Raw genomic sequence first — 57,671 nt, 5'->3', positions numbered from 1 at the left:
GTCTCGGTGGTGGCAGTGGTGTCGAGGACGGCCAGGCGGGGGGTGTCGTGGTTGCCGGTGGTGCCGTCGGGGGCGACGGTCAGGGTGGTGCCGGTCGGCCAGTCACCGATCAGGGCGGCGCCGATGTCGACGTGGTGACCCAGTCTGACCGCGGTGGCGAGGCGATTGGTGAAGGCTTTGTCGGGGATCGCAGTGATCAGGAGCAGCTGCGGCAGCGGTTCGGCATGAACGTTGGTGTCGCGCAGGGTGTGCACGTCGGCCACTTGGGCGTCGCCGAGCAGCCGGGATCGGCGGATGATCTCTTCTTCCAGTTGGGTGATGGCGTCAGCGTCGGAGGTGGTGACGGTCAGCCGGTCGATGTGGCCGAGGTCGGCGGCGGGTGCGCCCAGCAGGGTGGCGAGGGTGGCTGCGGGGATGATGGCGCGGCCTTTGGCGTCGGGGTCGTCGTCGCGGCCGGAGGCGAGCGTGGAGACCAGTAGCCCGCGGGCGGCGTCGAGGGCGCCGTCACCGGTCAGTCCGAGGCCGGTGGACAGTGGCAGGGCGGCGGCGCCGGCCAGCTCGGAGCCGCTCGGTCCGGTTGACGGCAGCGCGGGTTTGACCGCGGCGACCTGGTACTCGCGCACCGTCGGCATTGGGTGTTCGTCGAGGATGTCCGGGGAGGGGCGGCGCAGGCGGGTCCGGATGCGGGTCATCGCGGCAAGCGGGGGCAGCAGGTCGGCGTCGTGGAGGTGGTCGCTGGTGATCGGGGTGGGCGTGTAGCGGTGCCGGCGGCGTCGCCACACCATGGCCGTGGCGGCGGCCAGCGCGGCGGCCAACGGTAGCCCGACCCACCCGCCGGGTAGGTCCACGCCGGTCTGTTCGGGGGTGCCGGTGGCCGGTGGCTCGGATTCCCTGGGACGCGGTGGTGCGGTGGAGGCCGGTGACGCATGGGTGGTCGCCGGTGAGATGCTGGCGCGGTGATCGCCGGTAGGACCGTCTGAGGCAGCGCGTGTGGCAGGTGCCGACGTGGCGGGAGTGATCGGCGAGGGCCCGGCGGTGGACGGTGCCGGTAGGGTGCGCGGTCCGGGCCGGGTGTCGTTGCTCGGGAGCTGCGTGGCCGGGGGCGGCGGGGTGAGGTGGCCGGTGGCGTGGGGGCGGGTGCCGTGGTCGCGGGCGTCGCGGGGTAGCACGATGGTCCAACCGGCTTGCCAGTGGTCGGGGAAGCGGTGGTCGCGGCGTTCCCAGTGCGGGTTGAGGCGGGCGATGTCGGGGTAGCGGTCGGCGTCGCCGAGGAATCGTTGGGCGACGTCGACCATCCAGTCGCCGCGCGCCACCGTGTAGACAGGTGGACGTCTCGCGCCAGCGTGCCGTCCGGCGGCGGCATCGGCGGGCACGGACTCCGGCGCCACGGCGGTGCCGGCGGCCGTGTCCGGGCGTTGCGGTATGTCGAGAGCGGTCGCGGTGACCGCGACGGGTGTCGTGGCCGCGGCGGCGGGGGCGGCGCTGGTGGTGATCGCGGCGGTGCCGAGCATGGCGGCGGTCACGCCCTGGACCGGTGGCGGCAGGTAGCGGGTGAATGCCGCCCAGGGCAGCCGGCGCAGGGAGGTGGTGAGTACGGTGCTGATCGCGGCGGCGGTGATCGCCCAGACGAGCCAGGCGAGGATGCGGGCGGTCGCCTCCTGGTGGGCGGGGTGGTGCGGGTCGTCGAGCCAGGCGTGGATCTGCTCGGCGGTGGGCCAGTGCTCGGGGACGGGTGGGCCGGTGACGGCGGTGAGCAGGAGCGGTGCGCCGATCAGCCAGGCGGTGACCAGCACGGTGGTGCGGGCGGCGACAACGAAGCGGATCATGTGGCACCTCCTCACGAAGCCGACGGATGCCGGCTTTCGGCGGCCCGTTCCGGCCGTCGGTAGCGGCGACAGGTTGGTGTGGAGGTGACGGTAGGTGCGGTGGCTGCCCGTGCGTCGGTGGTGCGCGCGCACAGTTCATGACAGTCACGCACACGGAATGACAACCGCAGGTCAGCGGCGGTGTCCGGTGGTGGAGTTGGTGACCGTGGTGGGGCCGAGGCCGGCGGCGGCGAGCCGTTGGGTGTAGGCCTGGTGCAGGGCGTCGGCGGCGTGGTGGTCACCTGTTGCGCGCAGGATCTTCTGGGCGCGCTGGTGCACCTCGGCGTTGTACGGGTCGACGGTCGCGGCGGCGCGGAGCACCTCGACAGCGTGGGCGGAGTTGCTGACGGCGGCCATCTGCAGGTAGGCGTCGATGAGGTCGCGGCGCAGCTGTTCACGTGCCGGGTGCAGCCAGGGCCAGCTGAACCCGGCCGCGAGGTCCCCGCGGTAGGTGTCGATGACGGTGCGCAGGGCTGTCTGACGCTCTTCTGCGGTGAGCGCCGCCGCGGCGCCGGTAACGGCGTGGCGCAGGGCGTGCAGGTCGCTGGTGATCGCGTCGGTGTTGAGCAGGTACCGCTCGTCGCGGCGCCGCACGGGTTCGGCGATGCGCGGTGCCAGTTGCTGGCGCAGGTCGGTCAGGGTGGTGTGCAGGCGTTTGGTGATGGCGGCCGGTGGGTGGCCGGGCCACAACGCGCGGACCAGGTCGGTGGTGGTGGCGCCGTCCGGGTGCACGGCCAGAAACGCCAGGACCTGCAGGCCGGCGGTCCGGCGCAGCCGTACCGGGGCGCCGTCAAGGAACAGGTCGCAGCCGCCCAGCAGTTTCAACCGGCCGGCCGGTTCGCCTCGGATGGCGGGCCCCACTGCGGGTTCGGCCGGGGTGGACGGTGGGGGAGTAGCACTGCCGAGGTGTTGCACCAGGCGCAGTAGGTCGGTGGCGGCGTGCGGGGTGAGCACGCACAACCGCCGCGGAACACCCGGGCCGGCGTTGCTGACGGCGCCGTCAGCGCGTACGTCCCACCCGGCAGCGCCGGTTGGCCGGTCGCTGACCGTCACAACGGTAACGACGTCGTCCGGAGCGGGCGCCGACGGGGCTGTCGACGTGTTGCGGCCAGCCGACGGCCCGCCGCGGCGGGTCACCCGCAGGATCGAGCCGGCCGTGAGCGAGTAGGCCGGGTGACTTTCATGGCCGGGATCCCCCGGCACGGTGGTGGTGTCGAGGCCGAGTCCCGGCGGCAGCGACTCGGCCACATCGGTGCCGAGCAGGAGTCGCAGGTCGTGCCGGCGCAGCACAACGTCGACCGGGCTGCTGTGGTGTAGCGCGGCGTGCAGGGCGGCGGTCACGAGCAGGCCGCGGGCGGCGTCGGCAGCACCGGGCCCGCACAGGGTCAGCCGGCCCGCAGGCAGTTGCGTCAGCAGGGCTACATCGGCTGCGGGCGTCGGCGCTGGTGGTGTCGGGTCGGCGGCGGTGACGGCCGCAGTGATTGCCTCTGCGGTTTCCGGTAGAGGTTGCAGATCGGCGTCATGCCGGTGGTGGCCGAGTGGCTGGGGGCCCGGTTGGTATCGGTGTCGGCGATGCAGCCAGATCAGGGTGCTGAGCGCGGTGACTGCCAGCGCGGTCGGATACGGCACCCATCCACCGCCCGGCAACGCGATCCCACCCTGAGCGATGTCGGCGTCTGCAGCGTGCATCGGTCTCTCGTCGCTGGAGGAGAGCGGGTCGTGGGAGTCGTGATCGGCGTTGCCCGCGGCGGCGGGCTGCGAGGCGATCCCGGCCAGGGCTCCGGTGCCGGCGGGCAGGGCGAGCATGGCGGTCCCGGCGAGGGAGGTGGCGGTGGCCTGCGCCGGGGTCGGCAAGGGCAGACGCCGCAGCCGCCGCCACGCGCGGCGCCCGGCGACGCTAGCGGCCCTTACCACGAGGACGGCGGTGAGCAGCCACAGCGCGGCGATCCCGGATCCGACCACCAGCCAGACGAGGGCCTCCGGCGGGGGATCGCCAGCCCACTCCAGGACCTCGCCGCGGTCGAGGTCACGCCACGGCTGACGGGCGGTCCAAACGACCACGGCGGCGGGTGGCCCGACGACCAAGACCAGCACCAGCAGGCTGGTGGCCAGCCGGTTCAGCGCGCCGATCACCGCCGACCCATCCGACAGCGGGCTTGAGGCTGGGGTGGTGGATTAGCGGGCATGGGCGGTCACGGGCAGCCGGGTGAGTTGCCACAGCCGGTAGACGGCCCAGACGGTCACGGCGCCGGTGTAGAGCAGGGCCAGAATGCCTGGCCCCCCGGTGAGAGCGAGGGTGCGGTGGCCGGCGCCAGCGACGGCGACGCAAAACACCGCCAGGAACACCGCGAGCACGCCACGCAGGGGCAGAGAGCGGGCCAGCGTGCACGCGATGCCGATCCCCACCAGGACGCCGCCCAGAATGCGCAGGACGGGTTGAATGCTGGACAGGGCCGGGGGGAGGTAGACCGACCACCAGACCACGACCAGCAGCATCCCGGTGGTGGTGAACACGATCGAGCTGGCCGGGAACGCCAACACCGCATCCACCTCGTTCAGCGCCTGCTGGCGGTCGCGTAGCGTCCACGCCATTGCGGCGAGAACGGCGGTGACCGGCAGTAGTGGCAGTACCGCCCATCGCAGGCTCAGCGACAGCCACAGCCCTAGGTACGCCGCGGCGGCGACCGCGTACAGGGCGGCAATGGCCAGCCCGGTGAGCACGGCGAGGGTGATACCGCCGGCGGCGCGCACCACCGCCACCTCCCCAGCCCTGCCCGGGGCGGGGAGGTGGGGCTGGGCGTGCGCGAGGGCGGTGCCGAGCCACGATGCGGCGGAGAGCGCACCGACCAGCGCCACTGTGGTGGCCAGGGTGAGTTCGCCCCAGGTCACCAGGATCCAATGCGGGTCCCGGCGGGTGCCGCCCTCGAAGTCCGCGGTGAACAGCATCTGGGCGAACAGTGCCAGCGACGCGACGCCGGCGATCAGGACCGACCCCATCCGCCGCAGCGGCGGCATCTGCACTCCGGCCGGTCCTGCGGCTGCTCCGGGTTGCGTGCCGGCGGGGGTGGTGGTGTCGGCGGCGCCCAGCACGGCGGCGAACCCCGGTTGGGTCACGACCTGCGGTACGGCACCGAGCTGGGCGCCGATCGCGGGTGCGGCGGCGGGCATGACGGCGGCGCCGCCGATCAGGTACACGCCGGTGAGCTGCCCGACGGTCAGGTCCGCGGCGGCGACGGCGCGGGCGGCGAGGTCCCCGGCCTGCGTGAGTACCGGCGCGGCGGCCTCCTCGACCAGATGGGCGTGCACGACCAGGGTCGGTGCCGATGCCGGCATCGGGACTGTGACCGCTGCCTGGTGGGTGAGGGACTCGCGGGCCGTGCGCAGCGCCGCCGCTGTCGCCCACCGCGCCCCGTCCGCCGCCGCGGCGCCGTCGGGACTGGTGAGGGTAGTGAGGAGGTGATCGTCGATGGCGGCGGTACCGGCCTGCGGGTCGGCCAGGGTAGACAGCACTTCGAAGCCGGCCGGGCCGCGGCGCAGCACGGTGGCCTCGCACCCAGCACCCAGATCGCAGATCAACAGCAGAGCGCCGACGGGCAGGTGCATCCCGCCGGCCAGCCATCGTTGCGCGGCGGCGACCGGTGCCTCGACCAGCCGGGGCTGGCCGAGGCCGGCGCGGAGCGCCACCTGCCGTAACCAGGTCCGCCGGCGAGGGCCCCACCCGGCCGGCACCACCATCCGCACATCAGTGATCGGGCCACCCACCCGAGCCGCCGCGACCGCGCCGACGTGCCGCAACGTCGCCACCGCCAGATCAGCCACCGGTACCTTAATACCGCCGGGCACCGTCACAGCGCCGCTGTCCGGGCCGTCCAGCACAGCCAGCGGCGACGGCACGAACCCGTCCGCGACGGTGGCGGCGTGCCGCCACGCCGCCGCACCCACCACCTGACCGTCGTCGCCGGCGGTGTGCACAGCGCTGGACAGTTCGAGGGCGCCGTCGAAGGTCAACGGCTCCCACGCCCCGCCCGGCCACACCACCACCGCCTGGGTGCAGGCGGTGCCGTAATCGATCACCAGATGCGGCTCGGCGGGCTGCATGACGGTCAAGTCAAACAGACGATCGTCCATGCGTCACCCCACGATCACTGATCAACACCAATCGATCTGGACGAAATATTCCGAGCGTACGAGTGTCTGCTTCGCTTGCTGCCTGCCACGGCCTTCGCAGCCGCTCCGGGCGCCTTCCCATACCACCACAGTGGACCCGCTGATGGTGGTCAGGAGCGCGGACCGGTAGGGGCACCAGCGACCCGGCGAACGCCGTCACGGTCATCCATCCAACTCGGACAACCGGCCAGGAACGACAGGTCCGGACGGTCGCCCTGGCGGAGCAGGCGCCGGCCATCGTCGTCGGTCAACTGGGTGTACCAACTGGTGAGGTCGTCGTCTCCACCGCAGTAGTTGACCCACTCGTGGAAGCGGTAGAACCAGAAGGCGCCGCAGCCGGTGCAGCGTTGCAGCGATTCCAGGTCGTGCGTCGACTCGTACAGCACCCGTAACGCTTGCAGTTGTGGGTCGTGGCAGCAGTCCAGAAATGAGATGTCCACCACCTGCTCCTTTCCATGCGCCGCCGCCGTCGTCGCGGCCATCTCGGTTGCCGGTGTGGGGTGGGTCAGGCAGCGAGGATGGCGGCGAAGCGGTGGTCGGCGAGGTCGAGCTGGGCGTCGATGTGCTGTTTGACTTCCGTCGGCAGCGGGGTGTCGTCGCGGTGCAGCAGGTCCCGTAACACCGGTACGGCCGGGGCGTACTTGCGGGCGGAGCGGTCCAGCTTGGTGCCGGTGGTGTGGATGATCCCGACCCCGTTGTCGGTGAAGTCCGACAACTTCAGCACCCGCGCCCACGGCTCGCCCGCGACCACACCACGAAGGTGATCGAGATAAGCGCGCACCCGGTCAGTGCCAGGACGCGGATCTGGTTGGGTGACCGCCCGGACCAGGCGTTGCACCCGGTCGCCGTAGCGGCCGGCGATCACCGCGAACGCGTCCTCATGCGGTGGTGGACCGGTACCACCGGACCGGCTGGCCACCGTCCACGACTGGTCTTCGACGCTGTCGTGCAACAGCCCGGCGATCAGCACCTGCGCGTCGGTGACCCGGTAGTGACACAGCATCCGCAACGTCACCCGCAGCACATGATTGAGATACGGCTCCCGGGTGCGCCACTGCCCCGCATGCACCCGGCCGGCCCACCCGGCGGCGTCCGCGACCACCGCCGCGGCTGGGCCGGGGAGGTGGTGGTCGAGTTCGAGGGTGAGCCGGCGACGCAGGCCAGCTTCACCGTGAACTTCGGTGACAGCATGCAACGGCATCGCCCGCAACACCGACGCAGAAACAGAAACAGAAGCGGAGGCGGAAGGACCACCAGTGTTCGTCATGCCATCCATGATCGTCGCTTGTGGCTTCGGCCGGAACTATGGATTCGACAACCAACTATAGGGTGAGGCTATGGGTCAGCTACGGGTCTCCTCCGACGCGTTATCGGCTTTCGTGGTGTTCGCCGAACACCTCAACCTCACCCGCACCGCCGCCGCCCTGCACATCTCCCAGCCGGCGCTGCACGGCAAACTCGCCACCCTCGCCCGCGAACTCGACCGGCCGCTGTACGAAAAGTCGGCCGCAGGCTCGTCCTCACCCCTGACGGTGAACGGATCGCCCGGTTCGCACGCGACCACGACGACCGCCTCACCCGATTCCTCGACGAACTCCGCAACACCCCGCCCACCCGGCCCATCATCCTGGCCGCCGGACACGCCGCCTACCTGCACATCCTCGGCGACATCATCAAAACCACCCTCACCCACCAACCCGGCAGCCTGCGGCTGCTGCACACCCACCGCCAACAAATGCTCGCCGCGGTCCGCACCGGACGCGCCCACCTCGGCGTCGCCGTCCTCGACGTCCAACCCGACGACCTGATCACCGTGCCCGTCGCCACCTACCCCCAAGTCCTACTCGTCCCCGACGACCACGCCCTCGCCCGACGCCGCACCGTCCGGCTGCACCACCTCGCCGGCGAAGAACTCGTCGTCCCCCCACCCACCCGACCGCATCGCATCAGCCTCGAACGCGCCATGCGCGACGCCGGACACACCCTCCACGTCGCCGTCGAAGCCGAAGGCTGGCCCCTGACCGTCCATTTCGCCGCCCTCGGCGTCGGACCCGCCGTTGTCACCGGCTGCGTTCAACCCCTACCCGGCCTCACCGCCATCCCCATCACCGACCTCCCCACCATCACCTTCCACGCCGCCCACCGCCCTGGCGCCCTCGACGACCCCCGCACCGCCACACTCCTGCACGCCATCCGCACCCACACCACCACGACACGCCACCACACCCCCTGACCCCAGGCAGTGTCGCGTGCAAACTCCGCGTGCGGTCGCGCGATCGTCTGAACCCGGCGGCACAGTAGTGCCGCAGCAGGTGAGTTCGACGTTCGTAGGGCGGTGCCGGAAGATGATCCCGTGGAGATCCTCAAGCTGCTGCGGCCGGGTGTGACCAAGCCTCACGTCGATCACGCCGCCCGTGCTCGTTGGCTCGCCGCCGTGTACCACGCGGTGAGAAGCGTCGGCGGCGCTGTCACTGCCGGTGCCGAGGAACCCGCTGTTGGCCGTAACTACTACCGGGTCAGCGTGAGAGCCCGAGACGGTGCCGCGGGGGCCATCCTGTTCAACGCGGCCGCCCTGGTGGTGGCCGCAGCCGAGGGCGGTAGCCCGCAGGAGTCCGCCGCGGTGTTCGCAGACGTGCCTGGGAGCGAGGTCTTCTCCACTCGCGGATTCTCGGTGGCCGACCAAGCGGAACTCAACGAACCGCTCACCGAGCGCCATCTTCAGGAACTCGCAGCGGATGAACGACGTGACGTGGCCTATCACCGTCCACCCCGACTCGGTGATCTGCTGTTCAACTGGTTCGACTGAGTGGCAATGTGGGGCTGGCTACGGACGATCGGATAATAAGACAGTTCAACTTGCTGGGATGATGCCTGCGAGACGGCGCCATTGGGGTAGTGGGAGTCCTCGACTATCGGGGTCGAGGACTTGTAGGCACACGTGATCGGCGCCGGCCTCGAGGTGTTGGCGAACGCGCTCCGCGATGGCAGCTTCATCGCCCCAAGCGATCAGAGCGTCCAGGAGCCGGTCACTGCCGTGGCGATCCAGGTCGTCGGTGGTGTAGCCGAGCCGACGAAGGTTGTTCGTGTAGTTGGGCAGGGTGAGATATCGGCGGAGGTGTTGTCGTCCTATCTCGCGTGCTCGGGTCTTGTTGCTGTCAAGTACGACCGCTTGTTCTGGCACCAATAGCTTGGTTGCTCCAAGGATTTGTCGGGCGTGAGCGGTGTGTTCGGGAGGGACCAGATAGGTGTGGACGCCGTCGGTGTGCTCCGCCGCGACCCTTAGCATGCGGGGGCCGAGCGCCGCGAGCATACGAATAGCCTCCTCGGCTGGTACAGCCCTGTAGTGCTGGGCAGCGCTGTCCATCGCCGCGAGATAGTCACGCGTGGCTTGTAACGGCCGTCCGTAGGACAGGCCGCGTATGTCGTTGACCAGTTTCGGATGGCTGACGCCGAGGCCGAGGATAAAGCGGTTGGGGTAAGCCTCGGCGAGGGTTTGGTGAGCTGCTGCCGTCGATAGTGGGTCACGCGCCCACAGGTTCGCGACGGCGGTTGCGACAATGGTGCGTTGGGTAGCCGCCAGCAGGATGCCAGACTGGCTGATGGGCTCGCGGCCGACGTTCTCGCCGACCCATACGGAGGTGTATCCCAAAGCTTCGAGTTCCTGGACTGAGTCGCGTACGACCGAGGCGGGTTGAAAGTCGAATTGGGCGGTCCACACCCCCACGCCGGCTAGATTCATGACTTCGCTCGGCTGGCCACGCCGCTGAGGGCACAGCCGAACTCGTGGACCAGTTCATTCAAGGTGTTGCTTGCGCGAGCATCAACTTGCTGGACGAGTCGCCGAATTCGGCGGGCCTGTTGAAGGATTGGCACGATAGGTTGGTGGATGGTGGAGGTCAATGCCAGCTGAGTAAGGCCAGTTGCCTGGTCGATGTCGCCGATGTGCACAGCGGCGTCTGCCATGTAGAGGCGCAGGACCGCGCGTGCTTTGGTGTGGGACCCGGGTAATGCGGCGAGGGCTTCGGCTAGCTCCGGATAGGCTCGTTCTGGCTGATGTAGCAGTAGTTTGCTCGTGCCGACGTAGTACCGCAGATCGAGCGTGCCGTGGGCGAAGTCCATGCCATGACGCCGGTCGCGCTCGCTGGAGTATTCGGCTGCTTTCTCTGCCGCGGCGTAGGCAGTGTCGAAACCATCGTTGTTCCCCATGCCCGCGGAGGTACGGGCGTGCAGTGCGTGCAGCCAAGCTCGGGTCGTCGCGTCTGAGCCTTGGCCGGCGAAGTAGATGCCGCGCTCGATCAGCTCGCCCGTGCGGCGGAGATCGCGATTGTGCCAGGGGATGAGGCTCTGAGCGCCCAACAACCACGCGCCGAGTCCCCAAGCCCTGGCCTCGTCGGCGGCGGCTACCGCTACCGCGTACCACCGGTCCGCCTGGTGGTGTTCGTTGAGGTCGAAGCAGGCCCAGGCGCGTAGTCCGGCAAGACGCGCCGCCAGCCTCACTAGCCGTTCGTGATGGCGCAGCGTGTGGGACTGGTGCAGTCGGGCAGAGACAAGCTCCATCAGGACCCGGATCTTGGCGAGCGCATCGGCGGGTGGAGTCTGGGCGAAGTCCGCGTCCAGTCGTTCGCAGGCCAGTTCAGCGGCCGTCAGTTCGCCCGTGCTGATTCCGCCTTGGTCCAGTGCCGAGGCGAGTTCGATGAGATCTAGGTCGGCGCTGTCCCGGCGGTATTGGGTCGGGGCCGTGATCTGATGATCGCTCTCTAGACTTAGCGTGTTGGCCAGTTCGTCGGGCGGCTCGGGCGTTGAGGGGCGGCGCTGTGGTCGCCGGTGACGGTAGAAGCCCAGTTCGGCGTCAGTGTGGACGTCGAGGACGGCGCGGAATCCGTCGCGACGCGCGCGGCCGGGCCAGCGGGTTTCACCGCGTTCGAGCTTGCCGATGTCGGTTTCGTCCAGGCGGTCCTCTTTTCCGTGGACGCGCCATTGCCAGGTGTTGACCGCTTCAGCTAATTCTTGCCGCGACATCGGGCGTCCCGAGCCTGTTGGGGACGCCTTCCGCAAGCGGGCGTTGGTCAGCTTGGCATTCGCCTGGTTGCGTTCACCCATCGCGGCATACCTCCTCGTCAGGTTCCAGGATTACGGTCCGACCAGCAGCGATCAAGCTACACCTGACGCAGCCCAAACATCCTGCGACCGGCGCCACATGCGAAATGGATCTAGCTGGCGTCCGGAGTCCAAGACCGTTGACCATTCCGCGCCCTACGAGTGCGACGCGCGGTCGAACCGCAGGAGTGGGACGTCATACAATTCGGGATCGCGTTCTCGTCGGAGGACCGGACTCGACACTTCAACGAGGAGCATCTCGGTGAGAAACTGAACCTTGGCTGACAACAGGTGGCTGGTGTGCGCTGTGGCGCTGTGTTCCTTGAGGCCGACGGATACGTGGATGTGCGGCAGTATCCGTTGCTCTGTTTCGTCGTAGGCGATGGTTCCGCTGCCGAGGACTTCGACGTTGGTCAGGTGGACGGCTGACCAGACGGGAGCTTGCGGGTTTTCGAGTTTTCTGCAGGTACCGACGATCTCTACCTGCGAGAAGCCGGCGATGAAGGATGAGATGACGCCCTGACGAACCCGGTTGGTGCGGCAGAACTCGTCCAAGGCGGTGAAGAAGTCCTCGCCGTGGTCAAACGCCACCACGAAGGTCCGGCCGATGTCGACCTGTTGACTACGCATCCTCCGCCTCTTCCGGTCCGCGTTCGTGGCGTTGCGCCCAAGGCCACGCCGCGGTATCGCCGCAGCCGCTGGCAGCCCTGAACGCCGCTTCGATTGACTTGCGGTCGGCGTCGGCGGCGAGCGTGGTCCACAACAGGATGCGCGCCTTGAGTGGATCGAGGAATCCGGCCGAGATCAGTCCTCGGCTGAGCAGGTCGCGCTCTGAGCCCGGGAAGCCGTACGTTGTTGTGAGTACGGAGCCGGCGCCGGTCCGGCTGGCGAGTACGACAGGGAACTGATCGGCGAGGTAATGCAGCTGTGGCACCAGGTGTTGCGGGACGTGGCCGACACCGAAGCCGGCGATCACGGCGCCGTCGACGAGATCCGCGAGGCCGTTCAGGAGTGTGCCGTCATCGCCGAGGCTGACTGTCAGCAGTGCTACACGGGGTTGGTGGGTCGGCGTCGGTACGACGGTTCGGTTCGTGATCCGGTTGAATATCCGGGGCTGACCTTCGACGAGGTAGCCGAGTGGTCCGGCGGTCGGGGATTGGAAGGTTGATCCGGCGGTCGAGTGGGTTTTGCGGACGCGCCGGGCTGCGTGGATCTCGTCGGCGAGCACGACCAGGCAGCCCAGATTGCGGGCGGTGGGGCTCGCGGCGGTCTGTACGGCGGCGAGCAGGTTCGCTGGTCCGTCAGCGCCGGCCAGTGTCGGGTTGCGCATGGCGCCGGTGATCACGATGGGTTGTGGCCCGTGGTGGTACAGGTCGAGGAGGTAGGCGGTCTCCTCGATGGTGTCGGTTCCCTGGACGACGACGATGCCGTCGAAGCCGTCGGCCAGCCGTTCTCGCAGGAGCGTCGCCAGGGCTGTCAGATCGTCGAAGGACAGTGACGCCCCAGGGAGCCGGCGAAAGTCGACCGTTTGGACGGCCACGCCGAGATCCGCGAGGCCGGGTACGGCTGCCAGCAGGTCATCTGCGGAGAGGACCGGTGTGACGCCGCCGCTCGTACTGGTTGTCATCGCGATCGTACCGCCCAGGCTGGCCACGAGGACCCGGCGTGGCTCGGATGCAGCGGGCACAGGGTTGTCCTCCACCTCAATGGGACGAATTCTCGGAGCCTAATGGTTTGCTGTGCCGGCCTGCCCGAGGTACCGACAGGCACGGTCCACGCCGACAATGGACAGCAGTCGGCTACGGGGCTGGGCGAACCCCGCACAGCCGTAGTCGCCGAGCCGCGCGCAGCGAGTGACCAGCCAGGACCAGTCCAATTCTAGATAGTCCGCCATTGCCTGGAGGCGACGGCTGGCGGAGGTACCGGCTACGACCGAGTGAGCGCTGGTGTGTGAGGACAGATCACCGTAGTCGCGTATGGCGGGCCGGTCCGTTGTCACGCCGACCTGCCAGATCCCCTCGGCTCCTATCCAGTTCGCGACGATCGCTTGGCGGTCGTTGTCCAGGACGAAGCCCTCGACGGCCGCGTACTCCGGATCGGCACTCACGTTGACGCGGATGTTGAAGGATTCCATCAGGGCGGCGGTTAGGAGCAGCAGGATGCGCTCTCCGGGAGGCGATGCGGTGACCGAGGCTGACGGAATGCAGAGGGCGCGGGTGAGCGGCTGGCCGGTGAACCGGTCGGTTATGGCGCGTAGGTAGTCGTACTTGTGGCGGAACAGCAGCCAGGTGCTGGCCTCTTCGCCGCGTTGCTCGCGGGTCCAGAATTGCGGGATGTCGGCGATGCCGTTGAGATGGCGCAGGATGTGGTGGGCGCAGAAGTAGCTGCCCAACCACATCTGTGACACCGCGGCGAGTTCGGACGCTGGATCGCGCCCGAGTGATGAGGTTGGCAGGGATTCGTAGGGGCCGAGCTGTTGCTGGAGGTCGGCGAGCAGCGCATCGTCGTTGAGCAGTGGTTCGTCGAGGTTGACGACGGCCCAGAGAATCCCGACTGTGATGTCGTCCAGAACGTAGGCGGGAGGGATGAGCAGACGCGATCCCGGCTCGGCTTTGGCCAGCCGCCGGCGAGCTTGTCGAGTGTCGAGGCCGTAGCCAATCACGCGTTCGTCATCGGTGACGGCTCCGACCACAAGTCCTCGGCGGGCTCGGGTCAGGAACCGGTTGCCGGCGAAGTCCGCCGGCACCGTCGCCAGGACGCGTCCGTCCTCCACGGCGGGATAGATCCGCGCGTCCACGGACTCTCCGTCGAAGAACCGACCAGCCGCAGAAAGCAGTGCCTGCTGCTCTGGCTGCCGTGATTCAGGTCCGCGTGCAGCGATGGACGAGCTGGTCAGCAGCGACGGCAGCAACGGGGCCAGGGCCACGGTGCCGGCAGCGGTGGGTGATCGTGAACGCCGGTTGCGGTAGAAGCCGAGTTCAGCGTCGGTCGTAGCCCTCAGGACGGCGCGGAAACCTTCCCGGCGCGTGAGGCCTGGCCAGTGGGTCTCACCGCGTTCGAGCTTGCCGACGTCGGTTTCGTCGAGCCGGTCCTCGCGCTGGTATCTGGACCACTGCCAGGCGTTGACCGCTTCGGCAAGTTCTTGCCGCGACATCGGATGCCCAGAACCGGTTGGCGACTGCAGCCGTCTGCGTGCAGCGATCAGCTTGGTGTTGGGGTTGCTAGCGTCGTCCACCGTGTAGCTCCTCAGGGTCCGGCACGGCGAACCACACGGGTCGGGACCAACGGTCGAATGCCATGCCTTCGTTCTGTAGTTGGCTCACGCGCTGTCGGGGGAAGCCGACGGCCGCCGCGAGCCGCTGGGTGCAGTAGCCGTGCCTTTCGCGGAGGCGGATCAGCTCGGTGGCCAGGCGATGGCGTCGCACGTATGGGCAAAATCAATGCGAACCTCCGGCACGGACAGGAGCGAGTCCACCGTGACTGTCCGACCGCGCGGTGCTGTCCGGTGTAGCCAGAGCGTAACCCCGGATTTCGACGTGATGATCTTCCCGGCCGTCTCCTGGCGTTAAGGGGCCGCAGGTCAGCACCATGTCTGCTGCCAACTTTCCTGCTAACTCTCCAAGTAATTCGGGGTTCCGCCCTCGCGGACTGTCGGTGATCGTAGGCACACCACAAGCGACACATCGATGCGTAGCTCGCCAAGCGGCCGTCCAGACAGCCGCGACGCTGGCGACATGTCCCGACCCCTGCCGAGGAGCACGTGATGACCGTCAACGGGTCACCGACACCCACCGCACGCCGTGATACGTCGAACGTGCTCCGCGTGGGGCCGTCCTCGGGGGCAATCCGCGGCCCGGCCGCTCTCCGCGCCGACGCCGTCGTCCGCGGCCTGTCCCCGTCATCTTGGTTTGGACTGGCGGTGTGGATCTACCGGTTGCACGAGCGTGATGACGCTGACCGGTGCGTGTCCGACGTGAGCCGGACTTGGCGATCGCGAACTCATGCTGCGGCTGTCATCACGGCTGCAGGGATCTACGGGGCCAATGCCACCGCGCCCACGCGCCGCGGCAGCAATAGCCGGCGACTCCAGTCGCCCGGCACAGCTGCTGGCCGCCGTTCATCCGCGAGGGTGAGAGTTGCCCGAAGCGTCCGGTCACGGCCTTCCGCCGAGTGTCGTGGCCTGACCCGGCCGTGCGGTTGGCGCGCCAGATCAAGGCGCGACCAACTGCACGGCCGCGAGGCCGTGATGGCGGCCCAGCGGCCACTCGCATCGGAGTCGAAGGAAACACCTGTATATCGCGACCTCGCCGGCCCGGCCCGACTAAGCAATCCCTATCCGCGGTGCGGCCCGTTGTTCTGCCGGCGCGGAGCACCGTTTGGCCGATGGAGTTCGCCGACTCGAAACGCGAGTACATGACCGTGTGCGGCTGTCGACTGAGGCCGATCGATGCGGACATCATCGAGCGCCGGGCGTGCGCAGGCGCGGCCAGGCTCGGTCCGGCATTGACCACCGGCCGCTGGGCCTGCGAAGCGTTAGCCGACGTGCTGGGCCGCCTGGACACGCGGATCGAAGTTGCCGGGACAGTCAACGACGCGAGGTTCGTCCCGCGTACCTAGACCGCGCCCGCCGTCGCTGCCAGGACGGGGCGCGGCGGCGGGTGGCGCGAAGCTCACCGCGGCAAGCCAGCGCCACATGACCTGCCTCCGAAACCTCCCGTTTCCCGCATGCCGCCCTTGGCCTACGGAAGTCCACATCCCTCAATAGCCAGAGAAGGGATCTCCCCGGTGTCGTATCCGGTCGATGAGTTGCAACGGTTCGGTTATCAGCAGCAGCTACGGCGGGCGCTGCGGTTCCGAGACCTGCTCGCGTACGGGTTGATCTTCATGGTGCCGATCGCGCCGATGGCGATCTTCGGTGCGGTGTTCTCTGCATCGGGCGGCATGGTGGTCACGGCGTACGCGATCGCCGTGGCCGCGCTGATCTTCACCGCGTTCTCGTACTCCCAGATGGTCAAGGCCTTCCCGCTATCAGGGTCGGTCTACAACTACGTCGGCCGGGGCATCGGCGCCGCGGTGGGATTCATCGCCGGGTGGGCGATCATGCTCGACTACGTCCTCGTGCCGTCCCTGCTGTATCTGGTGGCGTCGGTCGCCTTGCACGCAGGCCTGTCCGCGGTCCCGGTGCTGTCGGCAGTCCCTGTGTGGGGATGGCTGCTCGCGTTCGTCGCGGCGAACACCCTCGTCAACACGCGGGGCATCAAAGTGACCGCCCGGTTCACGTGGATCATGCTGATCGGCGAACTCGGCGTGCTGTTGCTGTTTCTCGGCTTCGGCGCCTGGGCCATCGCCACCGGCAAAGGCCGGTGGACGTGGGACCCGCTGTACAACCCGGACACCTTCGGGGCGGCACTGGTACTCGCTGCGGCGTCGGTGGCGGTGTTGTCGTTCCTCGGCTTCGACGCCATCTCGATGCTGGCCGAGGAGGCGAAGGCCGGCGCGCGGGTGATCGGCCGGGCCATGGCCGGGGCGCTGCTGGTCACGGGTCTGCTGTTCATCGCCCAGACCTGGGTAGCGGCCATCCTCACCCCAGACCCTCAAGCGCTGATCACCAACGGGGACCCCGCAGGGACCGCGTTCTACACCGCCGCCGCCGTGGCCGCCGGGCCGTGGTTGGGCACACTGTGCGCGTTCGCGACCGCGATCGCCTGGGGGCTGCCGGACTCGATGGTCGCGCAGGTGGCCATCTCGCGGCTGCTGTACGCGATGGCCCGCGACAAACAACTCCCGAGTCCGCTGGCGAAGGTGTCCCGCAAGCACAACGTGCCCCGCAACGCGATCTGGCTCGTCGCCCTGGTGTCGCTCGGGATCGGGCTTTCCATGAACAAGCGCGACGACGGTACTGCCCTGCTGGCCAGTCTGATCAACTTCGGGGCGTTGACCGCGTTCCTGCTGCTGCACCTGTCCGTGATCGTTTACTACCTCTACCGGCAGCGCAGCCGCAACCTGTTCGCCCACCTGCTGATGCCCCTGACGGGTGCCACGATCCTCGGGTTCGTGGTGTGGAACGCCAACGTCGCGGCGCAGAAGCTGGGGCTCGCGTGGATCGGCCTAGGCCTGCTGGTGCTGATCGGCCTGTACCTCACGGGCCGGCGCCCGCAGCTGTCCGGGTTCACCCCCGTGCCCCATCTCGGCGCACCCGTGCGTGAGGGGGTGTGAGCCATGGGACAACACCACACGTTCACGCCCACCGCGAAGGACTACGGGTACACCTTCGGCGGCGCGATGCCGGTGGCGACGCTGCGCTCCGGTGACACGCTGTCCACGTACACGGAGGACTGCTTCGGCGGTGCGGTCACCACCGTGGACGACCTGCCGTCGCAGGTCTGCACCATGCCGTACCTGAATCCGGTCACGGGGCCGTTCTTCATCGACGACGCCGAGCCCGGCGACACCCTCGCCGTGCACTTACTGTCCCTCGTCCCGGCCCGGACCATCGGCGTGTCCAGCACGTTCCCGCACTTCGGGGCCCTCACCTCGACTACGCACACCGCCACTTTGCAACCACCATTGGAGGAGCGGGTGTGGCTGTACGACATCGACGCCGAGGCCGGCGTGGTGCGCTACCGCGCCCGCAACGGCGACTACACCGCGGACCTGGCCTTGGAGCCGATGCACGGCACCGTCGGCGTCGCCCCGGCCGGGTTCGAGGCCCGCAGCAGCATCACCTGCGATGCCCACGGCGGGAACATGGACACCCCGCAACTGCGCGCTGGCACCACGTTGTACCTCGGGGTCAACGTGCACGGCGCGATGCTCAGCCTCGGCGACGGCCACGCCCGCCAAGGCCACGGCGAGGCGAGCGGGGTTGCGGTCGAAGTCGCCATGCACACCACCCTCGCCGTCGAAGTCATCAAAGGCGTACCGACACGGTGGCCACGCATCGAGTCCGACACCGCCATCATGTCCGTCGGCTGCGCCCGCCCCCTGGAAGACGCGTTCCGGATCAGCCAGCACGATCTCGTCGGCTGGACCGCCGAGTTGACCGGCCTGGACACCCTCGACGCGTATCAGCTCGTCGCGCAGGCCGGCACCGCGCCGGTGGGCAACGTGTGCGACCCGAACTACACCATGCTCGCCTGCCTGCCCAAGCCGCTGCTGCGAGGCGCCACCGTCTACGACGGTGCCCACCAGCGGCTGCGCGCCACACCCCAGGCCGCCGCCCCGGGGATCGGTGCGCGATGACCGTGTTCGTGACTGCTGGCAAGGCCCGCACCGTGTCCACGATTCGCCTCGACCCCCGAGCGGTCCTGCCGCTGCACGCCGAGCTGTACCTCCTCGCTCACGACGACGACACCGGCACCCTGCTGATCAACGAACAGGCCCTCGCCCTCGGCCTGGCCGGAGCACTGCTGCTGGAACTGTCCCACAAGGGGCACGTCGCGATCGGCTACATCTACCACAGCGCCCGCCGGCAATGGCAAACCCAACCGGGCCGGCTGACCGTGTACCGACCCGGCCCGACCGCGAACCCACCGCTGGACGCCGCGCTGGCCGCCGTCACACGCACCGTGCGTGAGGACCGCAGCGACGACCAGCTGCGGACGTGGCTGCGCTCGTTCGCCACCCCCGACCTATATGAACGCGTTCGTGCTGCCCTGATCGCCGTAGGCCTGATACAGCGCACCGAACGCCGCCGCCTCGGCGGGCTCGTCAGGACCGAAACCCACCTGCCGGTGCACTACGGCTACGCCGTCCGGGCCCGCGCCCATATCCGTGATGCCGTCACCCACCACCGTCAGCCGCGCCGGAACCGGCACGCGGCGCCCGACGACGAATGCGCCGCCCTGTGTGGCCTGATCGCCGCCCTCGAACTGGCGGAATTCCTCTACGACGGCAGCCTGTCCACCACAGAACTCATCCAGCAGTTGTGGCACATCGTCACCACCCACGAAAACCCGGCCATCGCCGCCGTCGTCCAAGCAGTCGACGCCGGCCGCGGTGACCTCGCCGTGGCAGCGATGCGATGACCCTCCACCACAACCCACCCGCCGCAGCTCCGTCCAGGTGGTGCCCGTCATGACGGGCGTTTCGCCGGACGAGCGGCAGCCTCCCGTGGTACTCGATTCGTCAGTTCCGCATTCGGCTCGGGTGTGGAACTACTGGCTGGGCGGCAAGGACAACTTCGCCGCCGACCGTGCCCTCGCCGAACAGATCATGCAGTCCTTCCCGGGCATCGTCGGTATCGCTCGGGAATCACGACGATTCCTTATCCGCGCGGTCCGGGACCTCGCGGGGGAGAAGGGGATCCGGCAGTTCCTGGACATCGGCACTGGTCTTCCCTGCGGGACAACACCCACGAGGTCGCCCAGCGGATCGACCCCTACGCGCGGATCGCCTACGTCGACAACGACCCGCTGGTGCTGGCACACGCCCGGGCGCTGCTGACCAGCTCACCGCAGGGCGTCACCGACTACCTCCACGCCGACGTGCACCACCCGGACGACATCCTGCAAGGCGCTGAGAAAATCCTGGACTTCGCCGAGCCGATCGCGCTGATGATGCTCGGCATCCTCGGCAACGTCATGGACTACCACCAGGCCCGCACCATCGTCGACCGGCTGGTATCCGCCCTCCCCTCGGGCAGCTACGTCGTGATCAACGACGGCACCAACGTCATCCACCCCGACGAACGCAACGAAGCCACCCGCCTCTCGATCGAAGCCGGCACCCCCTACATCGCCCGCCACCCCCACCAGATCGCCGGCTACTTCCACGGACTGGACCTCATCGAGCCCGGCGTGATCTCCACCAGCCATTGGCGACCAGACCCCGACGCCGATGTCCCGGCCATGGTCGACGTCTTCTGCGGAGTGGCACGAAAACCATGAACAACTCCACTGGTGCGGTTAGCCCCGGAACCGACGCCTTCACCGCGATCTGGCAGACGCACGTACACCTGCATCCGCCTACGGCGCACCCGCCGGGCTGCCATCACCATCCCGCTGCGCTCGGCGCTTGACCATTCGATCGGAGGACACATGTCTCTCAGGGAACTGTTCGGCGAGGAGCACGTCAACGACATGATGACGGCCTGGCCCACCAAGCCGGCAGTCTCCGAGCTCCCGGCCGATAGCCGTCTTCCCGGCATCGCCAACGCCCAGCTTCTCCACGCCTACCTCGACACCGGCACGGCGCCAGCCGACGACATCATCGTGATCAAGGACAGTGCTGCACTGCACCCTCGCGCGTACACGACGGCCAGCCGCCTCGACCCCGCGAAGCTCGCGAAGTGGCGCGGCCGCGGTTACACCGTCCAGCTTCGCAACATCAACCGCTGGTGCCCGCTGTTGCACAGCGTGTGCGCGGCGATCCAGACGGAGACCGGATACGGCTGTCATGTAACCGGCTTCGTCACCCCAGCGGGAGGGCAGGGCCTGAACCATCACTGGGACCAGAACATGGGGTTCATCTACCAGGTGACCGGCCGCAAGACCTGGCAGATATGGGAACCGGCCGTTGAGGAGCCGCACCGCGACCACCTGGCCTGCAACACCCGGCCAGGCAGCAACCTCGTCCGCCACCTCAAGGGCACCCGCCCGGACCACGATCTCGCCCTCGAACCCGGGCAGGTTCTCGTGCTGCCGCGCGGCTGGATGCACAACGCGCACGCCCGCGACCAAAAAGCGGCGAGCACCCACCTGACGTTCGTGGTGCGCGAACGCACCGGCCTCTGGATCGGCGAACAGCTGACCAAGACCGCGATCACCTCGACATCGCTGCGGCGAGTGATCCCACCAGCCAACGTCGTCAACCTCACCGCGTTTGCCGAGCAGGTCGATCAGGCCCGGCACCTGCTGATGCATTGGCTGGCCCACGCCGATGAGGCAACCCTGGCGGCCGACCTGCTCGACAGAGCGCGCACCGAGCGCGACGTGGACTACGCCTGAGGCGACCCGGCGACCCGGCGACCCGGCGACCCGGCGACCCGGCGGCGCGACCAGCCGATCGCCACTACCGACTGATTTCTGTGTACGGGATTTCACCGACGCATCAGGCGTCGGCGATCCATAGATCCGAGGAGGAGTCGTGACCATCACGACCGCCACGCCGGTTGCTACCGGCAAAGACCCCCAGTCCCTCGTCGACCCGGAAACCTTCGGCAAGCTCGCCCGTCACTTCGCCGCCGTGCAGGAAGTCACCCAGACCTACGCCGAGCGAGCGATCGGACAGATGCTGCTGCTGCTGAAGGCGCACGCCGACTCGCAGCACGACCCCGATTTCGGCAGGCTCCTGCCCGACGGCCGGTCGTACCGCGTCGTCCCGACCAACCCCGTCGACACCGCCTGGCACGTGTCGCTGCAGCACACCGAGCCGTACCTCGCCGCCTGTCAGCAGATCGCCGGCGGCTTCGTGCACCACGTGCCGATCCTGACCGAGGGCATGGCAGACGGCACGTCCCTCGAGTACACCCGCCAGGCGTTGCACGCCACCGGTTACCACGTCGATCCAGAGTTCTGGGTCGGTCAGGCGGAGAGCTGCTGCCCGCCGAACCCGGGCGTCTGAAAGGGTGCATGACTGATGCGCAGTGACTGGACCGCCCTGCCCGACGCCGTCCTGACGGCCATCGCGGAGAGAGCCGGCGGCACCCACGCCACCCCAGCCCTCAGCGGCGACCATGCGGAGATCGCCGCGACCGTCACCGGCGATAAGGGCAAGGTGTTCGTCAAAGCGGCATCATCCGATCTGGGCGTCCGCTCACTGCGCTACGAACTGCTGGCGAGTAAGGCCATCAACCAGTCATATGCGCCGGCGATCGAGTGGGACTTCGAAACCGACGGCTGGCTGGTGGTGGGCTTCGAACACGTCGACGGCCCACACGCCGACCTGTCCCCAGCCAGCCCCGACCTCGACCTGCTCGAGGCAACCCTGAAACAACTCCAAGAGACGCCCGCGCCGGGCGGCCGGCCGTGGTTCAGCCCGGCAGCCCGGCTCGGTTTCACTCATCCCGCGATGGACGGCGACACACTCGTCCACACCGACCTCAGCCCCACCAATCTCATCGTGAGCCCCCACGGCCTGCGCCTCGTCGACTGGGCATTCGCCACCAAGGCGGCACCATGGGTCGAACTGGCGCTGCTCGTTCCATGGCTGATCGCCAGCGGCCACACCCCGCAACAGGCTGAGCAATGGCTCGCGCGACGTCCAGCATGGGGCGCGACTAACCCGCAGATCCTGGACGAGTTCGCCTCGCGGAACGCCGCAAAGTGGTCCATCAAGGCCCAACAAAGCACTGCCGGCTGGATACACGACCTTGCCCATTGGACCGGCCACTGGTCGGCGTACCGGCGCAAGAAGGTACTTGAGCGACCCGACTAAACCCGGGGACGGCGCCGCAGACCAAGCGGTCACGGATGGGTCTAATGCCTGCTGACAGATGCCGCCATCGGATACGTCGTCGGTGTATAAAATTGTTGCCGATTTCAAGGATCGATATTTTATGAATGATGACGAGTTGACTGACCCAATTACCGAGATCGCCGAGCAGGTCGCCGACTGTTTTTCGGAGCGCGGTTACGCCTTCGTCGAAGACGACCACATCGAGGCGCTCGCCGAAACATTGAAATGTTTCCTGAAGACGGCCGGTATTCCGGTGCAGGTCCATGCGATGGAAAAAGTCATCGTTCCCGAAGTCCCGCCCCACTTAGCAGGCTATTCCGATCGGCGCTCACGGTAAGCCTGTGCCTTCGGCCCGCGTGGAATCTTCGCGGCCCGCAGGTCGAAGTAGGGGCGTCGCCGAGCATGGCGGTGTGAAGTAGGACGGGACCGACACGTCGGCGTCGGTCCGTGCAGTCCGCCGACCTTGCGCGCATGTGCGGCTTGGTCCGGCCGTAGCGCCGGTGTAACCGGGGTTGCGTTTGTTCCGGTTCGCCGAGCGGGCTTGACGAGGGCGTCCGCTGCGTCGTTCTCAGTTTGATCGTGGCGAGGTGTTCTTGCTTCTCATCGATGCGGTTCCGGTTGTTGCTCACGGTAGACGGTGATTCGTCACGGGGGAGTTGATCTGGGTGTAGTGGTGTGGGTCGAGCAGATGTCGCCGGTGGCACCACCATTGTGTAGGCGGCCATTAATCGACGCCGCCTTCAACATTCGTCCGCGAACTGCTCCGTGGTTCCGCGTACGGCGCGCGCCCGCGGCTCAGCGACTTCGCAGCCCGGCGACGGCGCACGAGAACAGAATCTGGCTCCAGGCGACGGCTGAGGGACGGCGCCCGTTCGGTCTGCTCCCTCGCCTGCGGCTCGAACGAATGCAGCAATGCTGCGGCGGTTGACTCATCGGATCGCTCTCCGCACTTCAACCGGGGTGGTACGTCCATCTCCCGCCCCGATGGGGGCGCGCGTTGCCCGTGACGCCAGACCAGCTACATCACCATCCGGGGCACCCACGGATGACTGATAGGGGGCGCCGGCGACTACCCGCACTCTTGCCCGTGGTCCAGGCGCAGCCCGTTGAGCAGCCGGCGCGACCCGCGAACGTGTCCACACGAACGCTTCGTAGACCTGCTGTGGTGCGCGCGAGCCGGCGCGCCATCGACTAGTTGCGCGACCAGTAGTCGCATGACAGGGTAGGGCTGTGCACGGACACGAAATCCGGCTCATGGGAGCCCACGAGATCAGCACCCGCCTGCACCTCAGCCGACAACGCGTCTCTCAACTCACCAGCCAGTCAAACTTCCCACGACCACTCGCCGACCTGAGACAAGGAAAAGTCTGGCACGCCGACGACGTAGAAACATGGATCAAGCACCACCGGCCCACGCCTAGCTGCCCAGCGTGCCCGGGCGAACCGCGATGAACAAATCTCCTGGTAGGGCCCTCTCTCGGCCGCGCAGTACACCGGTATCTTCGGTGCCACCCCGGTAGTCGCCTCCGCGATGCCGCAGCCTGCAGCAAGCTCGCATGAAGATCAACCGGCAATTCGGCGCAACGCTGCGGGGGTACCAAGTTCGGCGCGGTCGTCGGGATGCACAAGAAGTACCCGCTACTGCTTGAAGTAGGCGGTGCTCTCTGCGTATGCGGGGTAGTAGGACTCAATCGCGATTTCGTCGATCGTGATGTCCATCGGTCCGCTGCACCGACGACTGAGGTCCTACCAAGGATGATCGAATCCGCGAGGGTGGCCATGAACAAGCTCAGCCAGTAACGACGCCGCCAGACGAGTCCCTGCATGCGGGTGCCCGCGATCGGAACCGATCAGTTCCAGAACAGCGGGTCACCGAGGTCCTTCAGTTCGCTCAGCGGCTGCCGGACCGGCGCCGCGGACGAGCCAAGGACAGTGGTGTACCAGCCGGTCAAGTCGTGGATCGCTAAGCGCTTGTGATCCGGCGCCACCAGGACGGTCGCGCCGGCGGTCTTGCTGGCAGGCGCGACCTGTTTCATCGTCACCGAGCCAGCCGCCGGGTCGAGCGTCGCGGTGGCGACGCTGCCGAAGGGTTGTCGGCCTTCACCCTCGCCGGATGAGCAGAACCGCTCGCCGGCTACAGGCAGGCTGAGCGACGGCCCCAACCGGTTCATCAATACGCGCCTGCTTGCACGATGCGCACGCTTGCGTCCAATGCGCCGTGACCCAGAACCGTCCCGCCGTCGCCCGCAGACAGCTTGGGTAAGACCGGATCGACGGCCGCCATCGCCTGCGGCGCGAAACCAGTCGTGAACCCAGACCAGAAGAATGCGCAATGAAACCGAAGGCGCAAAACGGTGGACGCGATTCTGATGTCCACGACAATCTACAGAATCATCACTCACATCCTCACGCCAAGGTCATCAAGTTAGACACGGCCATCTCATAGCGGACTGTCGACCGCCGGGACTGTCTCGAACGCGGCAGGCGGGCAGATGTTCTGGGACGTTATCCGTCGACAAAGGAGTGCAATCATGGAAGAACTTGTCGCACTGATCGTTATTCCGGTAGTCGGGTTCGTGGCGAGGTCGGCCGCCAAGAAGGGGATCGCCGTCCTCAAAGCCAAGGACGTCAAAATCCCCTCGTGGCTCGCGGAACACGCACCATCGCTGGTGGGCGGCGTGGCAAGTGTCGGCGCTGGCGGTGCCATCCATTCCGGACCGCTGGGGGACAACCAGCCCTGACCCACATCGGAGAGCTTCTACGACCGCTCGGGTACGGCAGTCCGCTCTGCGATCACATTGGCACCTGCGAGCGACAGGACGCTTCATCAACCGCCCATACCGGGCGGTGATGACAACGCACGGGTCGCTGATACTGAATTCCAGGAAGGCAGAAATGGTCCATGTCTTCACTGCGAAAGCTCGCGTTCAAAATCGGCCCCATCGGATGACGCTATTCGTCGGTTCGTGACCGCCGGCCTGTGCTCGATCCGAGGGCGAGGCCGAGGCCCTGCGGGCGGCGCGGCGGGCGCCGAGCCAGCCAAACCGTTGGGCCTTGCTGGTGGCTATCAGCGGACCAGTCAGCGCCTCGACGACTATGCCGGCCGCACTCGCGCGCGCGGCGAGGTAGGCGTCGACGGGGCCGACGGCGTGCACCGGCCCGCTCCCGCCGCCGGGCGCCCTTGGCGACATACCGGACCTGGCCACGTTGCCTTAACGAGCGAATACGGTTGCCCTCGATTGGGCCCCCGCTTGGCAGGCGCGGGGCATCCGAAACCGCTTCCGTGTCGAGCCTTGGTTGACCGGTCCAGTCCCGCCACCGCCACGGTGCGAGACTCTGGAAGCAGCCGGCCGTCGACCGAGGAGCTGTTCGCTTGGCTCCTTAGCCGACTGGCCCGCCGTCGTCCTCCACGAAGCCATTCCCAAACAAGTAGGCTCCCTCCCGTCTTTGTCCGGCTCCTTCGGATATGTCGACGTTCACGGTCTCGCCGCGGGCGTCGCAAGCGTGACCAGAAAAGTACAGGCCACCGACCCGGCACATGCAGAACACGCCGCCTTGCTGGTCGAAGGTCTCAGTGCCAGTCGGGGCACGGTTCTCCTGCGGAGAGCACGTGGACTGTGGGTAGGGGCCGTTGCATTTGGGTTTGGCCTGCGCCGCTGGTGCGGACATCACGCCGGCAGTCAGCGCGACACCGGCAAACATTGCCTGGGCGGCCGCCGCCGCTGTGGCCATTGCCGTCATTCTTCTCAGCGGATTCCTTTGGAGATGATCCGGCCTGTTGTTGTTCATGCAGTGTCTCCTGTGCGTGGTCGAAGTCGACGCGCGTGAGTGGGGATCTTTACCTGGCGGCCCGCGGCGTTGGCCCAGACCTGTGGTGCTGTCCTGGGTCAACTGGTGGGTCAGCACTACAGGTGGGATAGGAAGGCTGCCTTCGCCAAGCAGCGGAGCGATTTTGCGCTCCGTGGACAACCGTCCGACGCGTTGTGCACTAGCTAGGATGACAGGTGTGGCCCGCGGTTAGCGCCCAGACCACTCGGCGTGCGCCTATGCCACTTGATCGGCCTTTAAGGGTTACCGCAGGGCCCAAAGTTGGGTTCCCACCGCAGCGATACTTGATCGGCATGGCTGCCTGAGCCACCATGCCGGATGCCGAGACAAAGGCCGGTTTATCGGTTGACAATCTCGTAGTAGCTGCCCTGGACGTACGACAGCCGCCACTCCTGACGAGTCTTGCGCTCTCCGCTGTCCCTGCAGTCCTGGTTTTGAACATCCTCGCACTGTTCGCCGATGCCGTAAAACAGCCTCCGTCGTAAACCGAATGATCTTGCTGAACCGACAGTCGTCGGCGAAAAGATCCACTTTGGTGGTCACCGCCGTGACACGGCCACTGGAACAGTCAATCCGGCTCTGCGAAGTTAAGCGGGGTTGAGGTGTCCGCGGTGCCGGCGGGTGGTCGCGGTGCGGGTACGTAGCCGCTGATTTTCTGGGTTCCGGAAGCCGTAGGCGTCGCGGGCGACGGTCTTGATGACGCGGTTGGTGCCTTCGGAGCCGGCGTTGGTGATACCCGTGGCCAGGAACGCCGAGATTTGCGGCCACCAGGTCTCGATCGTGGTGGCGAGCCGGTGTAGTTCGGGCAGGTCAGTGGCGGCGCAGCGGGTGTAGAAGCGGCGTAGCAGCCGATGGACGTGTTCGCGGTCGGGCTGGGTGCGGGCGGTGGCGAGCAGGTCGAGCAGGTCCTCTTTCGCGTTCCACGTGGCCAGGATCGGGGCGCCGATCCGGGTGGGCAGGGCCTCGAGAGTGTCGGTCAGGCGGTCGACGTGCTTGCCGCTCATCCGGGTCGCCGAGCGGGTCAGCCGGTTCCGCATCCGCCACTCAGGATCGCTGCCGCGGCCACGACGGCCCCGCGCAGTGAGCGTCACCCGGCGGCGGACCTCGGTGACCGCCCGGTTGGCCAGCTGCACGACGTGGAAGTGATCGACGACCAGCAGCGCGTGCGGCAGCATCTGCCGGATCGCGGCCTTGAACACGGTGCACATGTCGATCGCGACCGCCGTGATCTGCTCGCGCCAGGCCGGTGATCGAGCGGCCAGCCAGCCGGTGACCGCGGCGGTGGTGCGCCCTTCGACCTGGGCGAGCAGTCCCTGACCAGCGGACAGATCGCAGAAGCCGACGTGCCACCGGTCCGCGGTCTTGGTCCACGAACCGGCCTTCTCATCCCATGCCCAGTGCGGTTCGCCGCGGCGGACCTCGTCGATGCCGAGTACCGCGACCGGCTCCGGTTCGTCCGGCAACACCCTGCTCGCGTGGGCGGTGAACGCCTGCGCGACGACCGGCCACGAGACGCCGTGATCGCGAGCCGACTGCACGATCGTGCGACCGCCGTCGGCGACTGCCGCCCCGGCCGCCTGCCGCAACCGCATGGTCAGCCTCGACCGGGCCGGCACCTGGGCGACCTGCTCGGTGAACGATTTCCGCGGACAAGCCGCGGTCGGGCAGTACCAGCGCCGTTTACGCCACCGCAGCCGCATCGTCCGCCCGGCGACCGGCAGATCCCGTGGCCGGGTAGTCGCCCACTGCTTGATCTGCGCCGCCCGCCGCCCACACCCCGGACAGCATCGTGCCTGCTCACAACCGGTGGACAGGTCCACCACCGGGACGCCGTCAGCGTCCACCTCGACCCCCTCCACCACCAGCCCATCCAGGCCCAGCAGCCGGGTCGTATCGTTGACCATGCTCGCAGCTCTTCACTTGTGACCATCCGAACTCGACACTCAGATGATCACCGATGGGCTGCGAGCCCCTATGTCCCGGGTCGCCGCCGACTCCGAACCCCGCTCAACTTCGAAGAGCCGTCAATCCACGCCGTCGGTGTCCAATGGGGTTTCCAGGCAGCGAAGAGCCCATTCAAAAACCAACTGATACGGCTGGCTATCCTCGAGAACGGAAGCCGCCAAGAAGTCAATTGTGGCGGCGTGGGCCGATGAAGGAGCACCTACGATTGCCGTCGTGACAACTGCAGCCAAGGCGGCAGTCCCGGCAAGACACCGTTAGAACAGTGCGACGGACCTCCCAGCTAAGCCGAGAGGTCTCGCCACCCATCGTGCCCGTCAGATCAGTCGAAACATAGGGTTGGCGCCGTAGTTCCACTCATACTGAATGGCCCGGTGGTGCTCGCGTCGGGCGGCTATCCTTCGACTGGCCCCAGCCGCTCGACTTGCAGGTAGAGCTGATAGCTGCCGCGTAGGGAGATGTCGTCGGTGTACGGGATCGCCAAGACGCCATGCCCGACGCCGGCGGGCTCGGCCGCAATCAGCGCTTCCGCCCGTTCGAAGGTCAGCTCAAGGATCCAGGGGTTGAAAACGAACGTCGCGGGGTTCGTGGCGCTGCGCACCGTCCCGATGGGACGACTGCCCGAGCTACCGGTGATGCTGGTCAGCGTGGAAGCGGTCTGTATGCCGAGGGAGACGGCGTCGAAGATCCAGTTGTTCGGAGGGAATACCTTCGTGAAGATCTCTTTCGCCCGAGCACCGAACTTGTCGTCAGTGTCCCTTAGCCAAGCGAGCATGCCTTCCCATGCGCTTTGACCGAGATCAAATTCCCAGATGCTAGGCGTGAAGTAGACCACCTCGCCTTCGGTGATCGTGTCGGTGAAGCAGTTCATGGGTGGATAGTCGCGGCCGGAAGGAACTTCCGGACTGATCTCGATTCGAGTCGGCGACCAGATGAAGGGCGGAATCGCAGGAAGGTCGAATACGCGCTTCTTCATCCATGGCTTGTCGTGTGGATATCTGTCCCCATCCCTGAGTCCTCCTTTGCTGGAAGCGCTTCCGCCGACGACTCGGCCGGATTGACCGTTGACGTCACCGATCGTTGCCGACTTACGAGTCGCGGCCTCGTAGATGAGGGTGCCGTCGGAGCGCATTTTCTTGCTGTTCCAGCCGATGAACACCTCGTCGTCTTTGCCGTCAACTTGCAATGCGTGGTCCCATGACTGGTTCTTCACGTCGAAACCGTTGATGCTGATCTGGTAGCGCGCTCGTTTCACCGGAGCTCCTTACATCGATGGTGTTCGCGCATCATTGCCCTGGTCAGAGTTGACGACTGAGGGCCACGCTGCGCTTCGGCGGCTGCCGATTCCGTCTACCAAGCTGTCTGCGGCCACGGCCGGATGGTTCTTGGTCACGGCGGGTCGGAGGCAATGGTGCGCATGCTGCAGGCAGGCGCGTATTGATGAACCGGTTGGCGGTCCCTCAGCCGAGTTGCAGCCGGCCGGCGATGGCTGTGCGGCGATCCCAGCGGCTGCGGCCCAGACGCTGCGGCGGGGCCCGTCGGTGCGCAGCACGGCCGCAGTGCCGGCAAGTGCGCCGAGTCCGAGCAGGTATGCCAGATGCCACATCTCCTGGCCGAGTGGTTGCCGGGGAAGGATGCCTTGGTTGGATGCGAACCAGACCGGCCACAACGCGAGCCAGGTCCTTGGCTGCACCACCTCGGGCGGACCGCCCAGCGTAGGGCCGATGTACTCGGTGAAGTGGTAGTACAGGGCGATGGTGCCGAGCCACAATGTGAGCGTGGTCAGCGGGAGCAGGCCAGGCCAGGGCAGCCAGCGGGCGACTGCGATGCCGAGTAAGCCCGCGCCGAGCACGAGCGTCGGCACCTGTAGGTACTCCACAGCGGTGCGCTGGTACACCCGCTCGCTGGCCAGAGGGGTGTGCGCGGTGGTGAACTCGCCGAGCACCAGCAGCAGTGCCGCACCGGGGAGTCCACGATGACCGGGCCGCGCACCAACCCCACGATGGCGCCCACCGTGCGTTGCCGGCCGTCGACGGGGGTGGCGTCTAACGGCTCCCGGACTCGCGATCGATAGGTGGCGGCGGTGACCAGGTTCGCCGCCACGAATGTCACCGGCGCGTAGACGTGCACCAGGCTGAAGGCCAAGACCATGTAGGCGCGGTTGGCCGGTGGGTCGCCCTCGTGGTTGATCAGCAACGTGACGTCCCATGTGAGGATGTAGAGCATCGCGATGGGATACGCGGGGTGGCGCAGCATCTGGCGTGCCTCCACCGCGCCGAGTCGCCGTGCGGCCGGAGTCGTCATCGCCCGTCTCCTTCCCCTGCCGGCTGGCGTGCCCACTGTCACCGTGTCTGCAGCCAGCCAGCAGCCGCGGTGACCAGGACGGCCACCGCCACGGCAATGCACAATGTCCGGCGCGGTCCCCGGGTGTGCAGAAGCGATGCGACACCGGCCAGGGCTCCGAGCCCGAGCAGGTATGCCAGGTGCCACATCTCCTGATCGAGCGGCTTCCGCGGCAGCATGCCGACGTCCAGCGCGAACCATGCCGGCCACAGCGCGTACCAGGCCGAGGCATGCACCGAGTCGGCCACGGTGACGGGATACATCGCGATCGTGCCGAATCCGACCACGAGCACGGTCAGTGGCAGCACGCCGGGCCAGGGCAGCCAGCGGGCCACCGCGATGCCGAGCAGCCCGGCGCCGAGCACTAGGGCCGGCAACTGCAGGTATTCCCACGCCGTACGGGGGTAGACCGCGTCGTTGCGCACCGCGGTGTACGGAGTGGCGTACCCGTCGAGCACCAACAGCAGCGCGGCGGCCGCACACCCGACCAGCACCGGGCCGCGCAGCACGCCCAGGATCGCGCCCACCGTGCGCTGCCGCTCATCGACCGGCACGGCGTCCAACGGCTCGCGGACCCGGGACCGAAACGTGGCCGCGGCCACCCGGTTGGCAACCACGATCGTCGCCGGCGCGTAGACGAGCAGCACGCTCAGCATCACGATCAGGTAGGCCTGGTTGGCTGGCGCACCCTCATCGTTGACGACCATCGCGGTGCCGAACGCCACGATGTACAGCATGGCCATCGGATAGGCCGGGTGCCGCAGCATCCGACGCGCCTCCACCGCGCCGAGTCGCCGCGCGGCCGGAGTCACCTGCCGCGCCTTGCGCACGGACATCGACCTGTCTCCTTCCTGCCAAGGGCTCAGCGCGTCTGTAACCAGCCGCCGGCGGTGGCCGCGACCACGGCGGTGACCGCGGCCGTCCACAACGCCCGGCGCGGTCCGCGGGTGTGCAGTAGCGCCACGACACCGGCCAGGGCCCCGAGCCCGCACAGGTATGCCAGGTGCCACATCTCCTGATCGAGCGGCTGCCGCGACAGCATGCCCTCCTCCACGGAGAACCACACCGGCCACAGCGCGAACCAGGTACGGTCGTGCACCGCGCCGGTCGTAGGCTGGTACGTCGTGACCGTGCCGATCCATGCCAGGAGCACGGTCAGCGGCAGCGCGCCGGGCCAGGGCAGCCACCGGGCAACCGCGATGCCCAGCAGACCCGCTCCCAAGACGACCGCGGGGACCTGCAGGTGCTCCAGCGCCGTGCGCTGGTACACCACATCGATGGGCCGCTCCGGGTGCGCGATGGTGAACTCTCCGATCACCAACAACAGTCCGGTGATCGCGAAACTCACCAGGACCGGACCGCGCAGCACGCCGATGATCGCACCCGTGGTGCGCTGCCGTTCGTCGACAGGTGTGGCGTCCAACGGCTCACGGACCCGGGACCGGAACGTGGCCGCGGCCACCCGGTTGGCGACCACGATCGTCACCGGAGCGTAGACGAACAGCAAGCACAGCAGCACAAGCGCATACGCAAAGTTGGCGGCTGGGCCGGTCTGGCGGTTCCAGACGACCTCAACGGCAAAGACGACGAGGTACAGCATCGCCACCGGGTACGCCGGGTGGCGCAGCATCCGGCGGGCCTCTACCGCACCGAGCCGCCGCGCGGCCGGACTCATCATCGACTGCCTCCTTCCCGCTGGCCGGCGTGCCGCAGTCACCGTGTCTGCAACCAGCCAGCGGTCACGGTCGCCAGTACCGCCGCCGCCGCGGCAGCGCACCATGCCCGGCGTGCTCCGCCGGTGCGCAGCATGGCCGCGACACCGGCCAGGGCCCCCAGGCCGAGCAGGTACGTCAGATGCCACATCTCCTGCCCTAGCGGCTGCCTCGGCAGCATGCCAGAGGGCGCGTTCGAGGCCATCCAGACCGGCCACAAAGCGAACCAGGTGCGGTCGTGCACGGTGCCGGTATAGGTAGACCAGTACATCGTCTCCGTGCCGAACCACACCAGGAACACGGTCAGTGGAAGCGCACCAGGCCAGGGCAGCCACCGGGCGACCGCGATACCCAGCAGACCCGCACCCAGGACGACGGCGGGAACCTGCAGGTACTCCAGCGCCGTGCGGTGGTACACCACATCGATGGGCCGCTCCGGGTGCGCGGTGGTGAACTCTCCGATCACCAGCAACAGTCCGGTGATCGCGAAACTCACCAGAGCTGGTCCGCGCAGCACGCCGATGATCGCGCCCGTGGTGCGCTGGCGCTCGTCGACAGGTGTGGCGTCCAACGGCTCGCGGGCCCGGGACCGGAACGGGGCCGCGGCTACCCGGTTAGCGGCCACGATAGTCGCGGGCGCGTAGACGAACAGCAGGGTGAGTATCACGACCGTGTACGCCTCGTTGGCGGGCGGGCCCGTCTGTCCGCTCAGGACCGCCTCGACGACGAAGACGGCGATGTACACCATCGCCACCGGGTACACCGGATGGCGCACCATCCGGCGTGCCTCCACCACACCGAGCCGCCGGGCGGCCGCGGTGGCGATGCTCATGCCGTCGCCTTCACCACAGGCTCGGACGAACCCACCAGGAGTAGGTAGCCGTCCTCGATCGATGGCTCGACCAGGGTGGCGCCGGGCGGTGGTGAGCCGACCTGTCGTAGCCTTCCGTCGCTGGTGCGCCAGGCCAGCCGGGCGCCGGGATCGCGCTGCTCGGAGCGCCACACGCGCCCAGCCGCGGCGGCGGCCAGTTGCTGCGGGTTGCCGTCGAAGCGGATGCTGCCCTCGTGCAGCACCACCAGCCGTGGGCAGAACGCCGCCACATCTTCGGTCTGGTGTGTGGACACGACCACGCACCGGTTCTCGGCCAGCGTCGAGATCGTGTCTCGCAGGCGTAGCCGCTGCTCTGGATCCAGGCCGGCGGTCGGCTCGTCCAGGATGAGCAGCCGTGGGTCGCTGAGTAGGGCCTGGGCGATCATCAGGCGTCGCTTCATGCCGCCGGACAGGCGCCACACCCGGCGCCGCGCGTGCGTGGTCAGGCCCATGGTTTCGAGCACCCGGCGAACCTCGTCGTGCCGGGTGCGACGGTCGGTCATCTCCTTGAGGATGGCCACATAGTCGACGTACTCGAAGGCAGTGAAGCCGCGCGGGAAGCCGGTCTCCTGCGGGACGTAGCCCAGCCGGCGGCGGATCGCCACCTGCGCTAGCGGGTCCCGCGCGTCCCGGCCGAGCAGCTCGACCCGCCCGGCGTCGGCCTGGGCGACGGTGGCCAGCACGCGCATCAGGGTCGTCTTGCCTGCGCCGTTGGGGCCCAGCAGGCCGAGTACACCGGTGCCGACGTCCAGGGTGACCCGGTTCAGGACCCGGCGCCGCCCGTAGCTCTTGCTCACCTCAGTTAGCCCGATGTCCGTCACCAGAAGCTCCTTGTCCGTCGGGCGCCGACCAGCGCGAGGCACACCGCGCCGAGGACGATGGCCGAGGACAGCAGCTGCACCGTCGGGGAGAAGGCGCCCAGCACCGACCCGGTGGTGATCCGCGCCGAGGCGACCCCGCCCATCCACAGCGCGGCCAGCCCGCCGATCGCCGTCTGGACGCCGACCAGCCGCTCGGCGACCAGGCCGAGGGCCGCCAGGGCGAGCCCGGGCAGCAACCACAACGCCGCCCCCGCCGTGCCAGGCAACACCAGCCCGCCCACGACCAGCAGCAGGACCGTCATCGGCAGGACTGGAAGGCACCGCAGCAGCACCAGCCGCAGCCGGGGGTACGGCGCGGCCGCCACCACCTCGTGCATAGAGAACACGCCCGGTCCGTACGCCAACGCCACCCCGGTCAGCGGGGCCAGCGGAGCCACCGTGAGGAACCAGAGAGCCATCGGACCGTCCATCTCCCGCGCGGCGATGGCGAAGCCGGCCACCAGCACGCAGCCGGCCACCCACGCCCGGCGCGCCGCCGAGGCCCCAGTGGCCAGCCGCGCCGCCGACGGCGACAACCCCAGCGCGATAAGCAGCCGTTCGAACGGAGACGTACGTGGCCGGTCCAGCCGATCCACCGTGCCGGCCCAGGCCCGGGCTATCAACGCGGCGTCGGCATGCGGCGCGATCGCGGCTCGGCAGCTGGCACAACCAGTCAGATGCTGCTCGACCGAAGCCGCGCGGGCCTGGTCGAGGCCGCCCCCGGCGTACGCCGCGAGCAAGGCGTCGTCAGCGTGCCAGACGGTCATGACAGCGCCTCCCTCAACAGCAGCCGAGCGCGGGCCATCCGGGTCTTGACCGTGCCCTGTGGGATTTGCAGGAGGCGGGCGGCCTCCCGGGTGGTGAGGCCGTCGAGCACCGTGGCCTGCACCACGGCGACTAGGTCCGGGGACAGCCGATTGAGCGCCGTGGCCACGTCGGCATACTCCACGCGTACCAGAACCTGCTCCTCGGCCGAAGCCACAACAGGATCCGGAACTCCAGCCAGCGGACAGTGCCGCGGACGCTTCGCGAGTAGATCGATCATCCGGCGTATCGCGATACCCCACAGCCAGGCGCCGACGTCCCCCTCACCGCGCCACCGGCCAGCGCCACGCCACGCCGCGACGAACGTCTCCTGCAACGCCTCAGCAACCACGTCGTCGTCCACGCAACGCCGCCGCAGGCGAACCTGCAGCCAGGACGCGTGCCGAGAGTAGAGTGTCGCCAGCGCATCGCGATCGCCCCGGGCGATCGACCCGATGAGAGCAGCATCGTCGGCCATGTGGCCCTCCCCACCCGTTCTGCCCAGTCTGTCTGCGTCACCGCACGAGCGGTTCATGAACAGGCGGCGGGGAATCGTGCCCCAGGAGCACCTCACGACAATGGGGACAGCCCTCGAACGGGACGAGGTTGAGCGGCGACCAACACCGAGCCGGGGTCTCCGAATACGACGGACCGAGCGGCCGCTGTGGCGCTGAGCGGGCCGTCCTGGATGCCTCGGCTGCCTCGCCGCTTGGAACCGCGCTCGATGACCGCCGAATAATGGGGTAGCGCTCCTTGCAGCCCTGGTTGGCAGTAGAAGGCTTCGATGCCGTAGTGGGATCGGAAGGCGGTCCACCGGGCCGTTTCTACTCGCTGGCGGGAGAAGCCGAGTACCTGGGCGACCGCGGCTTTCAGGTTGTCGTAGCGGATTTTGTCGGTCGGGACGCCGCCCAGCGTGGTGAACGCGTGGATGTGGCCTTCCAGGAACGCCTCGGTGCCGCCCGAGGCGAAGATCCGGTGCACCGTCTTGCCGGAGAACGACAGCCGCAGCGAGAACAACATGCAGGTCACCGGCTCACCCCGCAGGTTGATCACGATCTCACCGAAGTCGGCCTCAGCTTCCTCGCCCGGCCGGTGTGTCTGCGGGAGGAACACATTGACCGGGCCGTGGCCGGCCTCGGCCCGGATCTTCGGCTTGCGTTCGGCGACGTAACCGCGGACCACCTGGTAGGAGACGGCCTGCATGCTGTGTTCGTCGATCAGCCGATCGAAGATCCGTTTCGCGGTATGCCGCTGCTTGCGCGGCGCGTCCAGGTCCGCCCGGAGGATGTCGTCGATGACGGTCTTGAACGGATCCAGCACCGAGGGCCGTGGCGGCAAAGGGCTTGCGTTCGCGCGGCCACGCAGACGCCAGAGCATCGCTGACCGTGTGCCGGCTGACCCGATACTTGGTCGCGATGGCCCGTCCGGACATGCCCGCCCGCGAGTCCCTGCGGATCGCCGCGAACAGTTCGACCTTCGACATCCGCGGCATCGGCGGACCTCCGTCCCGACCAGCCGATGCTTCCACCACTCTCGGTGGCGCTGAAACTCGCTGACATCGAATCCACCCGATCGGGTCCGCCAGCCGGTGGCGCTCAAACTCGGTATCAAATCCAAGGTCAGGGCCCATACGAGCGATCCAGAGCGTGAGAACATACATGCCGATCAAGGAGGCAAGGTTTGATCCGGCTGCGCGGGCTTAGCATCAAGCGAAAGGCAGTGCAGTCTTGGCTCGGCTGGCCCGTGCCCGCTGACCTGCGCGTCGTCTCCAACGACGAACTGACAAAACTGATCAGCACTGCCGAGCAGCGCGGATTCAGTCGACAGGCAAAGGACTTCCACCCGCGAGGTCAGGAGATCTTCGCCTTACTCCCTTACTGGTACGAGGGCACCCCGGAGGCTTCGTGGAGGTGCTTGGTCGTCCACGTCAACGACTGGAACCCACCGACTGGGTCCCGGCCCGAGATTGCCTTCGGTCGCCTCGACATCGCCTTGGCCGACTTCAATGCCCTCCGGCGGGCCAGACGGCGACAACGAGAACAGCTACTCCACTGGACAGTGTGGCTCGCCTACAGCCGCGGAGCGGTCCGCGCGAGTGGCGCTGAAACTCAGCGACACGAAGCCGACCCGAAGACTGGTGGCGCCGAAACCGGCTGACACGCGGCGTTCGAAGTCGCTTAAAAACTCATTGAGTCGGTTCGTCCGCTACGAGTCTGGCAACCGTCTCTCGGGCCTGAGCTCCCATGCGCTGGCGGGACCGGGTGCATCCGTGCCAGCGTGATTCCTGACTGCCAGATTGGGCAGGCGCACTCGTGCGGGCCACATGGGGTCGAGCCTTGCCTCCAACCCCTGGCCGTTTGGGGCTGACCTGGCTGTTGCGACGCCGCCCGATGGTTAACGCGAATCGGCGGCGACGCCGGCACAGCTATCACCCGGCAGAACGGTAAGCGGGTGCAACGCCGGAGCTCGAACACTGGCGCCTTCCTAGGCGCCGACGGCTGCAGTCCGTAGGCGCGCAGGTTTTGTCGGTCGGCCAGAACTGCACCAGGCAGGAATCATCGGAATGTGTCGATCCGGGGACGCGAACCCCACCGGCGACGACAGGTATTAGGGGCCGTGGGGCGCCCGCAGGGACGGACTCTTTTACTCGGCCCGGCGCCGGCTCCGCGCCGCGGAGGGGGAGGGGGGAGGGGGGCACAACCTCGCAGCTGACCCGTACTGCCGAGCCGATGCCGGGCCGGCGTGCTCCGTACGCTCCCGGGCGATTGATCGCGCCGGCGACTCGGGCGGTGGGGCACCGAACGATGAGACAACCCTCCAGAATCGGTCACGGCCCTCCAGAGTTTGCGCGCGCCAGTGCGGATGTGGTTCGGCAGGTCGGCGACGCGGGGTCGTCGAGAGCGGGCGCAATGCCCGGCAACTGCAACTACCGCCGCGCCCGTCATCGGGCCCTGTTCACCGTCCGGACGGGACCGACACCGTGCTCCGCTCTATGCGTTCACTCTCTGGGGCGTCATGATGACGGAATGAGACAGCGGTCGATGCTGTACGGGCTCCCATCGGTTACCGTGCTGTCCGCGTTCGCGATTCTCGGCTTCCGTTTCGACTGGTGGAAGGCGTTCACCGATCCGGGCGAGGGCGTCTGGCCCTGGGTCGAGGTGATGAGCTGGATCGTCGGTATGACGACAGGCACCCTGTCGCTGATCCTCTCGTTCCGAGGTGCGGGTGTCCCGGCCCCGGCGCCTCCCGCCACTGCGACAGCGCCGACCCGCGACCCGACCCTGCTGGACCGCGAGAAGGAGTACGACGGCCTGTACGACCTGTTTAAGCGCGACCTGCCGCCGGGTGTGGTGCGGGTGGTCGGCCTGGCCGGATTCGGCAAGACAAAGGTCGTCGACAGCGTGCTCGGCGATCTGGAGAAGGCCGGCGTGTCGCTGACCGTGTACCGGCACGTTCTAACTCCCGGGCTGCGCTTCGACGTCCGCACTCTAATTGGTGATCTTGAGGGTTTGGATGAACCGGCGGAACTTCATCCCGGCGAGACCCGACTCGCTCGTCTGCGGCTCGCGCTGCGCAACGCCGGGCTGACCCGCATCGTGATCGTGATCGAGAGCGCCGAGCATTTGGCCGTCCCGGACGGGCGGCACCACGTCGACCTCCAGGTGGACGAGGCGCTGGAGGCGATCTACCGGCACGAGCTGCATCGCGCCACGGTTGTCCTGGTCAGCCGGGACGCCTTGGATTCGTCCGGCCCGCGGCTGTGGACGCAAGAGTCGGCGACTTCGATCGGCAAGCTGCCACGCGCGGAGTTCAGGAAGTTCCTGACGGATCGCGACGCGGAGTTCGGCAAGATACCGGAGGCACGGCACGCCGTCCTTTACGACCGGCTCAACGGCAATCCGCGATGCGGCCAGCTGATGCTTGCCATCGTCGCGCTCGCCGAACCAAGCCGCGCCCTCGGGATCAACGTGGTCGCGGACACCATCGTCGGCCTTGATCCGCTGACCATGCCACGCCGGCTCGCCGGAATCCTGGTGGAGAACCTCGAGGACCTTTCCCGTGAGGTGATCGAGGCGGTGGCCGCTTTCCGGACGACGATGGACGCCGTCGCGATCGCCGCGACCATCACTGCGCCGGTCGCCCCGTCGGTGGTCATCGCGACCCTGCAAAGGTTCGAGAAGCACGAGCTCGTCCGCCGGATCGATGACGGGTATTGCCTGACGTTCGCCGACGCCGATTGGTTCTTGCCGGTTGCCCCGGCGGCACGGTCCGCGCTCCTGCGTCGGGTCGCGGAGGTGCTGCGGTCGCGGCTGCCGGCAGATCCGCGCTCGCTCGACGACCTGCGCATGCATTTCGCGTATGTCGCGGTCCTGATGGAGGGCCGGCGCTATCCGATGGCGTACGCTGCGATGGAGTCGATGACCGGTGTCCTCAAGCGGTGGAACTGTGGTCATCTGCTGCTCGCCGAGCGGAAGACGATGCAGGGCAAGATCGGCATCCCCGGCTTGGAGATGCTCAACGACAACGAGCTGGGGCACGCGTACGCGTCGGTCGGCGACTTCGACGCGGCGAACATTGCCTACGGGCGGGCGCTGGACGAGGCCAACAAGCTAAGCCACCCCGAGATCTCGGCCACGATCCGCTACAACTTCGGCACCTACTACTGGCTGTCCGGGCGCGCCGACCTCGCCTACAACTACTACGAGGAGGCCCGGAAGGAGGCGCGCCAGCAGCAGTTGCCGGCGGTCCTGCGAGCCGCGCTGAAGGAATTGGCCGAATGCCACCACCGCTGGGGTCAGTACGACCGCGCTTTCGCCCGTGCGAACGAGGCGCTCGCCCTCGCCGACGGCGAGCCGATCGGGCTGCTGCTGCGGATCGCCCGGTGGCGCGTCGAGACCGGCGACACTGGTGCGGCGGGAGACCTGATCCGGCGTGCCCGGGCAGCTGCCCGCGACAGCGAATGGCATCTGGCCGCCTGCCATGAGGCCGAGGCGGACCGGCTGCTCGCCACCGGGTCCTTCGGAGGTGCCGGCGACGAGGCGGCCACCGCGCTGGAACAGGCGGTGCAGACCAACAACGCCGTCGTGGTCCTTCAGGCTCGCACGACTCTCTGCTGGGCTGCCCTCTACGCCGGGAAACCGGAGGAGGCCCGCCGGCACATCGAAGATGCGGAGCCGTACCGGGCGCCGCGAAGCGCCCTGGCAGTGCCCGCCCTGAACGCGCTGCTGCACCAGAAGTCCGACCCCGCCAAGGCGGCGGACCTCTTCCGGGATCTCGCCGACGAGGCCGGGGAACGGGTCCGGGACGAGAACGACCGCGGCGCCCGCGACATGCTGGGATTCGCGATCGCCGCGCTCTCCCCCCAGCCGGAGGCGGCCCTGGAATATCTGGTCACCCCCGATTGCGGCGCCTCGGTCCTGCGTGCGCGCCGCGATTTCCTCTTGAACACGCTTGCGGGGTACGCGCAACCGCCCGGCCGCCTGCAACCGTTGCTCGACGCCCTGGCCAGCAACTCCTCACGCCCCACGGACTGAACTCCCTTCCCCCGGCAGCCAGCCGAGCTCCTGGGCTCGCAACACCGCCTGCATCCGGTTGCTCACGCCCATGTCCCGGTAGATCTGCTTGAGGATTCGGTACATCGCCCGCTCCGAGTAGCCGGCCGTGTCCGCCAGGTCCGCCACGGTGGACCCCGCTGCCAACCGCCGCAGCCACGACAGCCGCTCCTCCGACAAGGTCGCCGGTCCGGCCTGCGGTGCGTCGGCCAACATGGACAGCAGTTCGGCGGGCAGCACAGCCTGCCCGTCCGCCGTGGCCTCCACTGTTCGCAACAGGGCCGCGGGACCCGCCGTACGCAGCAGGACCGACCGTGCGCCCATCCGCACCGCCCGGATCGCCGCGGGGTGCAGGTCCTGCAGCACGGCGATTACCGCGACCTCCGGCATGTCGCGCAGCGGGACCAGCAGCCCCCAGTCGGGCCCGGCGAGCAACGTCAGCAGGACGACGGCGGGACGGCGGGATTCCGCCCAGGAGCGTACGTCCTCGGGAACCTGCACCTCGTGGCCGGCCGCGGCCAGCACCGTCGCCGCTCCCTGGCCGAACAAGGGGAGCGGGTCGAGCACGGCGACATGCAGCACCGGGGAAGGCTAGACATCCGCGGACCGGAACGGACAGAGCGGCGCGCCTAAATAGGCAGTGGCATGCCGCCGGAACGTCATCATCCTGTCACAACGTGTCATGGACCCGTATCGAGGCCGTCCGTAGCTTCCGAGGTGGAGACTCTCACCGGGGAGGCGCCCATGGTTCCCGAGAACCCGTACATGCCGGAGCACCTCAGTGCCATGATCGAGCAGCTGACGCCGAAGACGCGGCCCCGAGAACTTACCGACCCCGTCTGGAGGCTCATCGTCAGGTGCTATCAAACACCACGGGACTACTACTTCACCTACATGGACATCTACGAGTGCCTCGACAAGTTCGAGTGCTCGCGCGCGCCCGACCGCGGTGAGAACAAGATCGAGCTACCGTGGGTGCTGTTCGTCCGCTCCAAGCAGTGGGCATGGCCCGTCCCGCAGGACGTGAGCTGACCGTCAGGGGCCTATCGCATCGCATCATGCGACACGTCAACTAGTGCCGTGACCACGAACGTTCGCGGTGTTGGGTGACACGCCGTTCGGCCTGAAGGACGGGCGGTGTTTAGCCGTTCAGGCTGTGACGGTGGCAGATCCCGTACGCGTGCGGCGGCTCGGTGACCAGGAAGGTCAGCAGCTGCTGAGGATCACGCGCAGAGGCACCGGTTCACCGATCCGATTACGGCGGGCGATGGTCGTGCTCGCCTCGGCCGGAGGGAACACCGTGCCGGCTATCGCTCGTTTGGTGCAGGCGGACGAGGACACGGTTCGGCAGGTCATCCACCGGTTTAACGAGTTGGGGATGGCCAGCCTGGACCCTCGCTGGGCGGGTGGCCGTCCCCGCCAGATCAGTCTTGACGATCAGCAGTTCATCGTCGCGACGGCCAACACCCGCCCTGAGAGTCTGGGGCGGCCGTTCACTCGGTGGAGCGTCCGAAAGCTCGCCGACTACCTGTGTGCGCAGGCCACCCGCCCGATTGAGATCGGGCGGGAACGGTTGCGGCAGATCCTGCACCGCCACCGGATCACCTTCCAGCGGACCAAGACATGGAAGGAGTCCAACGACGCGCACCGCGACGTGAAGCTCGCCCGGATCGAGTACGTGAGCAGCCGCTTCCCGCTGCGGGTGTTCGCCTTCGACGAGTTCGGCCCGCTGGTGATCCGTCCGCAGACCGGCGCCGGGTGGGCGCCGGCCGCGCATCCGAAACGGCTGCCCGCGAACTATCACAAGCTGCACGGCGTCCGGCAGTTCCACGGCTGCTACTCGGTCGGTGACGACCAACTCTGGGGTGTCGTGCATCGCCGCAAGAGCGCCGCGAACACCCTGGCAGCGCTCAAGTCGATCCGCAAAGCCCGGCCGGACGGGGCGCCGATCTACGTGATCCTGGACAACCTGTCCGCACACAAAGGCACCAAGATCCGCACGTGGGCGGCCCGGAACAAGGTCGAGCTGTGCTTCACCCCGACCTACGCCTCGTGGGCCAACCCGATCGAGGCCCAGTTCGGGCCACTGCGTACCTTCGTGATCGTCGGCTCGAACCACCCGAACCACGTCGCGTTGACCCGCCACCTTCACCGATACCTGCGCTGGCGTAACGCCAACGCCCGCCACCCCGACGTCCTGGCCGCGCAACGCCGCGAACGCGCTCGCATCCGCAGCGAACGACAACGACGCTGGGGCCAACCAGCCGCACGAGCAGCGTGACCCAACACCTCAAACGTTCTTGGTCACGGCACTAGCGAAAGTTCACTCGTTGAGCTGATACTCGCGACCTAACCTAAGCCACACGACCGCTCCGACCCAAACACACCCGGGTATCGGGGCTGCTCGGCACGGGATTGCTGAAGCTGTTCGTTCCAACTCCCACAATCTCACCGTCTCCTCTGGTCCACTGCCCGCGCCGGCCGAATTGGGGGGGCGTCCACCGACGTCGTTGCCGGTGTGGCCAACACGTCATAGACGTAGGCCCTTGAACTCGCCCAGGTATGCTGGACGACGACCAGGGAAGACACGCATGAGCATGCCGCTGACCGATCTGAGTACTGGGGGTCAAAGGAGGAGGCCAAGGTCGCCTGAACTGCCTCGGTTGTGCGATTCCGCAGCTCAAGTCCAAGACTTCTGCTTCGTTAAGGCAGCGAAGGCCTCATCCGGGGGTCCGCATGGCGCTCCTGGACCGCTTGACCCGCGGACCTTTGCCTTGGTGACCTTGGTGGCTGGTCAAAGCGGGAGTGGGGCAGTGCTCTCGGAATTGAAGGAACCCTGCAAGCTCCCTGGTAGAGGCGGTTGAACTAGCGAGTCGGCTCCCGTCCGGAGGCTCGATAATCGCGTGCACGGCGCTCACGGATGCCGCAACTAGCCCGGCGTGAAGCGGCCCCCCTCTCCAGTTCCATCATCCTGGCCAGCGCACGAGTGGCGTTGTAGGTGCAGCGCTTGTACAGGCGGGCACATTCCCGCCGCGTTGAGTCGACCAGCACCCGGGTTCGCGTCCACTTGCCTGACCGTCGACCTGAGCACCGGCAACGAAGTGATTCTGGCCGGCGCCGGCACCCGCGGCTACTCCGGTGACGGCGGCCCGGCCACCGGCACGGAACTGAATCTGCCGTCGGGTCTGCACGACCGTGGCGGACCGGCCGTCGACCCGGCGGGCAACGTGTCCGACGCCGGTAACCATCGTATCCGCCGCATCGACGCCGGCGGCATCATCACCACGGTGGCCGGTAACGGCTCGGACGGCGATGGCGGCCCGGCGGTCGCCGCCGCCCTGCGGGCGCCGTGCGACCTCGTCTTCGACGCCGCGGGCAACCTGCTGGCGGCGGATCGGGACGCCGGGACCGTACGCCGGATCGCCCCGGACGGCACGCTCGCCACGATCCCCGGCGCCACGGGCTCGCCGTGCGGGCCGACGGCACCGTTCTGGTCGCGCAGACCAGGGGGATCGATCCGGAAGCCGGGCGACAACCTGTGGAGCATCGCCCACGCGCAGGGTCCACGCGCCCCGGCAACCGCGTGGAACGACGCCGACATCGCCCGATACTGGCATCGTCTGATCACCGACAACCGAGACCGGATCAGGTCCGGACGGCCCGGGCTGATCTATCCCGGCGAAGTGCTCGAGCTGCCGCCGACGACCACGACGCCGACCGGCTGATCGGCGGCGGGCGCCTCTGTTGCACGCTCGTCACGCCGAGGGCGCAGTGGCGCTGTTCGAGCATGCCCGGGCGCGGTTACGCCGGGAGCGGGTGCTGCAGCCTGGGGTGAGCGTGCTGGCCCGGCTGGGCTGGTGTCGACCGTGCGGGAGGAATCCGGCCCTGTCGCGTGCGGGTTTGCCGTGCCGACTCTTAACTAACCGCAATCGTCGGCACGACTCGTTGCCTTAATCTACGTCAGTGCGTGTCCGCGCTGCGGCCGGCCGGTCGTGCCTGTCGGTCAGGGCGGGCGCCGGGCTCTAACCTGCCGCGGCGACGTTCGTTCAGCGTGCAGCAGGCAGTCAGGTCCTCGCTGCTTAGAGCGCTACGTCTGCTCATGCATGTAGGCTCGTCACGTGCGTCCCTTGCTGTCCGTAAGCGCTCAGAACTTTCGGAGTCTCAAACGGGTATCCGTAGAACTCCAACCCTTGAATGTCCTCGTGGGGCCCAACCAAGCGGGCAAGAGCAACTTCCTTGACCTTATTGCCTTCCTCGGCGACTCCGCGCGCCACGATCTACAGTCGGCGCTTGAACGCCGCGGCGGTTACGATCGTGTGCGCTTCAGAGGCGATACTACGGGCGCGGTGGCGATCGAGGTCAAGGCCAACGTTACGCGCTATAGTCACGAGAAGACTCCTGATGAGTACCGCCTGTCATTTTGGACGCGGCGAGCGTCACGCGAGCGTCGCGTACTGGTACGCCAAGAGCAATTCACGTTTAAGCGTACAGCTGGTAGAGGTCGCCGTATCACGGTTAGTGGTGGGAAGGCTGAATTCATCCGGGTCACAAGTGGGTCCGAGGATCCGGAACAGAGCTTACATCTGAGCACCAACACTCTGGCACTCGCCGCTCTCCGCCAACTCCCCAAGAGTGAGGGGGGCGAGGAGATTGATCGTGTGGCTCAACTCTTCAGTAACTTTCGGGTGTTCAACCCTGATGTCGAATCAGCCAAACAGCCGTCGCGCATCTCGAAACGGTCGCTTTCTCCCGATGCGGGCAATCTCGCGTCTGTCATCATGCAACTGATGAAGGACGACGACGTATATGGCGACTTCCTTGACGATGCTCGTGCAATGGTTCCGGGCCTGGAATCTATTGAGCTTGAGGGAATCGATGGGCCCGCGCCATCCATGGCGGTGAAGCTGGTTGAGCGAGGCCTGCGTTCGAATACCTACTTGGCAGATACATCGTATGGCACGATACGGGTACTTGCGCTCTTGGCCCTGTTGTACGACCCGCACCCGCCGCAATTGACCTGCATTGAGGAAATCGATCACGGATTGCATCCCTACGTGTTGGACAGGCTTGTTGAAAGGCTGCGCGAGGCGTCAACGCGTACCCAACTGCTCATCGTGACGCACTCACCTGCACTCGTGAACCGGCTTAAGCCCGAAGAATTGCTAGTTTGTGAGCGATCGGAGGATGGGTCAACAATCCTTCCTGCGGCCGACCCTGAGGAAATCCGGCTCAAGGAGGCGGCTACTGAGGGGCGATTGGGATTGGGTGAACTGTGGTTCTCTGGATCGCTCGGCGGAACGCCATTATGAGTTCTCGCCGACGCGCAGGTCCTTGGGACCGGGCATCCTCAATCTTAATATTCGGCGAAGATGAAAACGACACCAGATCGATCCGTGAGGTCGTATTGGCGGCTGTTCCGACGTTCGCAGGCGCTGTTAAGCCGCTTCGCCGACCTCCAGTCTTCAGCAAAGGCGCCAATCCGGAGAGCGTCCGAAGTCACGTGTCCGGAATGTGCGATGTCATACGCGCTGAGATGGCGACTTCCTCCGTGGTGTGCGTGCTCGTGCATCGGGATTGCGACGCGGTAACTCCAGCTCACGTAGGTGATGCCAAGGAGATTGAAACGGCATTCCGCGCAGAAGGTTTTGATGTAACTGCGGTTACGCCCGCATGGGAAATGGAAGCGTGGCTTTTTCTGTGGCCAACTGCAGTGTCGGCCTACCGGTCACATTGGAAACTGTCTCAGAGGTACATGGGTCGTAACACCGGACTTATCAGGAACGCGAAGGAGGAGTTCCGACGCGCTGTCCGCAACAACAGGTATCGCGACTATAGAGAGTCAGATGCTCCCGGGATCTTCGCCAAGGTTCGCGAGTTGCAAGTCCTCGACAAGCCCGAAGGCACTAACGCTTCCTTCTCAGATTTCCGCACCGCTCTTAGCGCGCTGCCGTAGGAGGCTCCCGACGAGTCACCGACCGTGCGCTTCCGTTCGACACCGTCGCACCGACGATTCGAGTGGCGGAAGGGGCGCCTGTTGGGTGCCACTTCAGGGTGAGGACTCTGGCCTGGGGAGACCCGGGTCGGGCAGGCTTGGTGGTGTGGTGGTTCATACGGTCGCGTTGTTGATCGTTCGGCGGGTTCTGGGGGTGTTGGGCTGTGGTCCGACACCGGACGCGGATGCGGTGGAGATCGCGGTGTTTCGGCATCAGTTTGCGGTGCTGGCCCGGCAGGTGACGCGTCCGCGGTATACACCGGCGGACCGAATGTTGTTGGCTGTGCTGGCGAAGCTGTTGCCGCGGGAGCGTTGGGCGGTCTTCCTGGTCACACCCGCGACGCTGCTGCGATGGCGTCGGGAGTTGATCGCCCGCCGGTGGACCTATCCGCCTCCGGTCGTGACCGGCGCGGTGTGGACGAGGAGATTGTCGCGCTAGTGGTGCGACTGGCGCAGGAGAACCCTCGCTGGGGGTATCTGCGGATCGTGGGGGAGTGCCGTGACCTCGGCGTGCGGGTCTCGGCGACCTCGGTACGGCGGATCCTGCGCCGGCATGGTCTCGGGCCGGCACCGCGGCGTAATGGCCCGAGCTGGAGCCAGTTCCTGCACATTCAGGCCGGCGGTCTGCTGGCGACGGACTTTTTCACCGTGGAAACGGTTGGCCTGACTCGGCTGTAGGTACTGTTCGTTGTCGACGTTCAACGACGCGGGGTGCATCTGCTGGGGATCACCGCCCACCCGACAGGGGCGTGGGTGGTGCAGCGGGCCCGGAACCTACTGATGGAACTGGATGAACAGGCACGCCGGTTGCGGTACCTGATCGGGGATCGGGATGCGAAGTTCAGCGCCGCGTTCGACGCGGTATTGGTTGCGGTGGGCATTGACGTGGTGAAGATTGCGCCGCGGGCGCCTCGCGCGAATGCGTACGCGGAGCGCTGGGTGCGCACGGTTGGGTTCGAGTGTGTGGACTGGACGCTGATCTGGAGCGAGCGCCAGTTGTACGGGGTGCTGGCTGGGCATCTGCGCCATTACAACACTGAGCCCTTTTCATCCTGCGTAGCGGTTGGCTTCGACGTGGTGCAGGGCGAGAATGGCCTGCACGATCGCGGTCGCGCGGCGTGGGCAGCAGCGCAGCTTGGCCAGGATTTTCCAGGTCTTGAGCGTGGCGATCGCGCGTTCACCGCGGGCGCGGATCTTCGCGTGCGCCCGGTTGACCGTCTTCTGCCGGCGTGACAGCTTCGGCCGGAAGCGGCGCCGCTTGAACGGCGCACGCTGCCGTGGGCACCCTGATAACCCTTATCGGCGAAAGTCATGACGTCGGCGCTGGTCAGCGCGTCGATGATGCTGTGGGTGCGGGCGGCGGTCAGGTCATGCGTCGAGCCGGGCAGAGCGGCCGAGGCCCAAACGAGACGTCCGGTCGCGTCCGCGATGACCTGCACGTTCATGCCATGGCGCTTGTGCTTTCCGGAGTAGTACGGCCTCTGGTCGGCGACCCGGTCGATCGAGATCAAGGTGCCGTCCAGGATGGCGTAGGCGAGCAGCCGGATCCTGTCCATCGCTGTGGCCAGGTCGTCGGCGGTCGCGGCGAGCAGGTCGATGGCCTCGCGGGCGTAGCGCCAGGCCGTCGTGACACCGATCTTGAACCCGGCGGCGAGCCGGGTCAGGGTGTCACCGTTGCGCAGGTGGGCCAGAGCGAGCAGGGCCTGCCGGCCGGGGTCGAGGCGCCGCCATCGGGATCGCCGCAGCTCACGGTGTGCCCGGATGAGGACGGCGAGGTGGTTCAGGCTGCGGGTGGACAACGGAATCGCGGCAGGGTAAGACAGCACAGCGAGGCTCCCGGTTGGGGCATCTGATCTTGGTCGATTTGCTGTCTTACCGGGAGCCTCGTCCTACATGGACACCGGCCTCCCGCACTGCCCGTGACCTGCGCCGTCACGATGAAAAAGGCTCACTGCTCGTGCACGCTCACCGCGCGAACAGCAACCACGCTGTTGCGCCCTTCGAGGTGTGTCCGTGCGCCGGCGGTCGGAACGCACGTCCATATCATCGGGGGCACCAGCCCGCGAAGACGTCAGGTCATCATGTGGCCGTTGGGCAAGGGCACCCAAGGATGCAGTTGACGCTGTGCACAGCGGTCGGTGGTGGCTGTGTCGTTAACGTGGTCTCCAGAGAAGGGACTTGAGGGACAGCCGGGCCTCTGAGTCTAGCCAGTCAGGATTCTGAACGATCAGCACCCAGGTGTCTTCGGGCATCTCACTCGGCAATAGGTCGAGCGCTGCACGCTCGTCGGGGTGCGCATTCAAATACGTTAGGTAATCACGAAGTTGTAAGCTGATCCGCCGGGCAACCCTCCGTTGTGCGGTAGGGGCGTCGGCGGCACGCTCGAATTCGTGAATCATTTCGTTGAGCGGGGTCGGTGACAGGACACCCAGGCAGTACATCTGCCGGTACAGCACCGCGATGCCGCCGGTTGCAAGGTCACCTGCCGCCGGCCATTGAAGTTGGCGTCGCCAGTCGCTCACGACGGCTGGAACGCGCTGGCCTGAGAGTAGTTCGGCCGCTGTCCGGGCGACTTCAAAGCTGTCGCAAATCGTCTGTTGGAGAGCCACCCACAACGGCCCGACAGACGGGTGGGCTAACGGGTCGGCGGCGCAGGCCCATAGGTTGCGCGCGATCGCAGAGGCGATCCGCTCGGCGTTCTCCGCCATGGTCACACCGAGCAGTGCAAGGAACGGCTCGTCGACCGGCCCGACCGCGGCGACCGGATCGTACTTTCGCGGCGCCGGTTCAGTGGGGGTGGTGAAGCGCTCCGCCACCGGGACCTGACACGAGGCCGTCACGATCCGTCCTACTGCATCCTCCAGACTGTCGTTGTGTGGAGCAACGACCTCCATTAGCGAGGCGATGAAGTTTAAGTAGACGTCCTGGCCAGCCCGGGTACGAGCTCGCGCCCGGTGATTGATCAGCATGAATTTGATCAACTCATCGGCCCCGTCGTCGAAGCTGTCGTTCAGGATTTGTACGGCTAGCTGGGACACCATGCGCCACGATACGTCGCCGAGATGCGGCTCGATCTTGCCAAATACCTCAGCCGGACGCGGGCGCTCTTTGACTAGTTGCGCTGCGGTGAAGTATTCCAGGAATGTGGGGTGAACAAATCCGTAGTGCGGTTCAAATTGGTCGGATCCGACATCGGTTATGACCCACGCTCGCCCGGCGCAAAAGTCGAGGAAGTCCGAGGCTGCCAGCTCTGCATCGAGTACGTTAGGGAAACGTCGCGATTGGAGGTAGCTAGTGAGGAACTGCATCCATTCACTGCGAGGCAGGGCCTGACGGCCCTGCGCGTCGCGAAACAGGTGGATCGCCATCTTCTGTACCGCCGGCCGGATATGCGACTCGTAGCGATGGGCAACTTCGATCCCCCGCTGCCGATCCCAATTCTCGAAGAGCAGGTTCGCGCACTTGTTGTAAATTTCCGGTCGATTTGTGGGGATATAGCGGACCGCTGAGTACAGCGAACACAACAGGGACAGCAACAGCGCATTTGACCGCAGGTCGGAAGCCAGTTCGCTTTGTTGCATGAAGCCGTCGGCTAGTATCTCGGCCTCGTTGTCATCACCGAATGTGTCCAGCCGGAACCAGCGTACGACGTACTCGGCTACCTGGCTGCTGTCGAACGGTCTCAGCTCAAAGGTTGAGAACAGGCTGGGGTCCAGCGAGGCTTCGCCGTACCCCACCCGCCGTGAGGTGACTATCACCCGGGCCAACGGATAGAGATGGACAAAACCTTGCACGAGGTCGAAAAACGATTCCCGCGCCGAACTGTCACCTAGCTCATCGACGCCGTCGATGATGACGGTGCCGAGACCGTTCAGCAGCAGGTACTCGATCGCCCCGGGCGGAGGAAGCAAGTTTCTGGGACGCCGGCACGACGCATGTAAGTAGTGCATCAGCGGTTCGTGGTCGGTGCGGATGCCCTGCGAGAAGTCTCGGACCTTGAGCAGTAGGGGCACCTGGCCGCGATGCCGTTCGTAGACGTCGGCCGCCAGATCGTGCGTCAGCTTCGCGGCTAGAGTGGACTTACCTGCCCCTGGGTCACCAAGGATCACCAAGTTGCGTTCCAGATCGAGCAGTTCGGAGACCGACAACGAGCCATAGCCCTCAAAAAGTGAACCTGGCGCGGGCACCCGTGAGTACGCCAAGTCCGGTGGGACGTACAGCTGCGAGTACTCCACCTTCCTGCGGGCGCCGTTCGCCGCCACCTCTAGCTTGCTATGCCCGAATTGGGCCGCACTACGCAGCATTTCGGCGAAGCTGTGAATCTCCGAGGTCGATCGGAGGCTTGCGAGCAGTTCGCCGTTGCGCACCGCCGATGCGGCGACGCTTGCGGCGGTAACCACTGCCCAGCCGTCTCGCTGGAAACCGGGCGAAGAGGCACGGGTGATCGCCTCAACGGCGCTGTGCACCACTTGCTCCAGAACATCCGTCGCGGTGAACAGCTGGCCTCTGTCGAACGCTTGGCGATGCCGCAGACCGCTACGCAGCTGTTCACGCAGCGCGGAAGTGGTTTCCTCATTGCGTGGCATGATCATTGCCTGCTTTACAGTCTGACCGAATTGGGCTGATTCGACAAAATCGATAAATGATCGAATCTGAACGCTTGATAGCTCGTTAACGAAATTCTCACTAGGGAGGCCCGCTGCTACAGAAGGATCGGTTGACAGGATGCGCATAGCGTCTTCGGCAACCTTCGCCCGCTGCCGTGGAGTGATCAGTTTCCGGGACACCAGAAGCGTCAATGCCTTTGTGGCCGCGTGCGTTGCAGCCTTGCCGGCTGCCAGGCCCAGGGCGGAGATCGCGATGACACCCTCCCTGTCTGCTCAGTATCGCGGGGTACGATCGTACCGCCAAGAAAAGATCATTCCCATCCTGGCACTGAGAGACCCGCCGGGGCCTGCCACCACTCTGAGCGACGCCATGCACTTCGGATGGAACTATCACTCGGATGAGTGCTTGCCATGAGGTTTGAGGTGTGGAGTCAGCGAGTCTGATGACGATCATCATAGACGTTACTGAGCCCCGTGCGCTGCATCGCAGCCCGCGATATCCTACGGCTGATATTGGTGAGTCCCTGTACGGAGATGTGGTCGGCGTTAACGGCTAGGTCAGTAACCAGAGGCTATGAAACATCGGCTTACATGATCTCGTCATTGACTGCGCGTGATTGAGGGTGCAATTCTTAATGGACTGAAGCGGATGTTCCGGCGCCTCGTGCCTATATACGGCGTTCGGAATTGCGGCGATGTACACAACGACTGATCCACTGGCCGTCCTCCCATGCGCGGGGTGACAGCCCGGCCGCCCGGAGGCGACAGTCGACGGACGGCCGGGTCTCACGTCACCGGTGGCCCAAGGCTTCCGCGCTCTGGCAACCGGCTATGGAAAGACTGCCGGCAAGGAAGGCAGCACCGGACCCTAGGTACAAGGACGTCTCAAGACTTCTACACGTCCCGGCACAGCGATGAAACTCGCACCTGGGAACAAGGAGAAGAAGCTGGCTACGTCCGAGATCACTTCAAGGATCTGGCGAATCCATGCAAGGCCTAACTTGAAGCGTCGGCTGGTACGGCAGCGATCGTGTATCCCTCCTCTTATCTCGGCCGTCTGATTCATCAGCCTGGCGTACGCCGTAGTGCCGAGGTTCGAAGCAGTGGGGCGTCATGTTCGTCGCCGGGTCGGGGGTAGCGCGTATGGTCGAGGAGCAAGTTGTCGAAGGGCCAGTTTACGCAGGTCAGGCGGTGTGTACTTCGTAGACTTCGGTCTATGAGTGGCTTTGCGGAGAGCGGCACGCTGGACACCGAGCGGCTGCTCGGTGGTGTGCACGATCCGGCTCACACCTTCCCGCCGGTCATCTATGTCCCGTGTGCGCCGACGGAGACCGATGCCGAGCTCGCCATCGATCTCCGGGTGACACGGGACGGGCGACTCGCGCTGCTGGTCTATTCGGCGATGGACCGGTTGATCGCGCACTGTGGGCCGTTCCAGCGGTGGACCGTCATGCTCACCAAGGACCTGGAGCAGGTGCGTTCGATCACCGGCTTCGAGCTGGTGCTGCTCGATCTGGACATTCCCGAGGAGTTGCGTCGTACCGGGGACGAAGCCGATGGCTGACCAGACCGATGCGGACCTGAGTGCGCTGGACACGATAGCCGGCCGGCTGGGCGAGTCGGCCGACGCCCTCGATGCCGTCGGCGGCAGGGCACCGGGTGTGCCGGACGCCGGTGAGGTCTCCGGAATCATCGGTGCGGCGATCGCTCACCTGACCGAGAGCGCCGGCAATCTGGTATTGGGGATGAAGGGTGCCAGCGAGGCGGTCGCCCAAGCCCGCCGGGACTACGCCGGCCGGGACCAGGCGGCGGCGGAAACGTTCCGGGGGTACTGATGCCCATCGACACGCAACTGGAGGGCGATCCGGCCAGCATCCGGGCTTCGGCCTCGTGGCTGACGGCGTCGCTGGCCTCGGCGGTCGGTGAGTCCGTCACCGACCTGTTCAAGGTTCGGGACGAGGCGGAGAGCGGCTGGCGTGGCGACGCCGGACCGGCGTTCTCCAGCAAACTGGATGCCGGTGCCCGCGAGGCCGACCGCCTGCGCGCCGACGCGGAACGAGCGGGGCGGTCGCTCAACTCCTACGCCGACGACCTCACCACGGCCCAGGTCGGCATGCAGCGGGCTCGCGCCATCGCGCTGGAGGGCGGGCTTGCGCTGGCCGGCTCCACCATCCTGGACCCGGGGGCAGGCCCGACGCTACCGGCGGCGCTGTCCGCGGCGGCGACGCCGGAGCAGGCTCAGGTGTACCACGGCCAGGTCACCGCGTACCACGAGCATCAGGCGAAGGTGACGGCATACGCGCAGGCGGAGGCGCAGGCGAAGTGGGCTCGCAGTATCGGCGACTTCGCCAAGGACACCCTTCAGAACGCTCTGGACGACCTCCGGAAGAAGCCGGTGATCATCGCCGCCGGCTTTGTGAACGAAGGTGTCATCGGCGGTCTCGCCGCGCGGCACGTGAGCCAGCTGAAGAAGCAGAGCGACCTGCTCAAGGCGGCCTCCGAGGACGCCGTCAACAACTATCTCAAATCGCGCGGTGGATCGCCGGAGGCGAAGGCGCTCAACCTCGCGTCCTGGCAGAAGTACCTAGAGGCCGACGAGTTCGAACGCAGAGCCCTGCGGGCCGGCAGCAAGATCGAGGCTCGCATTCCCGTCATCGGCCTCGCCGTCACCGCGGTGGACATCGGCTACGACATCCATACCGGCAAGCCCGTCGGGAAGGCCGTCGTCAGCGGTGTCGGCGGCGCCATGGCCTCCATGGCCGCCGGGGCGGCAGTGGGCACCATGATCGGCGGGCCGGTCGGCACGGTCGTGGGCGCGGGAGCCGGCATCGTCATCGGGATGGCGACCAGTGGGGCTCTCGACGCCGCCTACGACCGCTTGCCGGACGGCACCCAGCAGGCGATCGACGACGGCTTCAAGGCGATCGGCGAAGGCGTGTCCGACGCCGGCGAAGCGGTCGGCGACACGGCGAAGAAGGTCTGGAACAGTATCTTCTGACTTCACGACAGGGCGTACCCGAGATGGATCAGAACCAGGACCCACCCGCCGGCTGGCCGGCCCCGCGTCGCACCGCCGTCCGGGTGCTGTCGGCAGCCTTCCTCACGGTGGTCACGGCCGGCTTGGCGCTGGCCGCAGTCGCCACGGCAGTGACCGGGGACGCCGTCCCGGCGGTCGTCTTCGGCCTGAGCGCTGTCCTAGGCGCCCACATCGCCGGCATCGCCATCAGCGGTCTGCGTAGTCCCCGCCCGGCCGACGACGTCCGGGTTTTGGGAGAGACCGACAAGGGCGAGAAGGGGCTAGCTTTTCCGTACGCTCGCGGACCGTACTACTGGCTGTCCGTAACGCTGGCACTGGTGGTGCTGCTGGCCGGCGGATTCGCCGCGGTGGTGGCCGCCGCCGGTTCGGTGACCGGCTGGATCGTCGCCGCGATCGCGGGAGGGTTCGCGGTCTTCACCGGCTGGTTCCTCGTCGTACTCCTGCGCCTGGCTCCGGGCACGATCGTGCTGACCCCTACCGGCATTTACCACCGCTCCCTCGTCCTGGAGCACTTCGTTCCGTGGGACGCGGTCGTGGATGTCCAGCCCCGGGAGGGCCGGAACCCGTGGATCACGGTCCGGGCCATGCCCACTCCCGGCACGCGAGAACGACGGCACACCGGCCGATTCGTCACCTTCGAAGGCCAGGCCCTACCCTTCATGATCGCCCGCTCCTACTGGCTCGGCGCCCACGCGCTGCCCGCGTACCGGGCCCTCAAGTTCTACGTCGAGCACCCGGGTAAGCGGTCCGCACTCCGCAGTGTCGATCAAGCCGTCCGTTGATGGTCGGGGCAGTACAAGCGGCTAGGTTGCATTATCTGTTCGGCAAGCGCGACGAATCTTCGGCCGCCGCTGGTCAGATAACTCGAGCGAGTCCGGCGAAGACGGCGGCGAGTCGTGTGGCCGGCGGATTGTCGAGTGCTATGTCGTAGTGGCCGCGTCGCAGATTCTGCACGAAGGCGTGCCCGGCGATGACCACCTGGGCCCTCCGATCGGTCTGGAGGCCGCGCATCGGTCGTAGCCGGCGCTTGAGCCGGCCGTGATCGGCCTCAATCGGAAGGAACGAGCCCTCGCCAGGACCACTCCACCAGCCACCAAACCCGGACGCTACAAGCCGACCGACGCCGTTCTGGCCTTCCTCGACAGCCTCTGAACAGACCCGATTATCCCGAACAACCTGGACCCAGATCCCGAGCTGCCCGGCCCAGACCGGGTCAGCTCGGGATAACCAGAGCGTCGGGATAATACGAGACCCGACCCAACAACTCCGCCAGCATGATCACCATCGCGATGATCGACAACCTCGCCAAACGACTCACCGCCGAAAGCACCCCAACGTGGCGATACGGTTAGAACCACTTAACACACAAACAACGTCAATCAGACGTCCTCTCAGAGGGCGGTCCGGGAGGTTATGCCCGTTCCGGGGTGAGGGTGAATAGGCCGGGTTGGGTCTCGGTCAGGATGTGCCGGTTGACCAGGCGTTTCAGCTTGGCGCGGATGCCTTCGGTGTCCTTGGGTTCGGTGCCGATGCCCAGGGCGAGGCAGACGTCTTTCGCGCGCAGGGCGCTGCGGTCGGGTGTGAACACGGCGAGGATCTGCTGGTAGGGCTCGCTGATGATGGCCGGCTCGGAGGCGGTCACTTCGTTTTCGAGGATCTTGGTCAGGGTCTGGCGGGTCGTCGCCAGATCGGCCAGTTCACACTCGATGCCGGCTACCTCGGCGGCGAGCTTGGCCTGCTGCTCACGTAAGTCGTCGAGGGCAGCCGACGCGGCCGCTTCCCGGGCGGCGATCAGGTCGAGGATGGTTGTGGTGTTCACGCCCGTTCACCGCCAGGACGGGGTGCTGGTGCCGGTCAGCCGGCGCACGAGGTTGGCCGCCGAGGCCCACAGCGTGCGCGACACCGACGACTCCGGCCGGCTTTCATACTCACGCACGAGACGGCGGTGCAGCATCAGCGTGCCGTTGACCTGCTCGACCACCCACCGCTTCGCGATCGGCACGAACCCGCTGCTGGTGCCGGACCGCTTGACCACCTCGACATCGACACCGAGCAACGCGCCGTGGATGCCCAGGTCATGCTTGAACCCGGCGTCGACCCACGCCCGGGTGACGCTCGGATTATGGTCGACGACCTTGTCCAACAGCCGCACGCCGATCACGGTGTCGGTGACCGACGCCGCGGTCACCACCACCGCGATGATCAGCCCGAGCGCGTCCACGGCCAGCCCGCGTTTACGGCCTGGCACCTTCTTCCCGGCGTCCTTGCCGGTCGTCATGGCCGGAACATGGTTGGCGGCCCGGATCGACTGAGTGTCCAAGATGATCGCGGACGGGTCCTCCCGGCGGCCTGCCTTCTCCCTGGCCTGGCAGCGCAGCAGGTCATGGATCGCCTGGTCGGTGCCGTCGTCACGCCACAACGCGAAGTAGTAGTACGTCGCGGACTTCGGCGGCAGGTCATGCGGCAGATACGCCCACTGACAGCCGGTCCGGTTCTGATAGAAGATCGAGTTCAGGATCTCCCGCAACGAGTAGCGGCCCTGAGAGGGCGGTCCGGGAGGTTATGCCCGTTCCGGGGTGAGGGTGAATAGGCCGGGTTGGGTCTCGGTCAGGATGTGCCGGTTGACCAGGCGTTTCAGCTTGGCGCGGATGCCTTCGGTGTCCTTGGGTTCGGTGCCGATGCCCAGGGCGAGGCAGACGTCTTTCGCGCGCAGGGCGCTGCGGTCGGGTGTGAACACGGCGAGGATCTGCTGGTAGGGCTCGCTGATGATGGCCGGCTCGGAGGCGGTCACTTCGTTTTCGAGGATCTTGGTCAGGGTCTGGCGGGTCGTCGCCAGATCGGCCAGTTCACACTCGATGCCGGCTACCTCGGCGGCGAGCTTGGCCTGCTGCTCACGTAAGTCGTCGAGGGCAGCCGACGCGGCCGCTTCCCGGGCGGCGATCAGGTCGAGGATGGTTGTGGTGTTCACGCCCGTTCACCGCCAGGACGGGGTGCTGGTGCCGGTCAGCCGGCGCACGAGGTTGGCCGCCGAGGCCCACAGCGTGCGCGACACCGACGACTCCGGCCGGCTTTCATACTCACGCACGAGACGGCGGTGCAGCATCAGCGTGCCGTTGACCTGCTCGACCACCCACCGCTTCGCGATCGGCACGAACCCGCTGCTGGTGCCGGACCGCTTGACCACCTCGACATCGACACCGAGCAACGCGCCGTGGATGCCCAGGTCATGCTTGAACCCGGCGTCGACCCACGCCCGGGTGACGCTCGGATTATGGTCGACGACCTTGTCCAACAGCCGCACGCCGATCACGGTGTCGGTGACCGACGCCGCGGTCACCACCACCGCGATGATCAGCCCGAGCGCGTCCACGGCCAGCCCGCGTTTACGGCCTGGCACCTTCTTCCCGGCGTCCTTGCCGGTCGTCATGGCCGGAACATGGTTGGCGGCCCGGATCGACTGAGTGTCCAAGATGATCGCGGACGGGTCCTCCCGGCGGCCTGCCTTCTCCCTGGCCTGGCAGCGCAGCAGGTCATGGATCGCCTGGTCGGTGCCGTCGTCACGCCACAACGCGAAGTA

The 57,671-nt window shown here is 67.0% G+C and carries 51 protein-coding genes and 6 pseudogenes (1 of these 57 running past the window's edge); 26 read left to right on the top strand and 31 right to left on the bottom strand.

Going from position 1 to position 57,671, the window contains the following annotated elements:
* The 5 genes from LDL48_RS26065 to LDL48_RS26045 form a co-directional block, all read right to left on the bottom strand.
* Positions 1 to 1,826, bottom strand: the 5' portion of a protein-coding gene (locus tag LDL48_RS26065; RefSeq protein WP_225257855.1) for a LysM peptidoglycan-binding domain-containing protein. 970 nt of this gene lie to the left of the window's left edge; the window shows 1,826 of its 2,796 coding nt (coding positions 1-1,826); the start codon lies at positions 1,824 to 1,826; its stop codon lies beyond the left edge, outside the window.
* A gap of 171 nt (positions 1,827 to 1,997) precedes the next feature.
* Positions 1,998 to 3,998, bottom strand: coding sequence for an AfsR/SARP family transcriptional regulator (locus LDL48_RS26060; RefSeq protein ID WP_225257854.1), 2,001 nt, complete (start codon positions 3,996 to 3,998; stop codon positions 1,998 to 2,000).
* A 42-nt stretch (positions 3,999 to 4,040) separates the two neighbouring features.
* Positions 4,041 to 5,963 (bottom strand): Hsp70 family protein, encoded by a 1,923-nt coding sequence (locus tag LDL48_RS26055; RefSeq protein ID WP_225257965.1) that lies wholly within the window; start codon positions 5,961 to 5,963, stop codon positions 4,041 to 4,043.
* A 179-nt stretch (positions 5,964 to 6,142) separates the two neighbouring features.
* A complete protein-coding gene (locus tag LDL48_RS26050; protein WP_225257853.1) occupies positions 6,143 to 6,514 on the bottom strand; it encodes a hypothetical protein in 372 nt (123 codons plus the stop codon).
* 23 nt (positions 6,515 to 6,537) lie between these two features.
* Entirely contained in the window at positions 6,538 to 7,233 is a 696-nt protein-coding gene (locus tag LDL48_RS26045; protein ID WP_225257852.1) for an HD domain-containing protein, read from the bottom strand.
* Positions 7,234 to 7,369: 136 nt separating this feature from the next.
* Here LDL48_RS26045 and LDL48_RS45135 point away from each other — a divergent pair.
* From LDL48_RS45135 to LDL48_RS26030, 3 genes and pseudogenes are all read left to right on the top strand, one after another.
* Positions 7,370 to 7,486: pseudogene (locus tag LDL48_RS45135) on the top strand (LysR family transcriptional regulator); the annotation flags it as partial.
* Positions 7,487 to 7,572: 86 nt separating this feature from the next.
* Positions 7,573 to 8,265, top strand: coding sequence for a LysR family transcriptional regulator substrate-binding protein (locus LDL48_RS26035; protein ID WP_225257964.1), 693 nt, complete (start codon positions 7,573 to 7,575; stop codon positions 8,263 to 8,265).
* A gap of 120 nt (positions 8,266 to 8,385) precedes the next feature.
* Entirely contained in the window at positions 8,386 to 8,838 is a 453-nt protein-coding gene (locus LDL48_RS26030; RefSeq protein WP_225257851.1) for a hypothetical protein, read from the top strand.
* Between the two features lie 45 nt (positions 8,839 to 8,883).
* Here the strand turns inward: LDL48_RS26030 and LDL48_RS26025 are convergent, their stop codons facing one another.
* The 5 genes from LDL48_RS26025 to LDL48_RS26005 form a co-directional block, all read right to left on the bottom strand.
* Positions 8,884 to 9,756, bottom strand: coding sequence for an LLM class F420-dependent oxidoreductase (locus LDL48_RS26025; RefSeq protein WP_308016492.1), 873 nt, complete (start codon positions 9,754 to 9,756; stop codon positions 8,884 to 8,886).
* 11 nt (positions 9,757 to 9,767) lie between these two features.
* Entirely contained in the window at positions 9,768 to 11,132 is a 1,365-nt protein-coding gene (locus LDL48_RS26020) for an NsdA family TPR-like regulatory protein (protein WP_225257849.1), read from the bottom strand.
* Positions 11,133 to 11,285: 153 nt separating this feature from the next.
* The gene (locus LDL48_RS26015; RefSeq protein WP_225257848.1) at positions 11,286 to 11,759 is read right to left on the bottom strand and encodes a PPC domain-containing DNA-binding protein; all 474 of its coding nucleotides are present in this window, start codon (positions 11,757 to 11,759) and stop codon (positions 11,286 to 11,288) included.
* Positions 11,752 to 12,816 (bottom strand): asparaginase, encoded by a 1,065-nt coding sequence (locus LDL48_RS26010; protein ID WP_308016491.1) that lies wholly within the window; start codon positions 12,814 to 12,816, stop codon positions 11,752 to 11,754. The genes LDL48_RS26015 and LDL48_RS26010 overlap by 8 nt, the downstream gene beginning before the upstream one ends.
* Positions 12,817 to 12,855: 39 nt before the next feature.
* The gene (locus LDL48_RS26005; protein WP_225257847.1) at positions 12,856 to 14,364 is read right to left on the bottom strand and encodes an XRE family transcriptional regulator; all 1,509 of its coding nucleotides are present in this window, start codon (positions 14,362 to 14,364) and stop codon (positions 12,856 to 12,858) included.
* 1,148 nt (positions 14,365 to 15,512) lie between these two features.
* Between LDL48_RS26005 and LDL48_RS26000 the strand changes: the two genes are divergently transcribed.
* From LDL48_RS26000 to LDL48_RS25960, 9 genes and pseudogenes are all read left to right on the top strand, one after another.
* Positions 15,513 to 15,746 carry a hypothetical protein gene (locus tag LDL48_RS26000; RefSeq protein WP_225257846.1) on the top strand — a complete coding sequence of 78 codons (234 nt, stop codon included), beginning with the start codon at positions 15,513 to 15,515 and terminating at the stop codon, positions 15,744 to 15,746.
* Positions 15,747 to 15,914: 168 nt separating this feature from the next.
* The gene (locus tag LDL48_RS25995) at positions 15,915 to 17,345 is read left to right on the top strand and encodes an APC family permease (RefSeq protein WP_225257845.1); all 1,431 of its coding nucleotides are present in this window, start codon (positions 15,915 to 15,917) and stop codon (positions 17,343 to 17,345) included.
* Positions 17,346 to 17,348: 3 nt separating this feature from the next.
* The gene (locus LDL48_RS25990; protein ID WP_225257844.1) at positions 17,349 to 18,371 is read left to right on the top strand and encodes an acetamidase/formamidase family protein; all 1,023 of its coding nucleotides are present in this window, start codon (positions 17,349 to 17,351) and stop codon (positions 18,369 to 18,371) included.
* On the top strand, positions 18,368 to 19,156 hold the full coding sequence (locus tag LDL48_RS25985) for a GOLPH3/VPS74 family protein (RefSeq protein WP_225257843.1): 789 nt from the start codon (positions 18,368 to 18,370) through the stop codon (positions 19,154 to 19,156). The genes LDL48_RS25990 and LDL48_RS25985 overlap by 4 nt, the downstream gene beginning before the upstream one ends.
* A 49-nt stretch (positions 19,157 to 19,205) precedes the next feature.
* A pseudogene (locus tag LDL48_RS25980) lies at positions 19,206 to 20,017 on the top strand (SAM-dependent methyltransferase).
* Between the two features lie 150 nt (positions 20,018 to 20,167).
* On the top strand, positions 20,168 to 21,076 hold the full coding sequence (locus LDL48_RS25975; RefSeq protein ID WP_225257842.1) for a JmjC domain-containing protein: 909 nt from the start codon (positions 20,168 to 20,170) through the stop codon (positions 21,074 to 21,076).
* Positions 21,077 to 21,215: 139 nt separating this feature from the next.
* On the top strand, positions 21,216 to 21,692 hold the full coding sequence (locus LDL48_RS25970; protein ID WP_225257841.1) for a glycine-rich domain-containing protein: 477 nt from the start codon (positions 21,216 to 21,218) through the stop codon (positions 21,690 to 21,692).
* A 15-nt stretch (positions 21,693 to 21,707) separates the two neighbouring features.
* Complete coding sequence (locus tag LDL48_RS25965; RefSeq protein WP_225257840.1) at positions 21,708 to 22,505, top strand: phosphotransferase; 798 nt, start codon at positions 21,708 to 21,710, stop codon at positions 22,503 to 22,505.
* Between the two features lie 121 nt (positions 22,506 to 22,626).
* Complete coding sequence (locus LDL48_RS25960) at positions 22,627 to 22,863, top strand: hypothetical protein (RefSeq protein WP_225257839.1); 237 nt, start codon at positions 22,627 to 22,629, stop codon at positions 22,861 to 22,863.
* A 1,513-nt stretch (positions 22,864 to 24,376) separates the two neighbouring features.
* Here the strand turns inward: LDL48_RS25960 and LDL48_RS25950 are convergent.
* Both LDL48_RS25950 and LDL48_RS25945 read right to left on the bottom strand, forming a co-directional pair.
* The gene (locus tag LDL48_RS25950) at positions 24,377 to 24,697 is read right to left on the bottom strand and encodes a hypothetical protein (protein WP_225257838.1); all 321 of its coding nucleotides are present in this window, start codon (positions 24,695 to 24,697) and stop codon (positions 24,377 to 24,379) included.
* Positions 24,697 to 24,903 carry a hypothetical protein gene (locus tag LDL48_RS25945; protein WP_225257837.1) on the bottom strand — a complete coding sequence of 69 codons (207 nt, stop codon included), beginning with the start codon at positions 24,901 to 24,903 and terminating at the stop codon, positions 24,697 to 24,699. Before LDL48_RS25945 ends, LDL48_RS25950 begins: the two co-directional genes overlap by 1 nt.
* 154 nt (positions 24,904 to 25,057) lie before the next feature.
* Between LDL48_RS25945 and LDL48_RS25940 the strand changes: the two genes are divergently transcribed.
* Positions 25,058 to 25,267 carry a hypothetical protein gene (locus tag LDL48_RS25940; RefSeq protein ID WP_225257836.1) on the top strand — a complete coding sequence of 70 codons (210 nt, stop codon included), beginning with the start codon at positions 25,058 to 25,060 and terminating at the stop codon, positions 25,265 to 25,267.
* A gap of 640 nt (positions 25,268 to 25,907) precedes the next feature.
* Here the strand turns inward: LDL48_RS25940 and LDL48_RS25935 are convergent.
* The 11 genes from LDL48_RS25935 to LDL48_RS25885 all read right to left on the bottom strand — a co-directional run bounded on the left by LDL48_RS25935 (position 25,908) and on the right by LDL48_RS25885 (position 36,283).
* Positions 25,908 to 26,315 carry a hypothetical protein gene (locus LDL48_RS25935; RefSeq protein ID WP_225257835.1) on the bottom strand — a complete coding sequence of 136 codons (408 nt, stop codon included), beginning with the start codon at positions 26,313 to 26,315 and terminating at the stop codon, positions 25,908 to 25,910.
* A 626-nt stretch (positions 26,316 to 26,941) separates the two neighbouring features.
* Positions 26,942 to 28,258 (bottom strand): ISL3 family transposase, encoded by a 1,317-nt coding sequence (locus tag LDL48_RS25930; protein ID WP_225257834.1) that lies wholly within the window; start codon positions 28,256 to 28,258, stop codon positions 26,942 to 26,944.
* Positions 28,259 to 28,710: 452 nt separating this feature from the next.
* Positions 28,711 to 29,571, bottom strand: coding sequence for a hypothetical protein (locus LDL48_RS25925; protein ID WP_225257833.1), 861 nt, complete (start codon positions 29,569 to 29,571; stop codon positions 28,711 to 28,713).
* Positions 29,572 to 29,580: 9 nt separating this feature from the next.
* Positions 29,581 to 30,261 (bottom strand): hypothetical protein, encoded by a 681-nt coding sequence (locus LDL48_RS25920; protein WP_225257832.1) that lies wholly within the window; start codon positions 30,259 to 30,261, stop codon positions 29,581 to 29,583.
* Positions 30,262 to 30,658: 397 nt separating this feature from the next.
* Complete coding sequence (locus LDL48_RS25915; protein WP_225257831.1) at positions 30,659 to 31,495, bottom strand: hypothetical protein; 837 nt, start codon at positions 31,493 to 31,495, stop codon at positions 30,659 to 30,661.
* A gap of 26 nt (positions 31,496 to 31,521) precedes the next feature.
* Positions 31,522 to 32,337, bottom strand: coding sequence for a hypothetical protein (locus tag LDL48_RS25910; RefSeq protein WP_225257830.1), 816 nt, complete (start codon positions 32,335 to 32,337; stop codon positions 31,522 to 31,524).
* A gap of 35 nt (positions 32,338 to 32,372) precedes the next feature.
* Positions 32,373 to 33,203 (bottom strand): hypothetical protein, encoded by an 831-nt coding sequence (locus LDL48_RS25905; protein WP_225257829.1) that lies wholly within the window; start codon positions 33,201 to 33,203, stop codon positions 32,373 to 32,375.
* Positions 33,200 to 34,063 carry an ATP-binding cassette domain-containing protein gene (locus LDL48_RS25900; protein WP_225257828.1) on the bottom strand — a complete coding sequence of 288 codons (864 nt, stop codon included), beginning with the start codon at positions 34,061 to 34,063 and terminating at the stop codon, positions 33,200 to 33,202. The genes LDL48_RS25905 and LDL48_RS25900 overlap by 4 nt, the downstream gene beginning before the upstream one ends.
* On the bottom strand, positions 34,060 to 34,869 hold the full coding sequence (locus LDL48_RS25895; RefSeq protein WP_225257827.1) for a zf-HC2 domain-containing protein: 810 nt from the start codon (positions 34,867 to 34,869) through the stop codon (positions 34,060 to 34,062). Before LDL48_RS25895 ends, LDL48_RS25900 begins: the two co-directional genes overlap by 4 nt.
* Positions 34,866 to 35,384 (bottom strand): RNA polymerase sigma factor, encoded by a 519-nt coding sequence (locus tag LDL48_RS25890; protein ID WP_225257826.1) that lies wholly within the window; start codon positions 35,382 to 35,384, stop codon positions 34,866 to 34,868. The genes LDL48_RS25895 and LDL48_RS25890 overlap by 4 nt, the downstream gene beginning before the upstream one ends.
* Positions 35,385 to 35,476: 92 nt before the next feature.
* Complete coding sequence (locus LDL48_RS25885) at positions 35,477 to 36,283, bottom strand: hypothetical protein (RefSeq protein ID WP_225257825.1); 807 nt, start codon at positions 36,281 to 36,283, stop codon at positions 35,477 to 35,479.
* A 303-nt stretch (positions 36,284 to 36,586) separates the two neighbouring features.
* Between LDL48_RS25885 and LDL48_RS25880 the strand changes: the two genes are divergently transcribed.
* Positions 36,587 to 37,063 carry a hypothetical protein gene (locus tag LDL48_RS25880; RefSeq protein WP_225257824.1) on the top strand — a complete coding sequence of 159 codons (477 nt, stop codon included), beginning with the start codon at positions 36,587 to 36,589 and terminating at the stop codon, positions 37,061 to 37,063.
* Between the two features lie 911 nt (positions 37,064 to 37,974).
* Positions 37,975 to 40,440, top strand: a complete 2,466-nt coding sequence (locus LDL48_RS25875; RefSeq protein WP_225257823.1) for a tetratricopeptide repeat protein — start codon at positions 37,975 to 37,977, stop codon at positions 40,438 to 40,440.
* Here the strand turns inward: LDL48_RS25875 and LDL48_RS25870 are convergent.
* On the bottom strand, positions 40,423 to 41,040 hold the full coding sequence (locus LDL48_RS25870) for a helix-turn-helix domain-containing protein (protein ID WP_225257822.1): 618 nt from the start codon (positions 41,038 to 41,040) through the stop codon (positions 40,423 to 40,425). The two genes, LDL48_RS25875 and LDL48_RS25870, sit on opposite strands and share 18 nt — an antisense overlap.
* Positions 41,041 to 41,175: 135 nt before the next feature.
* On the opposite strand from LDL48_RS25870, the gene LDL48_RS25865 reads away from it, so the two are divergent.
* From LDL48_RS25865 to LDL48_RS25840, 6 genes are all read left to right on the top strand, one after another.
* Positions 41,176 to 41,490: a hypothetical protein gene (locus LDL48_RS25865; RefSeq protein ID WP_225257821.1), complete on the top strand. Its 315-nt coding sequence runs from the start codon at positions 41,176 to 41,178 to the stop codon at positions 41,488 to 41,490.
* Between the two features lie 130 nt (positions 41,491 to 41,620).
* Positions 41,621 to 42,739, top strand: a complete 1,119-nt coding sequence (locus LDL48_RS25860; protein ID WP_225257961.1) for an IS630 family transposase — start codon at positions 41,621 to 41,623, stop codon at positions 42,737 to 42,739.
* Between the two features lie 754 nt (positions 42,740 to 43,493).
* Positions 43,494 to 44,183: an NHL repeat-containing protein gene (locus tag LDL48_RS25855; protein WP_225257820.1), complete on the top strand. Its 690-nt coding sequence runs from the start codon at positions 43,494 to 43,496 to the stop codon at positions 44,181 to 44,183.
* 393 nt (positions 44,184 to 44,576) lie between these two features.
* Positions 44,577 to 45,767, top strand: a complete 1,191-nt coding sequence (locus LDL48_RS25850) for an AAA family ATPase (protein WP_225257819.1) — start codon at positions 44,577 to 44,579, stop codon at positions 45,765 to 45,767.
* Positions 45,768 to 46,556: 789 nt separating this feature from the next.
* Positions 46,557 to 46,889 (top strand): hypothetical protein, encoded by a 333-nt coding sequence (locus tag LDL48_RS25845; protein WP_225257818.1) that lies wholly within the window; start codon positions 46,557 to 46,559, stop codon positions 46,887 to 46,889.
* Positions 46,865 to 47,128, top strand: coding sequence for an IS3 family transposase (locus LDL48_RS25840; protein ID WP_225257817.1), 264 nt, complete (start codon positions 46,865 to 46,867; stop codon positions 47,126 to 47,128). The genes LDL48_RS25845 and LDL48_RS25840 overlap by 25 nt, the downstream gene beginning before the upstream one ends.
* Before the next feature lie 369 nt (positions 47,129 to 47,497).
* Here the strand turns inward: LDL48_RS25840 and LDL48_RS25835 are convergent.
* A pseudogene (locus LDL48_RS25835) lies at positions 47,498 to 48,276 on the bottom strand (transposase family protein).
* Between the two features lie 327 nt (positions 48,277 to 48,603).
* On the bottom strand, positions 48,604 to 51,183 hold the full coding sequence (locus LDL48_RS25830; RefSeq protein WP_225257816.1) for an NACHT domain-containing protein: 2,580 nt from the start codon (positions 51,181 to 51,183) through the stop codon (positions 48,604 to 48,606).
* A gap of 1,090 nt (positions 51,184 to 52,273) precedes the next feature.
* Here LDL48_RS25830 and LDL48_RS25825 point away from each other — a divergent pair.
* From LDL48_RS25825 to LDL48_RS25810, 4 genes are read left to right on the top strand one after another with little or no spacing between them, the layout of a single operon-like run.
* Entirely contained in the window at positions 52,274 to 52,621 is a 348-nt protein-coding gene (locus tag LDL48_RS25825) for an SAV_915 family protein (RefSeq protein ID WP_225257815.1), read from the top strand.
* Entirely contained in the window at positions 52,614 to 52,892 is a 279-nt protein-coding gene (locus LDL48_RS25820) for a hypothetical protein (protein ID WP_225257814.1), read from the top strand. The genes LDL48_RS25825 and LDL48_RS25820 overlap by 8 nt, the downstream gene beginning before the upstream one ends.
* Entirely contained in the window at positions 52,892 to 54,055 is a 1,164-nt protein-coding gene (locus LDL48_RS25815; protein WP_225257813.1) for a hypothetical protein, read from the top strand. Before LDL48_RS25820 ends, LDL48_RS25815 begins: the two co-directional genes overlap by 1 nt.
* A gap of 23 nt (positions 54,056 to 54,078) precedes the next feature.
* Positions 54,079 to 54,876 (top strand): hypothetical protein, encoded by a 798-nt coding sequence (locus LDL48_RS25810; RefSeq protein ID WP_225257812.1) that lies wholly within the window; start codon positions 54,079 to 54,081, stop codon positions 54,874 to 54,876.
* A 73-nt stretch (positions 54,877 to 54,949) separates the two neighbouring features.
* Here LDL48_RS25810 and LDL48_RS25805 read toward each other — a convergent pair.
* Positions 54,950 to 55,147 (bottom strand): annotated as a pseudogene (locus LDL48_RS25805) (DDE-type integrase/transposase/recombinase); the annotation flags it as partial.
* A 191-nt stretch (positions 55,148 to 55,338) separates the two neighbouring features.
* On the opposite strand from LDL48_RS25805, the pseudogene LDL48_RS25800 reads away from it, so the two are divergent.
* A pseudogene (locus LDL48_RS25800) lies at positions 55,339 to 55,446 on the top strand (IS5 family transposase); the annotation flags it as partial.
* Between the two features lie 59 nt (positions 55,447 to 55,505).
* Here LDL48_RS25800 and LDL48_RS25795 read toward each other — a convergent pair.
* The 4 genes and pseudogenes from LDL48_RS25795 to LDL48_RS25780 form a co-directional block, all read right to left on the bottom strand.
* Positions 55,506 to 55,913 (bottom strand): hypothetical protein, encoded by a 408-nt coding sequence (locus LDL48_RS25795; RefSeq protein WP_225257810.1) that lies wholly within the window; start codon positions 55,911 to 55,913, stop codon positions 55,506 to 55,508.
* 6 nt (positions 55,914 to 55,919) lie between these two features.
* Positions 55,920 to 56,633, bottom strand: a pseudogene (locus LDL48_RS25790) (IS5 family transposase); the annotation flags it as partial.
* 21 nt (positions 56,634 to 56,654) lie between these two features.
* Positions 56,655 to 57,062 (bottom strand): hypothetical protein, encoded by a 408-nt coding sequence (locus LDL48_RS25785; protein ID WP_225257810.1) that lies wholly within the window; start codon positions 57,060 to 57,062, stop codon positions 56,655 to 56,657.
* A 6-nt stretch (positions 57,063 to 57,068) separates the two neighbouring features.
* The coding region (locus tag LDL48_RS25780) for a transposase (protein WP_225257809.1) at positions 57,069 to 57,671 on the bottom strand (603 nt) is incomplete at its 5' end.

It is taken from the genome of Jidongwangia harbinensis (assembly GCF_020216025.1).
In the GTDB taxonomy this organism is placed as follows: Bacteria; Actinomycetota; Actinomycetes; order Mycobacteriales; family Micromonosporaceae; genus Actinoplanes; species Actinoplanes harbinensis.
This window is presented reverse-complemented; position numbering and strand designations above follow the sequence as displayed.

Excerpts from the sequence above, each read along its gene's own strand:
- LDL48_RS26055 (WP_225257965.1), bottom strand. The coding sequence starts at position 5,963 with ATGCAGCCCGCCGAGCCGCATCTGGTGATCGATTACGGCACCGCCTGC.
- LDL48_RS26050 (WP_225257853.1), bottom strand. The coding sequence starts at position 6,514 with ATGGCCGCGACGACGGCGGCGGCGCATGGAAAGGAGCAGGTGGTGGAC.
- LDL48_RS26045 (WP_225257852.1), bottom strand. The coding sequence starts at position 7,233 with ATGCCGTTGCATGCTGTCACCGAAGTTCACGGTGAAGCTGGCCTGCGT.
- LDL48_RS26020 (WP_225257849.1), bottom strand. The coding sequence starts at position 11,132 with ATGGGTGAACGCAACCAGGCGAATGCCAAGCTGACCAACGCCCGCTTG.
- LDL48_RS26015 (WP_225257848.1), bottom strand. The coding sequence starts at position 11,759 with ATGCGTAGTCAACAGGTCGACATCGGCCGGACCTTCGTGGTGGCGTTT.
- LDL48_RS26000 (WP_225257846.1), top strand. The coding sequence starts at position 15,513 with ATGGAGTTCGCCGACTCGAAACGCGAGTACATGACCGTGTGCGGCTGT.
- LDL48_RS25990 (WP_225257844.1), top strand. The coding sequence starts at position 17,349 with ATGGGACAACACCACACGTTCACGCCCACCGCGAAGGACTACGGGTAC.
- LDL48_RS25985 (WP_225257843.1), top strand. The coding sequence starts at position 18,368 with ATGACCGTGTTCGTGACTGCTGGCAAGGCCCGCACCGTGTCCACGATT.
- LDL48_RS25975 (WP_225257842.1), top strand. The coding sequence starts at position 20,168 with ATGTCTCTCAGGGAACTGTTCGGCGAGGAGCACGTCAACGACATGATG.
- LDL48_RS25965 (WP_225257840.1), top strand. The coding sequence starts at position 21,708 with ATGCGCAGTGACTGGACCGCCCTGCCCGACGCCGTCCTGACGGCCATC.
- LDL48_RS25960 (WP_225257839.1), top strand. The coding sequence starts at position 22,627 with ATGAATGATGACGAGTTGACTGACCCAATTACCGAGATCGCCGAGCAG.
- LDL48_RS25950 (WP_225257838.1), bottom strand. The coding sequence starts at position 24,697 with ATGAACCGGTTGGGGCCGTCGCTCAGCCTGCCTGTAGCCGGCGAGCGG.
- LDL48_RS25940 (WP_225257836.1), top strand. The coding sequence starts at position 25,058 with ATGGAAGAACTTGTCGCACTGATCGTTATTCCGGTAGTCGGGTTCGTG.
- LDL48_RS25935 (WP_225257835.1), bottom strand. The coding sequence starts at position 26,315 with ATGAACAACAACAGGCCGGATCATCTCCAAAGGAATCCGCTGAGAAGA.
- LDL48_RS25930 (WP_225257834.1), bottom strand. The coding sequence starts at position 28,258 with ATGGTCAACGATACGACCCGGCTGCTGGGCCTGGATGGGCTGGTGGTG.
- LDL48_RS25915 (WP_225257831.1), bottom strand. The coding sequence starts at position 31,495 with ATGTCCGTGCGCAAGGCGCGGCAGGTGACTCCGGCCGCGCGGCGACTC.
- LDL48_RS25910 (WP_225257830.1), bottom strand. The coding sequence starts at position 32,337 with ATGATGAGTCCGGCCGCGCGGCGGCTCGGTGCGGTAGAGGCCCGCCGG.
- LDL48_RS25905 (WP_225257829.1), bottom strand. The coding sequence starts at position 33,203 with ATGAGCATCGCCACCGCGGCCGCCCGGCGGCTCGGTGTGGTGGAGGCA.
- LDL48_RS25895 (WP_225257827.1), bottom strand. The coding sequence starts at position 34,869 with ATGACCGTCTGGCACGCTGACGACGCCTTGCTCGCGGCGTACGCCGGG.
- LDL48_RS25890 (WP_225257826.1), bottom strand. The coding sequence starts at position 35,384 with ATGGCCGACGATGCTGCTCTCATCGGGTCGATCGCCCGGGGCGATCGC.
- LDL48_RS25885 (WP_225257825.1), bottom strand. The coding sequence starts at position 36,283 with ATGCTCTGGCGTCTGCGTGGCCGCGCGAACGCAAGCCCTTTGCCGCCA.
- LDL48_RS25830 (WP_225257816.1), bottom strand. The coding sequence starts at position 51,183 with ATGCGCATCCTGTCAACCGATCCTTCTGTAGCAGCGGGCCTCCCTAGT.
- LDL48_RS25825 (WP_225257815.1), top strand. The coding sequence starts at position 52,274 with ATGAGTGGCTTTGCGGAGAGCGGCACGCTGGACACCGAGCGGCTGCTC.
- LDL48_RS25820 (WP_225257814.1), top strand. The coding sequence starts at position 52,614 with ATGGCTGACCAGACCGATGCGGACCTGAGTGCGCTGGACACGATAGCC.
- LDL48_RS25815 (WP_225257813.1), top strand. The coding sequence starts at position 52,892 with ATGCCCATCGACACGCAACTGGAGGGCGATCCGGCCAGCATCCGGGCT.
- LDL48_RS25810 (WP_225257812.1), top strand. The coding sequence starts at position 54,079 with ATGGATCAGAACCAGGACCCACCCGCCGGCTGGCCGGCCCCGCGTCGC.